This window comes from Novosphingobium sp. Fuku2-ISO-50, assembly GCF_001519055.1.
Taxonomy (GTDB): domain Bacteria; phylum Pseudomonadota; class Alphaproteobacteria; order Sphingomonadales; family Sphingomonadaceae; genus Novosphingobium.
Map to the genome: position 1 here is coordinate 114,313 of NZ_KQ954295.1, position 53,920 is coordinate 168,232.

Consider the following 53,920-nt stretch of genomic DNA (forward strand, 5'->3'; position numbering starts at 1 on the left):
CGCAGCGATCATCCCGGTGGTCTGGCGCGCACCGTCGCGCTTGGCATCGAGCGCGCCGCGCGTAAACTGTTCGGCAAAGGCATTGGCCACTTTGGCCGCCTGATCGGCGCTGCGGCTGTCATACGTGATGCCGATGTCATAAGTCGAGCCGATGCGCTGCACATTGAGATGCTTGCGCAGATAGTCGATCGTCGCGAGGCGCGCCGCGCCGCGCCCGGCCTCGGCGACGATGCGCGGATCCTTGTCCAGCCCCAGACGATCGATCACCGCGTTCATGTTGTCGCTCGACGTCACTTGCGCAACTTGCGTGTCGACAAAGGCGTCGGTGGGGGCCTGCTGCTCGGTCACGCGATCGTTGGTGCTTGCCGGCGCGATCATCGCGGTCTTGTTGCTCAGCGTGACATCGGCATGGGCGACATAGATCCGCGGCTGCAACGCAGTGACAATCGCGCCGATTGCAAGCGATCCCCCCAGCACCGAGACAAACAGGCCCGACCGGCGGCGGAAAATGCCGATCAGGAATTTGAGATCGATGCGGTCGTTTCCGGCGACCGGCACCGCACGCGGCTCTGCCAGCCAGGCCGGCAGGACATCGCCCGGGCCGCGAAGCGCACCGACGGCGCTCGAGTCCAATGTGTTGACAGCGGTGCTCACCCTTATGCTCCTTCGCTGACGATTCGGCACAGATGGCCCGGCAGATGTGCCGCGCGATCGCAAACCGAACGGGTTTTCAAAAAACCAGTCTGATGCCCTACGTAATGCCGTGCCCCGGGATGCCGTATCCGTGGGAAAGGACATCCGTAAGCTGCGAGAGTCAGACTAGGCGACCGCGCCCGTCGCGAAAGGCGAAGCATATCCGCAGCGGAGGGAAAACGGGGCGGTCGGGTCCGGCGGCAGGGGGGCGCGCCGTGCCGCGGCAGAGACCCGACCTGCCCCCCGCCGAAGCAGCGCCGACATCTGACGGTTACGCGCGCTACGCACCGGCACAACTCGGGAAAAGCGCTTAGGAAACTGCCTCAGGAAGGCGCGGAAAGTGCCGCGTCACCCTCACCGGGGCGAGGCCGGACGAGCCATCGGACCGGTCAGAAACGGCGCGGGAATATCTCCATGCCGGATTTTTCGTTACGGCGCGACCGATTGAGCTTTTCCGCGACAGGCATAAAAACAAGGTCAGCGGCCGCCACCGGGAAAAGCATCTTCCGATCGGGCATTCGCCGTCATTTCAAGGTTATTGCGGGAATAGATGGGGAATAACATGCGCACATTCACGATTACGGTTGCAACGGCGGCCTTGATCATGCCGTTTCTTTCCGGATGCAGCGAAGGCAGAGTCGCGCCGCTCGCCTCGGCCAGCGCAGCACAAAACGGCTCGGCACAGGCCGGCGGCTATCACCTGGGCGCAGGCGACAAGCTGCGGATCACGGTTTACAACGAACCGGCGCTGACCGGCGAATACAGCGTGACACCGGCAGGCGCTGTCGCGTTTCCGCTGATCGGCACGGTCAATGTCGCCGACCATACGATCGAGCAAGTCACCGCCGACATTACCCACCGGCTCGACGGCGGCTATGTCCAGGATCCGCGCGTCAGCGTCGAAGTGCTGAACTTCCGCCCGTTCTATATCCTCGGAGAAGTCAACAAGCCGGGCGAGTATCCGTATTCGTCAGGTCTGACCGTCGACAAGGCCGTCGCACTGGCCGGCGGCTTTACCTATCGCGCCAATTCCCGGGTCGGCTTTCTGCGCCGGGACAACGGACCGGCGGAAGGCAGCGTCGCGCTGCGCGGCACCCCTGTCGCGGTTCAGCCCGGCGACACGATCCGCATTGGTGAACGCTATTTCTGACGCGCGACGCCAAGCGGTCGATCCGGAAATCGCAAAACCACCGGCATGGATCGCGTTGGTGCCGATCCAGCTTGGCCTGAGCCGGGTTGGCAGCGCCTGACAGACCTTCGGACAACGCCGCTCTGCAGCGACAACGCCTGACGCTAGCGGATTGTTTTTGACATTTGCATCCCGCCATCCGGATAGCACGGCCGCAAATGTCAAAAACGGACCACGTGCCAGCCTCACGAGCCACGCGTCAGGCGCCGCGTTGCCACCAGCCGGTGTGGCCAACCACCGCCCGCGCCGCGACCATGTCCGGCGCCGGCAGGCGCGGCAGAAAACGGCGGCCCCGCCAAGCCTGCGCATGATCGCGCCGGTGTCGAAATTCGGCGGCAGCGCGCGACGCGAATTTACCCCGCCGCGCACAGAACCGATCCGGGCTGCCGGGCGAGCCATGCACGGCGTAGTGCACGGAATGCACGGCAGTACGCGCGCCGCCTGCAAAACGCCTTCGGCCGGGCAGCCGCTTGCCCCCGCTGAAGACCGCCACCGGCCCAATTGTCAGCGGCGGGTCAATTGGGGCATCCGCCTCCAGCCGGGCCTGCGCAATGCAGGCATCGGCCGCCGCGCAATTTCGCATGAAGTGCGCCCATGATCTGAACCCCGCCTGATCTGAACGCACGCCGCCGATTGGCCGCCAGCGCGACTCGAGCGACCGTCGCCGCACGGCTTTCACGCGTCAGGCGCCCAAAACCGATCTCCAACGAAACCCGCCATGCCAAAGTACTGCATCCGTTTTGGAGAAGGCGTCAGGCAAGGCCCTGCCCACCGAGCCCGCCGCAACCTGCAAAAATCGTGGCCGCTCCGATCTCCAGGCTGCACCGCGGCTCACACTGCAGCGCCACACAAGACCTGACCCAGGCTTCGCAACCCCGCATCCGGCTGCGACTTTCTCCATCCCGCACTGCGACATTGGCGGCCTGCCAATACAGGTACTCCACCAATGCTCCATTTTGGTTTTACGCCACCGACACTGGATAGCCCCGGATGACGACAACAGATGCCGTACCAGGATTGCCAAAGGATTGGGGCTCGATTACCTGTTTATAGGCGCTTTTCCCGTAACAGCGGGATTGACCGTTAAGAGGTTCGCCCGGTCCTTCAGCTTTGCTGCCGGGTGATCGAAAACAAGGCGGCAGCGGATCGGGAGGAAATATCCCCCTTTCGGCAATCAAGCCGCAGTAACTGTCAAGATGTCACGCATGAAAGCCGCGCCATATTACGGGGCCATATTACGGGGCCATATTACGGGGCCATATTACGGGGGATGTCGAGTGGACAAGATTATCTGGAGCGAAAATTCGCGCGACACGCCCTACACCATGGGCGAGCGCGGCGGGCTCGATGCCGCGCGCGGACAGATCATCGGACTTGCCATCAGCCAAGTGTTCTGGCTGGGCCTGGCGCTTGCCTGGGCACGCTTTTGAGCCGACCAGGCTCGTCCTTACACCATCCGAGTGACGCGCAAACATGGGCCTCGCGCCGCTTGCGCGCGAACCGGACCCGCAAAACCCGCATTTAGGCCACGAAATCCGACCGCGCGCCTGATCGCACAATAGCGCCGATCCCGCGCGGCAATCACCAGGCCCCCCGGCCACTCAACACTGCAGGCACCGTCCGCACGAGAATGAGCAAATAGAGCCGTAGCGAGCGCCCACGGGCAAAGGCGACATCGAAGGCCACCCGACGACGATAGGACGTATCGGCATCGCGCTGGACCTGCCACAGCCCGGTCAGCCCCGGCCGTACCCGGCAATAGATCGCAAAGTGGCGCCCATAGCGGGGAATTTCCGATTCCACGATCGGGCGCGGCCCGACCAGGCTCATGTCGCCGCGCAACACATTGAACAACTGCGGCAATTCATCGAGACTGGTCCGCCGCAAAAAGCGACCGATCGAAGTTATCCTCGGATCATGCCGCAGCTTCTGACTGGTCTGCCATTCGGCCCGCGCCGAAGGATCACTGTCCAACAGGGCCTTGAGCTGGGCGTCGGCATCGATCGCCATGGTGCGAAACTTCAGGCAGGCAAAGCGCCGCCCATGACGCCCCACCCGGCGATGCGCAAACAGCATGGGCCCCCGGCTTGTCACCTTCACCGCCAGCGCCACCAGTGCCATGACCGGAAAGGCCAGCATCAGCGCAAGCAAGGCCCCGAGAATGTCCAACGCCCGGATCATGCCGTCGGCCACCAGCATCCCCGGCAGCGTATCGGTCGCCGGATAGTGCCGCGGCGCCGGATGAGCGGCCGCCAGACCATCCGGCCCCATACCCTCCGCCCCCATACTCTCCAACACTGCGGGCTCCGACGATATGGCCCGCATCGCCACGGCCCTTGGCGGAACGGCCCTGGCCGCACCGGGCGCGCCCGGCGACGACGACACGCCCGCCTCAGCCTGATCGGAACTGTCCTTCGGGGGAAGTGCCTGCTCTGATACGGGCAGAGGGGCTGCGGCATTGACGGTCATTCGCGGGCGCAACGGGCGTCTCCCTCTTGCTCGGCCGATCGCGACAGCGCGATCACACAAAGCGCAAGATGAAGGGCGCAAGCCCGCAGGTCAGCGAGGGAAAGACCCGGGACGGTTGGATTGGGACTTCGTTACGTGCCGAAATCGCGCCCGGACCGACGCATCAGCGCAGATATCCCAGCACCCAGAAAATCAGCACCCACAGCGCGCCGGAGCAGACCAGCGGCAGAATAAGCCGCAACCATACCGGATAGAGCATGACGGCCGAATCCCGGATCTCTGTCGGACTTTCCGCAAAAGCCCAGAGATTCTGGTGCATTCTGTGGACCGGCGACGCGACAAAGCCATCGCGTTCGCCGGCCGGGCGCGGCTGGGCGCGTGCTTCGTCTTCGGGTTTGGGAAAATGGCGGTATTTGCGCTGCGGCATGGCGTCACCTCGACATGAGGCGAAATACCGCGACGCAGCTTAAGCCCCCCGCTTCGGCATATAGGGATTACCACGCAGCGACCGTGCCCGCAGAGCCGCTGCATGGTTCACTTCATTATCGAGCAGTTTTGAACTGTTCCAGTGTAGTGGATCTGAAATTCGCACCGCACCTGCCCGCTTGGGGTACGCGAACTTCAGATTCGGCCCACTAGCCGCGCGCTGCGCCATCGAGCGGCTCGCCATCGACAGGGTAACCCGCGTCGGACGGAATCACCAGCCAGCGCACCCCGTCGCGCTCTTCCATCCAGGGCGAAATCGTCTGGATCGGGGTCGCCAGCGCATGGTCGCGCACGGCCGCGAAATCGGGCCACAGCGCCAGTCGTTCGAGATTGCGCCGGGTCGGGAAGATCACCTTGATCCGTCCCGCATCCGCCAGATCGAGCGCCTCTTGCGCCGTGGCCCAGAACAAGTGCTGCGTCTCGGTGGCATCGGCGGCCAGATCGAGCGCGCCGGTCCCGACATCGGCCAGATAGAACCGCGTATCATAGACGCGGATCTCGCGATGGCGGGGCCACCAGCGCGCAAAGGGGATCAAACTGTCAAAATCGATCGCCCAACCTTCATCGGCCAGAATTGCCCCCAGTGTCTCGCCTGCGAGCAGGCGCCGACGCGCGTCGATCGCGCGAGGGGCGGTGACGGTTCCCTTTACACCGACGACAAGCCCGGATTCCTCCAGCGCTTCGCGCACGGCCGCGATCCGTGCCGCGGCATCGTCGGGATCGAGGTCCGCAGCCTCCGGCAGAGAATCGGCCAAGGCACGATCGGCGGGATCGACCGCTCCCCCCGGAAAGACGGTCGCGCCGCCGGCAAAAGCCATCGCCCCCGACCGTTCGAGCAACAGCAGTTGCGGCGGCCCGCCGTCTGCATTGCGTCGAAACACCACCACGGTTGCCGCCGGTCGCGCCGGCGGAGCATCCTCTACCCAATCGCTTGTTCTTGTCATGGCAACAGGATGATACGCCCGGACGATCTTGCCAAGGGGGACATGCGCCGCCCTGACCGAATTCCGAAACTGTCGGCATGCTTTACACCTGCCCATCGGCGCTCGTGCAGATCGCGAAAAATTGCACGGTTTTCGGTGCCGAAGACGATTTGGCACGGGTCATGCATTACCCTGTATGTCCCTAAGATGCCCCAAATTGACAAGGCGGAGCCTGTCCCCAAGTTTCCCGGCTCCGCCTTTCGACCCTAACCGATTTCCGCCGGTCTCCCCCCGGCATTGCCCAGTACCCGAGCTCAGTACCCCGATTATCGTGTCCCCCCCGATTGTCGTGTCCCCCCAAATGCCCCGTCCCCGGAGCATCAACGTCCCCAAAAGAAAACGCGGCCCCCGCCATAGCGGGGGCCGCGTTTCACTTTGTGCGTGGAAGGAGTGTGCGCAAAGCGGACCGGGCGGCAAGGCCCTGCCGCTCTCGCGGCAAATCGCTTCAGGCTCGCGCGACGCCCGCTTCAGTCACCAGCTGCTCAAGCTCGCCGGCTTCGAACATTTCCATCATGATGTCCGAACCGCCGACGAATTCGCCTTTTACATAAAGCTGGGGGATCGTCGGCCAATCGGAAAAGGCCTTGATCGCCTGGCGGATCTCCATGTCCTGCAACACGTCGACAGTCGCGTATTCGACCCCCAACCGTTCGAGAATGGCCACTGCCCGGCTCGAAAACCCGCATTGCGGGAACAACGGCGTGCCTTTCATGAACAGGACCACATCATTGCCCTGGACAATTTCGGTAAGGCGTTCGGCGGTGCTGGCGGTCTGCGACATGGGTCTTGGCGGTCCTTTCGGGACAATACGAATCAGACGCCCGAAATGGGCACGGCAGTGGTCAATTGCAAGGCGTGCAAGGCACCGCCCATGCGCCCGCCCAAGGCCGCATAGACCGCCTTGTGCTGGGCCACCCGGCTCATGCCCTGAAATGCGGCAGAAACGACATGCGCGGCATAATGATCGCCATCGCCGGCCAGATCGGTGATCGTGACCTCGGCATCGGGCAGCGCCGCACGGATCATCGTGGCGATGTCGTCGGCGGCCATCGCCATCAGACGTCGCCCATCATTTGCCGCCGCGCCTCGACCGTTTTGGCTTCGAGCGCCTTGCGCACTTCCGCTTCGCCCACTTCGACCCCTGCCAGCAGGAGATCGCCATGCACTTTGCGAATCACTTCCTCGTCGCCGGCATCTTCGAATTCGGCCTGAACCACCGAGCGCGCATAGGCTTCCGTCTCCGCGGCATCGAGCCCCATGCGTTCCGCCGCCCAATTGCCCAACAGCTTGTTGCGGCGGGCCTGAATGCGAAACAGCATTTCCTCGTCGTGGGCAAACTTGGCCTCTTCGGCGCGTTCGCGATCTTCAAAGGTCGTCATCGCGGCAATCCTTACATGATGGTGTGAACCTGCGATAATCAGCCCGCCGCCATGCCGCAAGCGCAGACATGGTCGAACCGCCTGCAAGGCGTGCCATGTTTCGACCATCCCGGCACTTTTTTACGGCACTCAGGGCGTCAGGCCGGTCCAGTTGGCCAGAAAGGCCATGACATCGGCACCCCCGGCGATCGTCTTGTCCAACGGCTTTCCGGCGCCATGCCCCGCGTCGCTGTCGACGCGCAGCAAGCGGGGCCGTTCGCCGATCGCGGCCGCCTGCAACGCGGCGACATATTTGAAGCTGTGCGCGGGGACCACGCGGTCGTCGGTATCGGCAGTGGTGACCAATATCGCCGGATAGGCGTGGCCGTCGCGGATATTGTGATAAGGCGAATAGGCGCGCAGCGTGCGCCAGTCGCCTTCGCGACGCGGATCGCCATAGTCGTCGATCCACGACCGGCCTTGCGTAAACCGGTCAAAGCGCAACATGTCCATGACCCCGACATCGGGATTGGCGGCGACAAACAGGTCGGGGCGCTGGTTGATCACGGCGGCGACCATCATTCCGCCGTTTGACCCGCCTTGCGCGGCCAGCCCGTCGCGCCGGGCAATGCCCGAACGAACGAGGTATTCGCCCGCCGCGATGAAATCGTCGAAACTGTTCTGTTTGCGGCGGCCCCGCCCGGCCTCGTACCACGCCGGGCCAAGCTCGCCCCCGCCGCGCACCGCCGCCACCGCCAACACGCCGCCCGCCTCAAGCCAGGCCATGCGCCATGGCGAATAGCTGGGGTTGAGCGCAATATCGAACCCGCCATACCCATAAAGCAAAGTTGGCGCAGCCGTGCCGAGCAACGACCGTTTGCGCACCACGGTCAACGGCACCATGGTCCCGTCGCGCGAGGGATACTGCCGCTCCTCGATGACATAGTCGGCCGGATCGAACGGCACGGCAGGCGTGGCAAACGGCGTCACCTTCCCGCTGCGCAAATCCATGCGATAGATGGCGGGCGGCTGATTGTAGCTGGAAAACTGATAGAATGTCTCGGGATCGCCTAGACGCCCGTCGAACCCCGTCGCCGCCCCCGTTGCCGAAATGGTGATCGCGCGGGCCGGGCGCCCTTTCAGATCGGTGACCACGGCCAGCCGTTGCCCCCCGTCGAGGTAGGACAGGATCAGCCGATCGCCGACGATCCGCCCGGCTTCGAGCAGGCCACGCTGCTCTGCGATCACCACGCTGGCGCGGGAATGCGTGCCGAGATCGAGCTGCACCAGCCGATAATTGCGCGCGCCATCGTTAGTGACGAACCACAAATGCGCGCCCTCGCCATCGACCAGTTTCCAGTCATGATCGAGCCCGGGGACCAGCGGCAGCACCGCCCAGCGCCCGCCCACACGCGGCGCGGCAAGGTCCACGAGATGAATCGCCCTGACCGGCGCGGTTCCCGCCTCGGTGCTGATCACCGCCCAGCGCCCATCGGACGTGACTTGCGCCTTGTGCCCCCAGTCGGGATGATCGGGCGTGGCATAGACCAGTTGATCCGCGTCCTGCGCGGTGCCGATGCGATGAAACCACACGGCCTTGTCATGCGCGGGCGCGCGGTATTCCTCGTCGGCACGCGGCGCGGGATAGCGCGAATAGAGAATGCCTTCGTCGCCCACCCACCCGATCAGCGTATCGTTCGCCCATTCGAGCCGATCGCCGAGCATGCGTCCGGTCGCTGCGTCAATCACGCGGATCGTGCGCCAGTCGCTTCCGGCGTGCTGTTCGCCATAGGCAAGGAAACGCCCGGTTTGCGAAGGCGCCCAGGCATCGAGCGCAAAGGCCGCCTCGGCGTGATTGGGGTCCACCAGCAGCCGATCGGCCCCGCCCAGCCCGTCGCGCGCATAGAGCGCAGACTGGTTCATCAATCCGCTGTTGCGCAGGAAGAAATAGCGATGCCCCGCCTTTTTGGGCAAGCTGGTGCGCTCGAAATCATAAAGCGCGCGCAATCGCGCCGCAAAGTGATCGTGCCCCGGCAAGGCAGACAGATACGACCGCGCCAGCGTGTTTTCGCGTTCGACCCAATCAGCCACGGCACGGTCGCTGCGGACATCGCCTTCAAGCCAGCGCCACGGATCGGCGACCGTTTCGCCGAACGGGTGATCGCTGATCCCGCCGCGCGGCGCCGCAGGATAGCGCGCAGACGGCAGGGCAAGATCGGCCCGCGACGGCATGACAGGGATCGCGGTCGCCGACATCGGGGCAAGCGTCGTCGTCCGGGGCGACTGTGCGTCAACCCCGTCGATTCCGGCCCCTCCCGCACCGCCCTTTCCGGCCAGCGCGGGCGCCGCATGAAGTACAAGACCCAGGGCGCCGCACAGCAGCACCTGTTTCAGGCCCATCCGTTCCCACTGCATCATCTTGTTATCGCAAGCACAGATAGCACGACCCGCCCAGGCCTGCGAGCAGGAAAAGCCTAGGCCTCGCGTTGAGCCAGCAGCGCGCGTGGCAAGAGCAAGGCAATCGGCAGCGACAGCGCCGAAGTCGCCACGTTGATCCAGACCAGCGCGGAAAAGCTCCAGCCGAAATCGTCCATCAGATGCGCGCCGATGATGTCGGTGCCAAACAGCGCGAGATTGCGCACGCTGAGCATCAGCGAATAGCCCAGGCTTTCGCTGCCGCGCGGCGTGGCGCGCGCGGAAAGATCGAGAAACGCCAACTCCGCCAGCGCAAAACCGACCCCGTTGCCCCCTTCGATGACAAAGGCGGCGGGAACGCTGTTGTAGAACAGGAACGAAGCCTGGGTCAGCACCGAACAGCCGAGCCCCGTCAGCAACAAGCGCCGCAGCGTCAACCGGCGGCAGAGCCAGGTATAGGCCAGCGCCGTAATGATGCCCGCGCCATAACTGGTGAATGTCAGCCAGCCTTGCGTCACCGTGGTCATGTGCAGGTCGTTCTGCTGACGATAGAACAACGCCGTCTCGGTGCTCGGCGCGATAAAGAACACCAGGATCAGCGCTGCCACCGCCCACATCGTGCGTGCGCGGGCGATCGCGCGCAACTGGCCCCTCAGCGCCGAAAACGGCTGCGGCGGATGATAAGGCTCATGGAGAAAGAACAGCGTCACCGGGATCAACGAGGCGGCAATCAGCGCGCAAGTCAGCGCGGTCCAGCCAAAAGCCACACCGGCCAGATAGCCCGATGCCGGTCCTCCGACGAGAATGCACAGCGCATAGATCGCCTGCCGAACGCCTGCCAGGCGCCCCGCGGCGCCGCTCGCCTGCGCCGTCTCGACCAGCAGCCCCCCCGTCGCGCAACTGACCAGCACCATCGCGCAACATGTCAACGCCATCGCCACGAACAGCGGCATATAGGCCTGCGCAACGAACCCCGAAGCCGACCAGCCGAGCGCGGCCAGCGCCGATCCGATGACCATGTACGATCGCCGCCGCGAACCGAGCAGGGGAAAGGCATCGATCACCGCCCCGAACAGCGGCTTTACATACCACGCAAAGCCGATCGCGAACAGAAACGTCGCCGTGGCCGAACGGTCGAGATGCAGCCCGTTCTTGAGCAGATTGCGCAACGGAATGCGCCCGAGGATCTTGTCCTGCGCCAGCGACGTGGCCATGACCCCCATCGCCACGACCACACTGACCCGCCACAACGGGATCGTCGGCGAATCCGGCGCATCGTCGCATGGCGCAGAGGCAAACACTTCGCTCACGCGGCGAACTCTCCGAAAAACAACCCGAATTCTCGTCTGAACCCACCGTGATCGACGAAGCCGCGCTTGGCAAGGATGCGCCCTGCCCTGCCTGCCTCCTTTTAAGCGCGCGGCTGCAGCCCGCTCCAATGCGCCAGAAAGGCCTGCACATCGGCGGCTTCGGCAATGACTTTGTCGATCGGCTTGCCGCTGCCGTGCCCGGCGCGGGTTTCGATGCGGATCAGGTGCGGCTTTGGCCCGATCGCGGCGGCCTGCAGTGCGGCGGCGTATTTGAAGCTGTGCCCCGGCACCACGCGGTCGTCGGTGTCCGCCGTGGTGACGACGATCGCCGGATAGACGGCGCCTTCGCGCACATTGTGATACGGCGAATAGGCGCGCAGCACGCGCCAGTCGGCCTCTACTTCGGGATGGCCATAGTCATCGACCCAGTACCGCCCGGCGGTAAAGCGATCGAAGCGCAGCATGTCCATCACCCCGACCCCGGCATTGGCCGCCGCAAACAGATCGGGCCGCTGATTGACCACCGCGCCGACCAGCAGGCCGCCGTTCGAATGCCCCTGGATCGACAGGCCGCCGCCGGGGCAAATCCCATGGGCAATCAGCCATTCGCCCGCCGCGATGAAATCGTCGAACACGGCCTGCTTGTGTGCGCGGCGCCCGGCATCATGCCAGGCGTCGCCATATTCGCCGCCGCCGCGCAAATTGGCCAGGGCATAGGCCCCGCCGCATTCAAGCCAGGCCATCGTCGTCGGCGAAAACCACGGATTGAGCGAGACGTTGAAGCCGCCATAGCCGTAGAGCAGTGTCGGCACCGGGCCCGATGCATCCGCCCGACGCACCACGAACATCGGCACACGCGTCCCGTCGCGCGAGGCGTAGAACACTTGCTCCACCCGATAATCCTCGGACCGAAAGGTCAGGCGCGGCGCGCGCCACGGCGTCATTGCCCCATCGGCCGGATCGAGCCGCAACACCGTGTCCGGCGTCGTAAAGCTGGTGAACGACAGATAGCCCGCCGCATCGCCCGCGCGCGCGCTGACCCCGCCGACCGAGCCCAGACCGGGCAAGCCGACTTCGCGCGGATCCCCGCCGTCGAGCCCGGCGACGACGACCCGAGACCGGGCGTCATGCAAATAGCCCAGCACCAGCCGACGCCCGACCATCCCGGCCCATTGCAGCGGGTCAGCCACTTCGGAGACCACCGTGTCGAAGCGGGCCGTTGCCCCCGCCATGTCGACGCGCACCACTTTGCGCCGGGGCGCCCCCTCGCCCGACACAAACCACAGGCTGTCGCCCTGCGCGTCGATAAACGTCCATTCCGCCCTGATTTCGGAAACCAGCGGCTGGACCGGCCCAACCCGGTCGCCATCGATGCGCGCGACATGGACCGCATTGACCGGATCGGTGCCCTCGCTCGACGCGATCACCAGCCAGCGCCCCTCGCTGCCCACCGTTGCCGCATGCCCCCATTTGGGCGTGCCGGGCGTTGCAAAGATCGGCACATCGGCATCCTGCGACGTGCCGATGCGGTGCAACCAGACCGACTGGTTGTAATTGAGCGCCTGAAACGCGGCATCATGGCCCGGCTCGGGAAAGCGCGAATAGATCAGCGCCTCGCTGCCCAGCCATGCGAGCGCCGAAAACTTCACCCATTTCAGCGTGTCAGGCAAGACCGTGCCATCGACCACGCGCACCACATGCACCGTGCGCCAGTCCGATCCGCCGTCCTGCACGCTATAGGCGACAAGACTGCCGTCGTCCGAAGGCTCCCAACTGTCGAGTGCCGTCGCGCCATCGCCCGCCCAGGTGTTGGGATCGAGCAGGACACGCCCTTTGGCAGTCGGAGCCGCGTCGGCATCGGTCACCAGCAATTGCGACTGGTTCGTCAGACCGGCATTCCAGCGGTGAAACAGGCGCCCGCCGCGCGCCACCGGCACGCCATACCGTTCGTAATCGATCAGCCGCTTCATTCGCGCTTCGAACACAGGCCGCTCGGGCAAGGCGGCAAGGTAATCGTGCGCAAACCGGCTTTGCGCCGCAACCCATTGCGCGACCGCGTCGTCATGACGCACATCGGCCTCAAGCCAGCGCCACGGATCGGACACCGTCTCGCCAAAGACCGGCTCGTCAAGCGGCACGCGCGGGCTTGGCGGATAAGGGGCAAGCGGCGGGAAAACGGCGGGATCGGTCACGGACAATCCTGTGGCGGCGCGGATGGCAGAAGAAACACCAGGCCCCGCGATGGCAAGGCCCGCACGCAAACACGCCCTGCGCCGCATGGACGATCTCCCGCCGGGACAATGGATCCGCCGTGCATAAGCCGCGCACGCGGCCATCGGCAAGCGGACAACGAAAAAGGGGCGGCGCCCGTCGGCACCGCCCCCCTAACAAAACCGTCGGATCTGAAAGATCAGGCGGCTTCGTATTCGTCTTCGTCCGCAGTCATGACCGGGCCCGAATCCTGGCCCTTGGCCGTGGTGTCGCGGTCGACCAGTTCGATCACTGCGATCGGCGCCGCGTCAGAGGCGCGGATACCGGCCTTGATGATGCGGGTATAGCCGCCCTGGCGATCGGCATAACGCTCGGCCAGAACTTCGAACAGCTTCTTTTCCTGCGTCGCGTCGAGCAGGCGCGCATGCGCCAGACGACGGTTCGACAGGCCGCCGTGCTTGCCCAGCGTGATCAGCTTTTCGATGTAAGGACGAAGTTCCTTCGCCTTGGGCACCGTGGTGGTGATCTGTTCGTGCTTGATCAGCGCGGCCGCCATGTTGCGCAGCAGCGCAATACGGTGAGCCGAAGTACGACCCAGCTTACGCTGGCCCAGTTTATGACGCATGTTTCAACTCCGTTCGTTGTGGGTCCGTATCAGGTAACCCAGACCTGGCCGTTTTTTGGGCGGGGTGGCCGTCGGGGCCCCGTTGTGCCCACCCGCGAGGGTGGGCGGAAATCTGCTCGGGCTTAACCGAGCAGTTCCTGTTCGAGCTTCTTGGCCATTTCCTCGATGTTTTCAGGCGGCCAGCCGGGGATGTCCATGCCCAGCCGCAGCCCCATCGAGGACAGCACTTCCTTGATCTCGTTCAGCGACTTGCGGCCGAAATTCGGCGTGCGCAGCATTTCCGCTTCGGTCTTCTGGACGAGGTCGCCGATGTAGATGATGTTGTCGTTCTTGAGGCAGTTGGCCGAACGCACCGACAGTTCCAACTCGTCCACCTTCTTGAGAAGGTAGCGGTTGAGCTGGTTCGCATCGCTTTCTTCGGGCGCATGCGTGGCAAGGCCGGAAACCGTGGCGACATGGCCGGTCGGCAGCTGATCGTCGAAGTGAACGAACAGCGAAAGCTGGTCCTGCAGGATGCGCGCGGCATAAGCGACCGCGTCTTCCGGCGTGATCGTGCCGTCGGTTTCGACCGTCAGGTTGAGCTTGTCGTAGTCGAGCTCCTGCCCGATGCGGGCATTGTCGATCTTGTACGAAACCTGACGCACCGGCGAATAGAGCGAGTCGATCGGGATCAGCCCGATCGGCGCGTCAATCGGACGGTTCGACACGGCGGGCACATAGCCCTTGCCGGTGTCGGCAGTCAGCTCCATGTTGAACGTCGCACCTTCGTCGAGATGACAGATCACGAGATCCTTGTTCATCACTTCGATGTCGCCGGTCACGGCAATGTCGCCTGCACGCACTTCGCCCGGGCCGGTGGCCGAAAGCTGAAGCCGCTTGGGGCCTTCACCCTGCATCCTGAGCGCGATCTGCTTCACGTTGAGAACGATGTCGGTGACATCTTCGCGCACGCCGGCAAGCGACGAGAATTCGTGAAGCACGTTTTCGATGCGGATCGAGGTCACTGCCGCGCCCTGAAGCGACGACAGCAGAACCCGGCGCAACGCGTTGCCAAGGGTCAGACCGAAGCCGCGCTCGAGCGGTTCGGCAATAAAGGTCGCGCGGCGCAGCGGATCGTTGCCGGGCTTGACCTCGAGGGTGTTGGGCTTCTTCAGTTCCTGCCAGTTCTTGATATTGACAGTCATGGAATTCCCCTGGGGTTTGATCGGGTGCGCCGGCGTCAACTGAGGGGTTGCGACCGGTCGGATATTGGGCGGGGCCGGCGCGGTGGTACCGCCGCGCCGGTCGCCACTTGGCAGGTCAGACGCGGCGACGCTTTGACGGGCGCACGCCGTTGTGCGGGATCGGAGTCACGTCGCGAATGGCCGTGATCGTGAAACCGACCGCCTGCAGCGCGCGCAGCGCGCTTTCGCGACCCGAACCCGGGCCCTTGACTTCGACTTCCAGCGTACGAACGCCGTGTTCGGCGGCCTTCTTGCCGGCATCGTCAGCGGCGACCTGCGCAGCGTAAGGTGTCGACTTGCGGCTGCCCTTGAAGCCCATCATGCCCGCGGACGACCACGAAATGGCATTGCCCTGGGCATCGGTGATGGTGATCATGGTATTGTTAAAGCTGGCGTTGACGTGCGCGACACCACTCGTGATGTTCTTGCGCTCCCGCCGTTTGATACGCTGAGGTTCGCGTGCCATTTTTATAAATCCTGTCGGAAAACCGTGGGAACCGGTGGCCGAAATGATCCGGCCAAATTCTGCGTCGAGCCAGGCTCGACGACAGCCGGATTACTTCTTCTTGCCGGCGATCGGCTTGGCCTTGCCCTTGCGGGTGCGCGCATTGGTGTGCGTGCGCTGGCCACGAACCGGCAGGCCCTTGCGATGACGCAGGCCGCGATAGCAGGCAAGGTCCATCAGACGCTTGATGTTCATCGCGGTTTCGCGGCGAAGATCGCCTTCCACGGTGTGCTCGGCGTCGATCGTTTCACGGATCTGCAGGATTTCCGCGTCGGACAGGTCCTGGACGCGGCGGCTTTGATCGATACCCAGCTTTTCAGCAATCTGGCGGGCCTTGAACGGGCCAATGCCATGAATATAGGTCAGCGCAACGATCACGCGCTTATTGGTGGGGAGATTTACCCCGGCAATACGAGCCACTTGTTTCTCCGTATCAGCTCCACAGAACACCGGGTCGCCACAGAGAGCCAAATGCTCGCCCGCCGCCCACCCAGGGCCCTATCTCATCGCGAATCACCCGAAAAACGAATTGAAGCCAGCCGTGACCCCGCCAGTGCCCTTATGCGCGCTGACGAAAGCGGACTACCTCCAGACGGTTTCGAGTGAAAGGCGCGCTTAAGCGGATTCGCAAGGCCCGTCAACCGCAATTTGGCGCAAACAACCGCAGCCGTCGCGAAACGGGTGCGGAGAGGCGGGTTCACGAAAGGAAATACCGGATTCGGTGACAAAGGTCAAAGCCCTCGAGGCCGATCGTGACCCATAATGCTTTTTCGCGCTGTCGTTCATGCAAGAGTCTGGTTCCTTGGGCCATGAAGGTGCAATGTCAGCGCCAGAAGGCATAAATGGCAAGAGGATCGTTTCCATGCGCAAGAGCCGCATCACTTTGTCCGCCCCCAAAGTTTCGTGGCGAGCGCTGATCGCGCTGGCCATCGCCGCGCCCGCAGTGACTGTGGCGCTGTCCCCGGCGACAGCCCATGCGCAGGGTTTCTTCGGCCTTGATATCCGCATCGACGACATCCGCATCGGCTATGCGCCGCCGCCTTTGCCGATCTATGATCAACCGCCGCTGCCCGGCCCCGACTATATCTGGGTTCCCGGATATTGGGCGTGGAGCGACTGGATCGACGATTATTACTGGGTTGCCGGATACTGGGATCTGCCGCCCGAGTCCGGCCTCGTGTGGACCCCGGCATGGTGGGGCTGGGATGATGGCGCCTATCGGTTCCACGAAGGGTATTGGGGCCGCGAAGTGGGCTGGTACGGCGGGATCGACTATGGCCATGGCTATCACGGCCACGGCTGGGAAGGCGGTCACTGGGACCATGGTCACGTCAGCTATAATCGCGCCGTGGTCAACGTCACCAATGTCAACGTCACCAATGTCTACTATGCCCCGGTCACAGTGAACCGTGGCCCGCGTGTCAGCTATGCCGGTGGCGAAGGCGGCGTCCGGGCCCAGCCGCGCCCCGAAGAACTGCGCGCGATGAACGCGCCGCATTTCGCTCCGACTCCCATGCAGCAGCAGCGCGTGCAACAGGCCGCCAGCAATCCGCACGCCGTGGCTTCGCAGATAACGCCGACCTGGCATCCGCCCGCAGTCCACCGCGTCGGCACCAACGGCGTACCGATCCCCCGCAACGAAGCGCTGACGCATGGCGGCGCGACCGCTGGCGCACCGCCCGCTTACCAGCATCCCGGTTCGCAGGGGCAACCCGGCCAGACGCCGCACCCGGCCCCGCAAGGCCAGGCAACGCCCGGCTACGGCCAGACGCCCCGTCCAACCCCGCAGGGCCAGGCAACGCCCGGCTATGGCCAGACGCCCCGCCCGACCCCGCAGGGCCAGACAACGCCCGGCTTTGCCCGTCCTCCGGTGCAGCAACCGCAGATTCACGCGACACCGCCGGCGGCACCGCATCCCCCGACGCCAAAGCCCCAGCCAAAACCCAACGCTCAGCCGGATCGCGATCATCACGATCATCCCTGAGCGGAGACAGGAGACGACGGATCACCAGGGCATCGTGCGAAAAGGCCGGATTTCCGCCTTTTCGTGCGATGCTCCGGCCCTCTGACCGGTCGAGCCCGACCGGCCCGACAATCAGATCAGCCCTGCCAGAAGCGACAGGATCACGGCGGTCATCACCGCATTGAGCGCCATGCCAAGGCTGGCAAAGGCCCCGGCGGTCTCGCTGACCTGAAAGGCACGCGCCGCGCCGATGCCATGCGCCGAAACGCCCACGGCAAAGCCACGTGCCCGGAAATCGCGGACGCCGATCCCATCGAGCAACGGGCTCGCAATCATCGCCCCAAACACCCCTGCCCCGAGCACGAGCGCCGCCGCAAGCGAAGGATTGCCCCCCGATTGGCGCGCGAGTTCCATGGCCACCGGCGTCGTCGTCGCGCGCGGAGCGATCGAGGCAATCAGGTCATGCGGCGCACCAAACAGCCAGACGATCCCTACCGCGCTGGCAATCGCCGTCACAGCCCCTGCCAACAGCGCCAGCAGCAGCGGCAGCGCCAACCGACGCAACAACGCGAGCCGGGCGTGGATCGGAACGGCCAATCCGACCACCGCCGGGCCGAGCAGAAAGCCGAGCACCGCCGTAGCCCCCGAATAGGTCGCATAGCCGACGCCGGTTGCATGAATGATCGCGATCAGCACGGGGGTACACGTCAGCACGGGATGGCACAGTGGGTGCCGCCCGCTGCGCCGGGACACGATGTCCGCCGCCTCAAACACCGCCAGCGTCACCGCCAGCCAGAACAATTGGCTCGCCCCCAGATCGCCCAGCCTTGCCACGACAAGCCGCGCGCTCATGCCACCGCCTCATCGGGGGCAAAACACGCCAGGGCCCAGCGCAGCACAAACGCAGTGACTACGATCGTCAGGACCACCGAAACCGCCGTCGCCAGCATCAGCGCGAGGCCGAACCGGGCAAACACCGCCCCCTGCTCCATCACCCCCACAGCCGCCGGCACGAACATCACCGAAAGATGCGCGGTCAACCAGGCCGTCACCGTTTCAAGCCGCCCGCTCTCGCCCTCCCTGCCCGGCCCGGCCCCCATGCCCGGCCTGCCCCATCGGACCGGCCTCAGGGCGAGCCAGACCACCAGCAGGACCATGCCGATCACGGCGCCGGGCACCGGCACGCCGACAAGGCGATGAATCGCCTCACCCACGAGTTGAAACACGAACAGCAGGGCAATCGCTCCGACCACCGGCAAAATCTCCCATCAAGGCGGCCGTTTCCCTAGATCGATCGGCCACCGATTGCACGCGGCTCTTGACCGGATAGGCGCGCCGCTCGAAAAGGCGCGCGCAACAAGCCCCTTTCCGGAGAGTTCGCCGTGCCCCAATCCGCCGCTTCACCCGTGATCCTTCTCGATGGCGGCACGGGCCGCGAACTCATGCGGATCGGCGCGCCGTTCCAGCAGCCCGAATGGTCGGCGCTGGCGCTGATCGAGGCCCCCGAATACGTTTCGCGCGTGCATCAAAGCTATGTCGATGCCGGCGCCGATGTGATCACCACCAATACTTATGCCGTGGTGCCGTTCCATATCGGCGAAGAACGCTTTGCCGCGCGGGGGGCGGAATGGGCTGCGCTCGCGGGATCGCTGGCGCGCGAGGTTGCCGATGCCGCCCCGCGCAAAGTCGCGGTCGCCGGATCGCTGCCGCCGGTCTGCGGATCGTATCGCCCCGACCTCGTCGATATTGCACGCGCCCGCCCGATTCTGGCCGTGCTGGTCGCGGCGCTGACGCCTTATGTCGATCACTGGCAGGCCGAAACGCTCTCCTCGCTGAGCGAAGCGGAACTCGTCGGCGAACTCGTCGCACCGACGGGCAAGCCGCTGTGGCTGTCGTTCACGCTCGATGATGGCCATCCCGGCGCGGAGCCCCGTCTGCGTTCGGGCGAAAGCGTAACCGACGCGGCGCGTCTGGCGCAGCGTCTGGGGGCCAGGGCGATTCTGTTCAATTGCAGCCAGCCCGAAGTCATGGCCGACGCCGTGCGCGCCGCGCGCGCGGCTTCGGATCTGCGGATCGGGGTCTATGCCAATGCCTTTCCCCCGCAAGATCCCGACGCCGAAGCCAATGCCCAATTGTGCGACATTCGCGCCGATCTCGATCCGGCAGGCTATGCCGCCTTTGCCCGCGCGTGGCGCGACGCGGGCGCGACGATCCTGGGCGGGTGTTGCGGGATCGGCCCGGAGCATATCGCCGCCTTGCGGGCGCTTGCCGCATAAGGCAGCGCCCTTTCAAGCGCCCATGCCCAGACATATACCGGGCCTGCCGCTGGTGACTTCAGCGGACCAACCTGCAACCACCCGCGCTGCGCCTTGCCGGGATGGCTGTGCCGGCCGTCGCGCCTATGGCACAGCCGAAACCGGGCGTTGCTCGTCACCAAGTGCAGCATCAAACGCCGAATTGACCGCATCCTTGCTCGGCTCGTCGGCGGATTCCTGCGCTTTGGCCGAAGGTTTCGCCGCAGGTTTGGGCACTGACTTGCCGGTCCTCTTTGCGGCCTTGGGCGTGGGCAGCGGCGGCTGAGCAGCATCCGGCGCCGAAGCTGTGACCTCTTGCGGTCCGGGCGGCGCATCGGGCGCCGCCTCAACGGCGGACGGGGCGACGGGCGCCTGTGCCGCCGAGGTGGCCGCAACGGGCTTGTGCCTGGCGCGCTTTGCGGCCTTGCGCCCGCCCGCAACCGCGTCATCGGGCGGCACTGCGCTGCCCGGGAGGGGCGCAATCGTCGGCTCGGACGGCGCAGGCGCGGCAGCAGGCGTTTCGCTCGGCGGCAGGCTCCATATCCGGCCACGGGGCAAAAGCACCCCATGCTCGCCGAGCCCGGCTCCTGCGGAAGAGGCCGCGCCCGCAGCGCCGCTACCGTCCGGCGCGCCCGCGGGCCGCTGCGCACCGACCGATTCGTAAGGATGCACAAGGCTGATCAAAGCCTTGCCCAGCATCGCGTCGACCGCCGGGACGATCTTCTCGGCCGGATAGCGCATATAGCCGCCCACGACATATTCAAAGATCACGCGCGTGCCGCCTTCGACCGGCGTGATCGTGACGGTCAGCGTCGCGTTCACCGCTTCGCTCTGCAGCGGCCCGAGTGCGCCGACCAGGCGCAGCGCCTTGGTGCGATCGACGAAGACCACACGCATATGCTCGACCCCGCCGCGCGCGGCTGGCTTGGCTCCTTTGGCCGTTGCAACCTCTTCGGCGGGCAGCCTTTCGCAAAAGCATCCTCCAGCCACGGGATCGAGCGACAAGTTGGCCGCATCGCCCGAAAAGGTATGATCCGACGACCACCACGCCGCGGGCGCCACGAGCCGCTTCCACACCACTGCGGGGCTTGCCCCCACGACCACCACGTTGCGCGAAACAAACCCTTGCGGGCTTTGTGCGATCACGTCGGCATGGGCCGGCGCAGCCCCGGCAAGCACCCCGATCAATGTTCCGGTCAAGACCCGCCGCAACGCCGCCATGCTGATTCTCCGAAATACCGGACCCACGCAAAGTCTCCGGTCACCAGTCCGTCATAACCAAAAAACCCGACGAGTCCGACTCGTCGGGTTGGATTTGCCTATAACCGTTGCAGGTCAACGACAAAGCATCTGATGGCCAGACCAAGCGATACCTTGATTATGTGATGATCGCCTCGATCGCCGCAGTCACTGTATCCATCGGTGCCATGCCGTCGATATGGGCAACAATCCCCTGCGCTTCATAGATCGGCAGGATCGGCGCGGTCTTGGCGCGATATTCGGCCATGCGCGTGCGAACGGTTTGCTCGTTATCGTCAGGCCGGCGCTTGAATTCGTGCCCGCCGCACTTGTCGCACGTGCCTTCGACCAGCGGCCGCTCAAACGTGTCATGATACCCCTTGCCGCAATGGGCGCAGGTAAAGCGGCCGGTAATGCGTTCGACCAGCGCGTCTTCGTCGACATCGAGCTCGATCACATGGTCCAGCTTGCGCCCGCGCGCGGCCAGAATGGCATCGAGCGATTCGGCCTGCGCCGCCGTGCGCGGATAACCGTCGAAAATGGCGCCTTGCCCCGGCCCCATCGCATCAAGCTCGTCACCGATCAGCGCGGAAACGATGTCATCCGACACCAATTGACCGGCATCCATCACGGCCTTGGCCTGAAGCCCGACCGGGGTTCCGGCCAGGACGGCGGCACGCAGCATATCGCCTGTCGACAACTGCTTGAGACCGTGGCTGTCGACCAGGCGTTGCGCCTGCGTCCCCTTGCCCGCGCCGGGCGGGCCCAACAGGATGATATTCACCGCTAGCAATCCCCTCTTAACCGTCTTGCCCCGAGCTTCGCTCAGCGCAGACGGCCTTTCAGTTTGGCCTTCTTGATCAGGTCGCCATACTGGTGCGCCAGCAGATGCGACTGGATCTGGGTTATCGTATCGACTGTCACGTTGACGACAATCAGCAAGCTGGTGCCGCCAAAGAACAGTGTCCCCATGCCTGTCTCGGCCATGATCCATTCGGGCACAACACAGACGATGGTAATGTATGCCGCGCCCAGCACGGTGATCCGGGTCAGCACATAATCGAGATAGACCGCAGTATTGCGGCCCGGCCGAATGCCCGGGATAAAGCCACCGTTACGCTTCAGATTGTCGGCGGTCTCTTCGGGATTGAACACCACCGCCGTATAAAAGAAGCTGAAAAACACGATGCCCAGCGCGTAGAGCAGCATGTAGAGCGGCTTGCCGTGGCCAAGCACCTGATTGAGCGAGACGATGACCCGCCCGGCCAGCGTATCGGGCGAGACCGACTTGCCGGCAAATTGCGTGATCGTCAGCGGCAGCAGCAGCAGCGAGCTGGCAAAGATCGGCGGAATCACGCCCGACGTGTTGAGCTTCAGCGGCAAATGGCTGCGGTCGGCAGCCATCATGCCGTTTTGCGTCGCGCGCCGCGGATACTGAATCAGCAGGCGGCGCGTCGCGCGCTCCATGAAACAGATGAACACCACGATCGCCAGCAACAGCACGATCACGCCGATGATGGCAAACGGGTTGAGCGAACCGGTGCGCCCCTGTTCGAACAAGTTGCCGAAGAACTTCGGCATTTGCGCCACGATCCCCGCCATGATGATCAGCGACACACCGTTGCCGATACCCCGGCTGGTGATCTGTTCGCCCAGCCACAGCAGGAACATCGTGCCGCCGACGAGGCTGATGACCGCGCCGACCTTGAACATCAGCCCGGGGTCGACCACCGCCTGAATGCCCGACGACGCACCATAGCTTTCAAGCCCCGTCGCCAGGAACCAGCCCTGCAAGACGGTCAGGAACACCGCACCATAACGGGTATACTGGTTGAGCTTCTTGCGCCCGCTTTCGCCTTCCTTCTTGTAGGCGGCAAGCGCGGGGTGCAGCGAAGCGCCCAACTGAACCACGATCGACGACGTGATATAGGGCATCACACCAAGCGCAATCAGGCTCATGCGCTGCAGCGACCCACCCGAGAAGGTGTTGAAGATGTCAAGCACGCCGCCCTGGGTCTGCTTGTACAGCGTCTCCAGAATCAACGGGTTGACCCCCGGCAGCGGCACAAAGCTCATGAACCGGAACACGATCAGCGCGCCGATCGTGAACCATATCCGCTTTTGCAGATCGGTCGCCTTGGAAAAGTTGGCCAGGCTGAGATTGCTGGCGATGTTGTCGGCGCGTGAAGCCATGGTCGGGCGCAAGCCTTTCGAACTCTTGTAACCTGAAGGGGACGCGCAACTAAGCCGTTGCCGGCTGCGCAGCCCCCGAATGCCGTATCAAGCCCATATAGTACGGGCGCAGGGATGCAACACCCCTGCGCCCGCCACAAGACCTGAAAAAGATGGCGCCTCAGGCGGCCTTTTCGGCCTTCACCTTTTCGGCGCGCACCTTGATGATCAGCTCGATGCTGCCGCCAAGCGCTTCAACCGCAGCGGTCGCGCCCTTCGACGCGCCGGCAATCTTGAAGCTGACCTTGGTGGTCAGTTCGCCCTTGGCGAGGAGACGGACGCCGTCCTTGCCGCCACGGCCCAGACCGGCTGCGCGCAGCGCCGTCTGATCGATCACCGCCGAGGCGTCGAGCTTGCCGGCGTCGATCGCCTTCTGCACCAGACCGAGATTCACTTCGGCATAGTCCTTGGCGAAGATGTTGTTGAAACCGCGCTTCGGCAAACGCATGTGCAGCGGCATCTGGCCGCCTTCGAAGCCGTTGATCGACACGCCCGAACGCGCCTTGGCGCCCTTTTGGCCGCGACCGGCGGTCTTGCCCTTGCCCGAGCCGATGCCGCGTCCGACGCGCATCCGGCCCTTGCGGGCGCCATCATTGTCACGAATTTCGTTAAGCTTGGTCATCTTGGAGCACTCGCTTTCGCTTTGAGTCGCGCTTGAAAGGAGCGCGGCCCATAGCGGCCCCGCCCCCATTTGTCATCCCTTTCCTCCGGCGCGCCGAAGGAGGAAACGAAAAACCCCGGCGTTGCCACCGGGGTATTCGCATTCGCCGGAACCCGAAGGGTTCAGTCGATCACCGCCACGAGGTGCGGCAGTCGGGCGATCGTGCCGCGAACTTCAGGAGTGTCCTTAAGTTCGACGACGCGATGCATCTTGTTCAGCCCGAGACCGATCAGCATCTTGCGCTGGGCAGCGGGACGGCGGATCGGCGAACCGATCTGCTTGATCTTGATAGTGGCCATGGCTTCTTACTCCACGATGGCTTCGGCGGCGGCTTCTGCCTCCACCGGCGCCGCGCCGCCACGACCAAGCAGGTCAGCGACCTTCTTGCCGCGACGCTGCGCAACCGACTTCGGCGAAGTCTGTTCCGACAGCGCGTCGAATGTGGCGCGGATCATGTTGTAGGGGTTCGATGTGCCGACCGACTTGGTCACCACGTCATGAACGCCCAGGCTTTCGAAGACGGCGCGCATCGGGCCACCGGCGATGATCCCGGTCCCGGCCGGAGCCGAGCGCACGTTGACCTTGCCGGCGCCGAAACGGCCGCGGCCGTCGTGATGCAGGGTGCGGCCTTCCTTGAGCGGAACGCGGATCATCTTCTTCTTGGCCGAAGCGGTCGCCTTGGTGATCGCCTCGGGCACTTCGCGGGCCTTGCCGTGGCCGAAACCGACCCGGCCCTTGCCGTCGCCGACCACGACGAGCGCCGCAAAGCCAAAGCGCTTGCCGCCCTTCACGGTCTTCGACACGCGGTTGATGTGGACGAGCTTTTCAATCAGCTCTTCACCACCATCCTCGTCGTTGTTGCCGCGACCGCGACGATCACGGTCGCCGCCACGGCCACGGCCGCGATCGCCGCCGCCGCTGTTGTTGTTGCGTTCGCCACCACGGCCACGGCCACGGCCACGCCCTTCGCGGGCTTCGGGAGCGGAAGTCGCCTCAACGGCGACTGCGCCTTCCACAATGGTTTCGTCAGCCATGCCTTAGAACTCCAGCCCGCCTTCGCGGGCAGCGTCGGCCAGCGCTTTGACGCGGCCATGGAACAGGAAGCCGCCGCGATCGAACACGACAGCGGTGATGCCGGCAGCTTTGGCTTTTTCGGCAATGTCCTTGCCGACTTTGACCGCGGCATCGACGTTCGATCCGATCGACTTCTCGCCCTTCACCAGCGACGACGAGGCGGCCAGGGTATGACCTCCAAGATCGTCGATGATCTGGGCATAGATGTGCCGGCCCGAACGATGCACGGACAGGCGGGGACGACCGCCCGAGCGCGCCTTGAGCGCGGTGCGAACACGGCGACGGCGGCGCGCGAAGAGAGACAGCTTGGCCATTACTTCTTCTTCCCTTCCTTGCGGAAGATGAACTCGCCGCGGTACTTGATACCCTTGCCCTTGTAGGGTTCGGGCTTGCGCCAGCGACGGATCTCGGCCGCAACCTGGCCGACCTTCTGCTTGTCGATACCCGAGATTTCGACCGTGGTGTTATCCGGGGTCTTGATCTCGATGCCTTCCGGCACGGCGTAGTCAACGTCATGGCTGTAGCCGAGCTGCAGCTTCAGGTTCTTGCCCTGAGCCATCGCACGATAGCCGACGCCGGTGATCAGAAGGGTCTTGGAATACCCTTCGGTCACGCCGGTAACGAGGTTGGACACCAGCGTGCGTTGCATGCCCCAGAACGCGCGAGCGGTCCGGGAGTCATTGGCCGGCTTGACCAGAATGGTCTCGCCTTCAACGGCATAGCTGATGTCATCGACGAGTGTCAGCGTCAGAGTGCCCTTGGGCCCCTTCACTGTCAGAACGCCATTGGCGATATCGGCAGAAACCCCCGCAGGGATTGCCACCGGCTTCTTGCCGATGCGGCTCATCAGAACACCTCCGCAAGCACTTCGCCACCGACGTTCGCAGCGCGCGCTTCGGCATCCGAAAGCACGCCGCGGGGCGTCGAGACAATGGTGATGCCCAGGCCATTGCGGATCACCGGCAATTCCTTCGAACCGGAATAGACGCGGCGGCCCGGCTTGGACACGCGTGCAACGTGCTTGATCGCCGGCTGGCCTTCGAAATACTTCAGCTCGATGCGCAGCTGCGGATGCAGACCCGTGGTGTCTTCAGAGAAACCACGGATATAGCCTTCGCGCTGGAGCACTTCGAGCACATGCGCACGCAGCTTGGACGCGGGCGAAAGGACGGAATCCTTCTTTGCGCGCTGGCCGTTGCGGATACGGGTGAGCATGTCACCCAGGGGGTCGGTCAATGCCATCGCTCTATCCTTACCAGCTCGACTTGGTCAGCCCGGGGATCAACCCCTTGTTGCCGAGATCGCGCAGTTCGATGCGGCACAGCCCGAACTTGCGATAATAGCCGCGCGGACGGCCGGTGGTATTGCAGCGGTTACGCACCCGGGTCGGGTTTGCATTGCGCGGCACTTCGGCCAGCTTGAGGCGGGCGATCAAGCGCTCGGTTTCGTCGAGCGACTTGTCGTTGGCCTTGGCCTTGAGCGCGGCGATCTTGACCGCATATTTTTCAACGAGCTTCTTGCGCCGCTCGTTCTTGTTGATCGAACTCAGTTTCGCCATGGACTTAAGCTCTTTCTTCCAGAATGGCCAATCAGGCAGCCTTCGCCTGTTCGGCGGCATCCTGCGGGAAGGGAAAACCGAACAGGCGCAGCAGTTCACGCGCCTCGTCGTCGGTCTTGGCAGTGGTGGTCACGATGATGTCGAGCCCACGCACCTTGTCGATCTGATCATAGCTGACCTCAGGGAAAATGATCTGTTCCTTGAGACCCATCGCATAGTTGCCGCGACCATCGAACGACTTGGGGTTCAGACCCCGAAAGTCGCGGATGCGGGGCATTGCGATCGTGATCAGGCGGTCGAGGAATTCGTACATGCGTTCGCGGCGCAGCGTAACCTTGCAACCGATCGGCATGCCTTCACGCAGCTTGAACTGCGCGATCGACTTCTTCGCCTTGGTGATCACCGGCTTCTGACCGGCAATCTTTTCCATCTCGGCAGCCGCAGTCTGGACCTTTTTCTTGTCCTGGCTGGCTTCGCCGACGCCCATGTTGAGCGTGATCTTTTCGATCCGCGGAATTTCCATCACGTTCTTGTAGCCAAACTTGGCCTGCATCGCCTTGGCGATGTCGGCTTCGAACTTGGTCTTCAGACGCGGTGTGTACTTCTCAGCCATCGATAGCCTCCCCGGACTTGACAGCCACGCGGACCTTCTTGCCGTCCTTCTCTTCGAAGCGCACACGGGTCGGTTTGCCGTCTTTGTCGGCAACCGAAACCTTGGAGATGTGCATCGGCGCTTCAAAGCGATCGAGACCGCCCTGCGGGTTCTGCTGGCTCGGCTTGCGGTGACGGGTGGCAATGTTAATGCCGGCCACGACCACCTTTTCGTCCTTGGGCAGGACCTGAAGAACAGTGCCGGTACGGCCCTTGTCCTTGCCCGAACGAACGACGACGCTGTCGCCCTTCTTGATCTTGGAAGCCGACATCACAGCACCTCCGGCGCAAGGCTGATGATCTTCATGAAGCCACGAGCGCGCAGTTCGCGCACCACGGGGCCGAAGATACGCGTGCCGATGGGCTCTTCGTTCTTGCCGACAAGCACGGCCGCATTGGTGTCAAAGCGGATGACGCTGCCATCGGCGCGACGCACGTCCTTGCGGGTACGCACGATCACGGCGCGATGCACGTCGCCCTTTTTGACGCGAGCACGCGGCTGCGCTTCCTTGATCGACACCACGATGATGTCGCCGACGCCGGCAAAGCGACGCTTCGACCCGCCCAGCACCTTGATGCATTGGACGCGCTTCGCGCCGCTGTTGTCAGCGACTTCGAGGTTGGATTGCATCTGGATCATTGATCCGGTTCCTTCTCACTGGCTTGCCGGAACCAGTCCGGCAGTTCCAAATTGTGTCGCGGCTATCAGATATCCGCTTCGATCGCGGCGGTCTTACCGGCCAACACGCGCTCGATTACCTTCCAGGTCTTCTGCTTGGAATAGGGCGCGGTTTCCTCGATGCGCACCGTTTCGCCCAGCTTGAACGCATTGTCCTCGTCATGGGCGTGGTACTTCTTCGAGCGGCGGATGATCTTGCCGTAAAGCGGGTGCTTCACTTTGCGCTCGACCTTGACCACCACGGTCTTTTCATTCTTGTCGGAAACCACCGTCCCGATCAGGATACGCTTGGGCACGTTGGTTCTCCTCAGGCCTTGACCGTTGCCGACCGTTCGGTCTGCAAGGTCTTGATGCGGGCAATCTGGCGACGCACCTCACGGATGCGGGCCGGACGTTCCAGCTGATTGGTAGCAGCCTGAAAACGCAGATTGAACTGTTCGCGCTTCAATTCGACGAGATCAGCGGAAAGCTGGTCGTCGCTCTTGAGGCGCATGTCCTCGAACTTCGCCATGGTCTTTCCTCCTTACTCGCCGCCAAGGTGCGAAGTGTCACCCAGGCGGGCAACGACCTTCGTCTTGATCGGCAGCTTCATTGCCGCGCGGCTGAACGCCTCTGCGGCCAGCGGACCCGGAACCCCGTCGAGCTCGAACAGGATCTTGCCCGGCTTGACGCGTGCGGCCCAGTATTCAACCGAACCCTTGCCCTTGCCCTGACGGACTTCGGCAGGCTTCTTCGAAACCGGAAGGTCGGGGAAAATCCGGATCCACAGACGGCCCTGACGGCGAATGTGGCGGGTGATCGCACGACGTGCCGCTTCGATCTGGCGCGCGGTTACGCGTTCCGGTTCGAGCGCCTTCAGCCCGTAAGAGCCGAAGTTGAGGTCGGTGCCGCCCTTGGCGTTGCCGTGGAGACGGCCTTTGAACGCCTTGCGGAACTTGGTCTTCTTAGGTTGCAACATGGCCTGTTACCTTCCCTCAGCGTGACGGACGCACGCCCGAGGTCTGTGCCTCAAGCATGAGGCGATCCTGCGCCATCGGGTCGTGTCCCAGGATCTCGCCCTTGAAGATCCAGGTCTTGATACCGATCACGCCATAGGCGGTGTGGGCTTCGGCTTCGGCGTAGTCGATGTTGGCACGCAGCGTGTGAAGCGGCACGCGACCTTCGCGATACCATTCAACGCGCGCGATCTCCGCGCCGCCAAGACGGCCACCGCAGGTGATCTTGATGCCTTCCGCGCCAAGACGCAGCGCCGACTGCACCGCGCGCTTCATCGCACGGCGGAAAGCCACGCGGCGAACGAGCTGATCGGCAATGCCCTGGGCGACAAGCTTCGAATCGATTTCCGGCTTGCGGATTTCGACGATGTTCAGCTTCACGTCGCTCTTGGTCAGCTTCGACAGCTTGGCGCGCAGCTTTTCAATGTCTGCGCCCTTCTTGCCGATGATGACGCCCGGACGCGCCGCATAGATCGACACACGGCACACTTTGGCCGGGCGCTCGATCACCACCTTCGAGATCGCTGCCTGGGGCAGGCTCTCGACGATGAACTTGCGGATCGTCAGGTCTTCCTTGAGCAGGCGCTGATAGCTCTGCCCTTCGGCGAACCAGCGGCTGTCCCAGGTGCGGTTGATCTGCAGACGCAGACCGATGGGGTTCGATTTATGACCCATGATCAGGCCTCCTCGACTTCGCGGACGACGATCCGCAGCCGCGAAATCGGCTTGAGGATCCGGGTCGACTTGCCGCGACCACGGGTGTGGAAGCGCTTCATCATGATCGACTTGCCGACACTGGCTTCCGCCACGATCAGCGCATCGACGTCCAGGTTGTGGTTGTTTTCCGCGTTGGCGATCGCCGAAGCGAGAACCTTGCGCGCATCAACCGCCATCCCCTTCTTCGAGAAGGAGAGGATGTTGAGTGCGTCTTCGGCCTTTTTGCCGCGGATGAGCGCTGCAACAAGGTTGAGCTTCTGGGCCGAACCACGGATCGTGGTACCGACAGCCAGCGCTTCCTTGTCACCAACGCGGCGGGGAGCTGCAGACTTGCTCATCAGCGCTTGCCCTTCTTGTCAGCGGCGTGGCCCGGGAACGTGCGCGTCGGCGCGAATTCACCAAGCTTGTGGCCGACCATGTCTTCGTTGATCGAGACAGGGATGAACTTGTGCCCGTTGTAGACGCTGAACGTCAAACCAACGAACTGCGGCAAGATGGTCGAACGACGCGACCAGGTCTTGATCGGGGCCACGCGGGAACCGGCATCCTGAGCGGCTTCCGCCTTCTTGATCAGGTGCAGTTCGACGAAGGGGCCCTTCCAGACGGAACGTGCCATGGGGTGTTACCTCTTCTTCTTCGCGTGGCGCGAACGGATGATCTGATTATCCGTGCGCTTGTTGTGACGGGTGCGGGCGCCCTTGGTCGGCTTGCCCCACGGGGTAACCGGATGACGACCGCCCGAAGTCCGACCTTCACCACCACCGTGCGGGTGATCGACCGGGTTCTTGGCGACACCGCGAGTCAGCGGGCGCTTGCCCAACCAGCGGTTGCGACCGGCCTTGGCCAGGTTCTGGTTGCCGTTGTCGGGGTTCGACACCGCGCCAACCGTACCCATGCAATCGCCGCGCAGGTAACGCTGTTCGCCCGAGTTGAGACGAACGATCACCTGCCCGCGGTCACGACCGACGACCTGCACGTACGTCCCGGCCGAACGGGCGATCTGACCGCCCTTGCCCGGCTTCATTTCCACGTTGTGGACAATGGTGCCGACCGGCATCTGCGACAGCAGCATGGCGTTGCCCGGCTTCACGTCGGTCTTTTCGCCGGCGACAATGCTGTCGCCAACGGCCAGACGCTGCGGCGCCAGGATGTAGGTCTGTTCGCCGTCCGTGTACTTCACGAGAGCGATGAACGCGGTACGGTTGGGGTCGTATTCCAGCCGCTCGACCGTTGCAGGCATGTCCCACTTGCGACGCTTGAAGTCGATGAAGCGGTACTTCTGCTTGTGACCGCCCGCGATACCGCGGCTGGTCACATGGCCTTTGTTGTTGCGGCCGCCGGTCTTGGACTTGCCTTCGGTCAATGCCTTGACCGGCTTGCCCTTCCACAGCGACGACTTGTCGACGAGAACCAGGCCGCGGCGTGCGGGGCTGGTCGGGTTATAGCTCTTGAGTGCCATGGTTCCTAAGCCCTCAGATACCGCTGGTGACGTCGATGGTCTGGCCCTGGGCCAGCGTCACGACCGCCTTCTTGACGTCGGAGCGACGGTAGGGCTTGCCCTTCCAGCGCTTGGTCTTGCCCTTCTGGGTCAAGGTGTTCACCGCAGCGACCTTCACATTGTAGATCGCTTCGATGGCCGCCTTGATCTGGGGCTTGGTCGCGCTTTCCGCGACCTTGAACACAACCGCGTTGTGCTCCGAAAGCAGCGTCGCCTTCTCGGTGATGTGGGGAGCCACGATCACGTCGTAGTGACGCGTGTCAATTGCGCCCTTAGCCATGGAAACGCGCCTCCAGCTTTTCGACTGCCGAGCGCGTCAGCACCAGCGTGTCATGCTTCAGGATGTCGTAGACGTTGGCACCGATCGCGGGGAGCACGTTGATCCCGACGATGTTGCCGGCGGCGCGGGCAAAGCCCTCGTTCACCGCTTCACCATCAACGACGAGCACTTTCTTGCCGAAACCGGCATTGGCGAGAATGCCCGCGAGCACTTTGGTCTTGGCATCGGCCAGATCAAGGCTGTCGACGACCACCAGACCGGCTTTGGCCTTGGAGGACAGCGCCATCTTGAGACCGAGTGCACGGATCTTCTTGTTCAACGAAACGTTGAACTCGCGCAGACGGGGGCCGTGGGCCTTGCCGCCGCCGATGAAGATCGGGGCCTTGCGATCGCCGTGACGAGCCGTACCACCGCCCTTTTGACGGCCGAACTTCTTGCCGGTGCGGGCAACTTCGCTGCGCTCACGCGCTTTGCGGGCGATACCGCGACGGTTTTCCAACTGCCAGGTAACGACGCGATGCAGGATGTCTGCGCGCGGCTCGAGGCCGAACACGTCATCCGACAGCTCGACGTCGCCGGCGGCAGTCCCGTCCAGATTGAGGACCTGAACCTTCACAACTTAGCCCTCCTGGCCATCGGTCGCTTCGACAGCGACTTCGTTGTTGTTGGAAGCCAGCTTGAGGCCGGCCGGATAGGGCGCCTCGGCATGACGGTCGACCTTGACGGCGTCGCGAACGAGCAGCCAGCCGTTCTTCGAGCCGGGCACCGAGCCCTTGACGAAGATCAGACCGCGCGCATCGTCGGTGCGAACGATTTCAAGGTTCTGCTGGGTGCGCTGACGGTCGCCCATGTGGCCGGCCATCTTCTTGTTCTTGAAGACGCGGCCCGGATCCTGGCGGTTGCCGGTCGAACCGTGAGCACGGTGCGAGATCGACACACCGTGCGTGGCGCGCATACCGCCGAAACCCCAGCGCTTCATCGCACCGGCAAAACCCTTGCCCTGCGTGTGCCCGGTGATGTCGACATATTGGCCGATGGCAAAGTGCGAAGCTGCAATGGTCGAGCCAACTTCGAGCACCGCATCATCTGCGACGCGGAATTCGGCGACTTCAGCCTTGAGCGGCACTTCAGCCTTGGCGAAATGCTCGCGCTGCGGCTTGGCAACGTTCTTTTGTTTGGCAACGCCCGCACCGAGCTGAACCGCGACATAACCGTCACGTTCTGCAGTGCGAACCGAAACCACCTGGCAATCTTCAAGCGACAGGACGGTAACCGGCACGTGCCGACCATCTTCCTGGAAAAGGCGGGTCATCCCCACCTTCTTCGCGATCACGCCGGTGCGCATGATCCATACTCCTAAACAGAGGCCTGCAGGGGCCCATCCCCTACAGGCGTGTTCAGCCCGTATTGTGAAGCATGCCCCCGTCCGGGCTGAATGCCCCCGCGCGACCTGAATCGCGAGAGGACCAACGGGGGACGCTTTCCCGGCCAAGTGCCATTCCATCTATGGAACGGCGAGTGCCGGAGGTATCCCTAGGTCAGAGCGGACGGAGCCGTTGGAGGCTTTTGCCGCTTAGTCGGGGCCGGCTATCCCGAAAGGTGTTGCCGGCCATCCGAAAGGAATGTGGAACCCGAGAGTTCCGAAACTTGTTACGCCTGGATCAGTGACGAACCCGAAGGGCTCAAGCCAGCTTGATTTCGACGTTGACGCCGGCCGCGAGGTCCAGCTTCATCAGCGCATCGACCGTAGCCGCGTTGGGCTGCACGATGTCGAGAAGGCGCTTGTAAGTGCGAACTTCGAACTGTTCACGCGACTTCTTGTCGACGTGCGGGCCGCGGTTGACGCAGAACTTTTCGATGCGCGTGGGAAGCGGAATGGGCCCACGGATCAGCGCGCCGGTGCGGCGGGCGGTGTCCGCGATTTCTCCAGTGGCCTGGTCAAGCACACGATGATCGAAGGCCTTGAGGCGAATGCGGATATTCTGGGCTTCCATGTCCGTTTACCGATGCGAAAGAGCAAAACAAAAAACCAGCCGCCCCACCCCGTCATCCCGATACCTGTCGCAGGCATCACAGGGAGAGGCGGGTCAACTGATCGAGAAACCGTCCGGCGGGAGAAGCGAATCTCCCGCCGGAGCGGCGCCTATATTACTTCGTGATCTTGCTGACAACCCCCGAACCGACAGTCCGGCCACCTTCGCGAATTGCGAAGCGCAGACCTTCGTCCATCGCGATCGGTGCGATCAGCTTCACGCCGAGCGTGACGTTGTCGCCAGGCATGACCATTTCGGTGCCTTCGGGCAGAACCACTTCACCGGTGACGTCAGTCGTGCGGAAGTAGAACTGCGGACGGTAGTTGGCGAAGAACGGCGTGTGACGGCCACCTTCATCCTTCGACAGCACGTAGACTTCGGCCGAGAACTCGGTGTGCGGGGTGCAGGTGCCGGGCTTGGCGAGAACCTGGCCGCGCTCGACGTCTTCACGCTTGATGCCGCGGATCAGCGCACCGACGTTGTCGCCGGCTTCGCCCTGGTCGAGCAGCTTGCGGAACATTTCGACGCCGGTCACGGTGGTCTTCTGGGTGTTCTTGAGGCCGATGATTTCGACTTCTTCGCCCACCTTGATGATGCCCGTTTCGATACGGCCGGTCACAACCGTACCACGACCCGAGATCGAGAACACGTCTTCGACCGGCATCAGGAACGGCTTGTCGGTCGGACGCGGCGGCTGCGGGATGTAGGCGTCAACCGCTTCCATCAGCGCATAGATCGAGTTCTTGCCGATTTCGTCGTTACGACCTTCGAGAGCGGCCAGAGCCGAACCCTTGATGATCGGAATATCGTCACCCGGGAAGTCGTACGACGACAGCAGTTCGCGAACTTCGAGTTCGACGAGTTCGAGGATTTCCTCGTCGTCGACCTGATCGACCTTGTTCATGTACACGACCAGAGCCGGCACGCCGACCTGGCGAGCGAGCAGGATGTGTTCGCGGGTCTGCGGCATCGGGCCGTCAGCGGCGTTCACAACGAGGATCGCGCCGTCCATCTGCGCGGCGCCGGTGATCATGTTCTTCACATAGTCGGCGTGACCCGGGCAGTCGACGTGCGCGTAGTGACGGTTGGCGGTTTCATACTCGACGTGTGCGGTCGAGATGGTGATGCCGCGTTCGCGTTCTTCCGGCGCCTTGTCGATGTTGGCGTAATCGGTGAACGTGGCGCCGCCGGTTTCCGACAGAACCTTCGTGATCGCGGCGGTCAGCGTGGTCTTGCCATGGTCGACGTGACCGATGGTGCCGATGTTGCAGTGCGGCTTGGTCCGCTCAAACTTAGCCTTAGCCATTGTTCAAACCTTCTTTTCAAACTTTGGTTGATTGCTGTTGGAGGCGGCACCAGCCGGACTCGCGCCAGAAAATCAGGCGCCGCCCCTAGCCTGATCGGGATGATCAAGCAAGCATATCGTGAAACCCGATTGCAGGTTCCGGACAACGCCCGCAGGCGATCTCCGGAACCGGCTGATCAGGCGAGCTTTTCTTTCAATTCGGTCGCGACGTTCGCCGGGACTTCATCGTAGTGCGAGAACTGCATCGTGTACTGCGCGCGCCCCTGGGTGAACGAACGCAGCGTGTTGACGTAGCCGAACATGTTGGCGAGCGGCACAATCGCCTCGACCACCTGGGCATTGCCCCGGCTGTCGGTGCCCTGAATCTGCCCACGCCGCGAGTTGAGATCGCCGATCACGTCGCCCATGAATTCCTCAGGGGTGACGACTTCGACTTTCATGATCGGTTCAAGCAGCTTGATGCCCGACTTCTGCGCGGCTTCGCGCATGGCCGCACGACCCGCGATTTCGAACGCCAACGCCGACGAGTCGACGTCGTGATAGGCGCCGTCGATCAGGTAGATGTTGAAGTCGATGATCGGGAAGCCGATCAGGCTGCCGGTCGCTGCGGTTTCGCGCATGCCCTTTTCAACCGACGGAATGTATTCGCGCGGAATGTTCCCGCCCTTGACTTCGTCGAAGAACTGGATGCCCGAACCGCGTTCGCCCGGAACCAGACGGACCTTGACCCGGCCGAACTGACCCGAACCGCCCGACTGCTTCTTGTGCGTGTAGTCGAGTTCGACTTCACGGCCCAGCGATTCGCGATAGGCCACCTGCGGCGCACCGACGTTTGCTTCGACCTTGAATTCGCGACGCATGCGATCGACGATGATTTCGAGGTGGAGTTCGCCCATCCCCTTGATGATCGTCTGGCCCGATTCGTGATCGGTCGACACACGGAACGAAGGATCTTCGGCCGAAAGGCGATGGAGCGCGATGCCCATCTTTTCCTGGTCCGCCTTGGTCTTCGGTTCGACCGACAGTTCGATGACCGGATCGGGGAATTCCATCCGTTCGAGAATGATCGGCTGCTTTTCGGCGCAGAGCGTATCCCCGGTGGTGGTTTCCTTCAGACCCGCCAGCGCGACGATGTCACCCGCATAAGCCGTGTCGATGTCTTCACGGTTGTTGGAGTGCATCAGCAGCATGCGGCCGACCTTCTCCTTCTTGTTCTTCACCGAATTCAGGTAGGTGCCCTTGGTGAGCGTACCCGAATAGACGCGAAGGAAGGTCAGGCTGCCCACGAACGGGTCATTCATGATCTTGAACGCCAGCCCCGAGAACGGCGCATCATCGGCAGTCGGACGCGTTTCAGGCACGTCCGTATCGGGGTTGATGCCCTGAACGTCGGGAATGTCGAGCGGCGACGGCATGTAGTCGACCACGGCGTCGAGCAGGGGCTGCACGCCCTTGTTCTTGAACGCCGAGCCGCAGACCACGGGCACGAACTTCTGCGCCAGCGTGCCCTTGCGGATCAGCGCCTTGAGCGTGGCGACATCGGGCAGGTTGCCTTCAAGATAGGCTTCCATCGCGTCGTCGTCCTGTTCGACGGCGAGTTCGATCAGTTGCTGACGATAGTCTTCGGCTTCGTCGGCGAGATCGGCCGGGATGTCGGTGTAGTCGAACTTCGCGCCCAGGCTTTCGTCCTGCCAGATGATGGCACGGTTGTGAACGAGGTCGACCAGACCCTTGAAGTCGGCTTCGGCGCCGATCGGCAGATAGAGCACTGCCGGCTTTGCACCGAGGCGGTCGATGATCGACTGCACGCAGAACTTGAAGCTGGCGCCGGTGCGGTCGAGCTTGTTGACGAAGCACATGCGCGGAACGCCGTACTTGTCGGCCTGACGCCACACGGTTTCCGACTGCGGCTCGACGCCGGCAACGCCGTCAAAGCAGGCCACCGCGCCATCGAGCACGCGCAACGAGCGTTCGACTTCGATAGTGAAGTCGACGTGCCCGGGGGTGTCGATGATGTTGATGCGGTAATCACCCCAGAAGCAGGTCGTCGCGGCCGACGTGATCGTGATGCCGCGTTCCTGTTCCTGCTCCATCCAGTCCATCGTCGCGGCGCCGTCATGGACTTCGCCGATCTTGTAGGACTTGCCGGTGTAATAAAGAATGCGCTCGGTCGTCGTCGTCTTGCCGGCGTCGATGTGCGCCATGATGCCGATATTGCGATAGCGCTCGAGCGGCGTGCTGCGGGCCATGGTGGTTTCCCTTGTGGTCGAGGGGACTTGGTCGATGGGCGGGGCCGGATCGGGGCCGTCCCGCCCATTGGTTCAATTGCGTGACCGTAGTGTGACGTGGTTACGCCGGCGAGAGAAACAAGCCCCCTCAGCCCGCGCACCCCGTCGCGATTACCAGCGGTAGTGGCTGAACGCGCGGTTGGCGTCGGCCATGCGGTGCGTGTCTTCGCGCTTCTTGACCGCGTTGCCGCGGTTGTTGGCAGCGTCGAGCAGCTCGGCCGAAAGGCGCGCCGACATGGTGGTTTCCGAGCGATTGCGCGCGGCGGTGATCAGCCAGCGGATCGCCAGCGCCTGGGCGCGTTCGGGGCGAACTTCGACCGGAACCTGATAGGTCGCACCACCGACGCGGCGCGAACGCACTTCGATCTGTGGCTTCACGTTGTTGAGCGCATCGTGAAACAGCTGCAGCGGATCGGCCTTGGCGCGGGTCTGCATGGTATCGAGCGCACCGTAAACGATGCCTTCGGCGTTGGACTTCTTGCCGTCGTACATGAGATTGTTCATGAACTTCGACAGCACCTGATCACCGAACTTCGGATCGGGCAGGATGACCCGCTTTTCCGGACGACGACGACGTGACATGGGGTATTCCTTCTGACTGGGCCGGACCGTTTACGGTCGGCGCATTTTCCGCTGATCACTGGCGGCGCTGCGGGGAGCAAAGCCCTGCGCGCCGGCCCGGATCACTTCGCCGGATCACTTCGGACGCTTGGCGCCGTACTTCGAACGGCTCTGCTTGCGATCCTTGACCCCCTGGGTGTCGAGCACGCCGCGCAGGACGTGATAGCGCACGCCGGGAAGGTCGCGAACGCGGCCGCCACGGATCAGCACGACCGAGTGTTCCTGCAGGTTGTGGCCTTCGCCGGGGATGTACGAAATGACTTCGCGGCTGTTGGTCAGACGGATCTTGGCAACCTTGCGAAGCGCCGAGTTCGGCTTCTTCGGGGTCGTCGTATAGACGCGGGTGCAGACGCCGCGCTTTTGCGGGTTCTGCTCCATCGCAGGGACCTTGCTCTTGGCCTTCTGCGGAACGCGGCCCTTGCGGACCAGCTGGTTGATCGTGGGCATTTTGAAGACTTCACCTTGGCTTTTGGCATCGCGCCACAATGGTGAAGTGCATACCGGGATCGCGTCGGCAAAACAGGCGATCCCTGCCCCGGACAGGGCGGACGCGTGGTGCAGACGCGAGCCGAAAACGCTCCACCCGTGCCGCAGCGCCGGGTTACTTTGACGGATTACCCGCGCCCCGTTTTGGAAGGGCCACGCACGCACCGGCAATGTTCAGCTCGAATTTGTCGGGTCGGGCAGAATCGCGCAGGCGATCCGACCCTCTGCCGAAGCGCCGGCCCTTACGCGTCAGGGGGGGCAAGGTCAAGCGCCGCTTCCGATCGCGCCGATGCCGACGCTGGAGTCTGCGGCGGAGTCTGCGGCGCCCTGATTTCAGGGGGAGGCTACAGCAAGAGACTTGTAGTGCCCCCCGCCCCCCGATATGCGCGACCCTGATGAAAACCGATGGGGGTCGGATTGGGGCGCAGCGAAGACAACGCACAAATACCGGCGCCGACAAGATCGTCTCGCGGCGGGTTGCTTCATGACCGGGCGCTGCTGGCGATCGTGGGCGTGGCGCTGGTTGTCCGCGTTGCCCTCGCCAGCCAGATGACCGTGCTCCACGCCGACGAAGTGTGGCAATATCTCGAACCCGCGTATGGACTGATCACCGGTTCGTGGGTGCGTGCGTGGGAATTTCATGCCGGGATACGCGGCTGGTTCGTGCCGGTGCTGCTGATCCCGCCGCTCGCGCTCGGTCACGCGATCGCGCCCGAGAGCCAGCTTCACATCTATCTCATGCGCGCGATGTTGAGCGTGATTTCGCTGGGCATTCCGATTGCCTGGTACGATCTGGCGCGGCCCTTCGGGCGCCGCCATGCGCTGATTGCGGCGTGGGTGGCGGCGATCTGGTGCGAAGTGTTCTATTTCGGCGTGCGCCCGTCGTCCGAAGCGCTCGGCATGGCGCTGCTGTTTCCGGCCATGGCGCTGGCGCAGCGGCTGCGGCACGATCCCGGTCCGCGCAAGGCTCTGGCACTCGGCCTGCTGCTCGCGCTCGGCTTTGTCGTGCGGTTTCACTACCTGCCGGCGATCGGGCTGATCGCCATCTGGGGCCTTGGCCGCAGTTGGCAGCGCGTCATGCCCGCGCTGGCGCTCGGTTTTTCAGCGGGGATCGCGATCGGCGGGCTGTGCGATCTGATCACCGGCCATGCGCCGCTGGTATGGATCTGGCGCAGTATCGCGTTCAACGTGGTGACCGGCGGCAGCTCGATGTTCGGCACCCAGCCGCCCTGGTGGTTCGCCACGTATCAGATCGAAACCTGGGGATGGGCATCGCTGGCGATCATTCCGCTGATCCTGCTCGGCGCATGGCGTCTGCCGATGCTGCTGCTCATTGCAGCGGCGGTCTATGCCCCGCATTCGCTGATCGCGCACAAGGAATACCGCTTTGTCATCCTTGGCACGACAACGCTGATCCTGCTCGCGGTGATCGGCTCGGTCGAGCTTTGCGCCTTGCTGCGGCGGCGCTGGCCGGACGAACGCATCACGCTCGCGGCGCTTGGCCTTGGCTGGTCCGCGCTGAGCCTCACAGTCGCGTTGTCGCCGGTGTTCATCGAATATTGGACTCAGGGGGATGAGGCGTTCAGCACGTTGGTGATTGCCGGCGAGCAGCCCGGGCTCTGCGGTATCGCACTGTATGAACAGCCCAATCACCCGGCCTTGGCGATGAGTCTGTTCAACCGCAACGTCCCCGCCCTGCTGTTCGACGGCCCCGAAGCGCCGGACGAAGCGCGCGCCATGGTCGATCGCTACAATGTCGCGATCGCCTCGCAGCTTCACGGCGCCGCGCTGCCGCGAGGATTCCATCTCGTCACCTGCTGGCACCAACAGAAGTTCCCGATCGAGGACCGCCAGCAATGCCTCTTTGTCCGCAGCGGCGGCTGCCATGGCAGCGCGGGCGATTTTTCGTATCAACCGGCCATGGAAAGGCGCGGCAAGTGATCCGGCACGCCCCCGCCCTGATCGGCCTGCTGGCGCTCGCCGGGTGTACCCAGGCGCCGCCGCCGCCGTCGCCGCCATGCGCTGTCGGCACGAGCCTCCCGACAGCCGGGCTCGCGCGCGGCATTCCGGTCGAGGACACCCCCGGCGGCCATTGCCTCGCCGATCGGGCCGAGGCGGGCGATAACGACGCGGCGCTGCGCCTTGGCGATTTCTATCGGGAATTGCCGGGAATCTTGCCGCTGATCGACCGCAAGGGCCACGAACTGCACTGGTATCGCCTCGCCGGAGACCGCGGCTCTGCGCTCGGTGGCTGGCGCGCCGCGCTGTTGATCGACAACGATCGCGACCGGCAAGTGCCCAACGACGCGCTGGCCTATGTCATCGCCGCGCTCAAGGCCGGGATTCCCGAAGCGGGCGATTATCTGGTCGATCAATGGCAGGACGGACGGATCGACCCCGGCAAGCTGTGGAGCTTGCGCCGCTGGCTCAACCAGCCCGGCGCGCTGCCCGCCGATCAGCGCGCAGAAATCATCGCCGGGCTCAACGCCCCGACCGATGAACTCGAATACGAATAGGCCTCAGGCCGCCTGCCCAATCGCAAACCCGAGATCGCGGCGGCGCAGGACCATCGCCCCGCCGACCAGCAGGCCCATCAGCCCGGCAAAGATCGTCGCGATTTCCCGATTGTTCCACACCATCATGATCAGCGCGACGACCGCCATGATCAGTGCAAAGCCCGGCGCAAACGGGAACAGCGGCGCGCGGAACGGCCGCGCCAGACCGGGCTCGATCGTGCGCAACCGGAACAGCGAAGCCATCGCCATGATATACATGGTCAGCGCGCCGAGCGCCGACAGCGTCACCACACTGGCCGTCAGCGACTGGCCCGCGATATGCACGACATTGTCCGACCAGATCGTCGCCACGCCGACCACACCACCGGCAATCGTCGCCATGTCGGGGGTGCGGAAACGCGGATGCAGCCGGGCCAGCCCGCGCGGAAGGAAACCGGCACGGGCCAGGGCAAAGATCTGTCGCGCATAGCCCATGATGATGCCGTGAAACGACGCCACCAGCCCGAACAGGCCGAGCCAGACCAGCATGTGCAGCCAGCCGCTCGACGCCCCGACGCTGCGCTTCATCGCCTGTGGCAGGGGATCGTTGATATTGGCGATCTGCGTCCAGTCGCCCGATCCACCGGCCAGCAGCATGACTCCGAAAGCCAGCGCGACGAGCGTGAGAATCCCGGCGATATAGGCGCGCGGGATCGTGCGGCGCGGATCGCGCGCTTCTTCGGCGGCCATCGCCACGCCTTCGATGGCCAGGAAAAACCAGATCGCGAACGGCAGCGCGGCAAAGATCCCGCCAATCGCCGCCGGGCTGAACCGGTCATGCCCCGCCCAGCCGCCGACCACGAAATTCGACCAGTGAAACGACGGCGCGACCACTCCCATGAACACGAGCAGTTCGCCCACCGCCAACAGCGTGACAAACAGCTCGAACGTCGCCGCGACATGCACGCCGACGATATTGAGCGCGACGAACACGATATAGGCGAGCGTGGCCGCATGGACCGGATCGAACCCGGGAAACTGCACTTTCAGATAGGCGCCGATCGCCAGCGCGATGGCGGGCGGCGCAAACACGAATTCGACCAGCGTGGCGAAACCGGCGATTGCCCCGCCCAGCGGCCCGAACGCACGGCTGGCATAGGCAAACGGCCCCCCGGCATGGGGAATCGCAGTGGTCAGCTCGGTAAACGAGAAAATGAACGCGACATACATCGCCGCGACCATGACCGTCGCGACCAGAAAACCGAGCGTGCCCGCGCTGGCCCAGCCATAGCTCCAGCCGAAATATTCGCCCGAAATGACCAGCCCCACGGCAATGCCCCAGAGGTGAAACACGCTGAGGCGCTGTGACAGGCCATGCGACTGGGGATCGGTCATGCGGGGGTTTCCGGGATCAGGGTGGGTTGGATAGGCAGCGCTTCGGCATCGTCTTTCAGTTCGACGCCCGACAGGCCCCGCCGCAACGCCTCGCGCAAGAGACGGGCCAGCGTCGCGGCGGCCCGCACCGGGGTCAGCCCGCCGCGTCCATGGATATTGGAAATGCAATTGCGCTCGCTGTCGGCGCGCCCGACGCGCGGGGCATACGTCATGTAAATGCCCAGGCTGTCGGCCACACTCAGCCCCGGCCGCTCGCCGATCACCATGATCACCACGCGCGCGCCGAGCGCTTCGCCGATGGCATCGCCCAGCGCCACGCGCGCGCCGGTGGCAATCACCACCGGGGCCAGCGACAGGCCGTTCAACTCGGCCACGAGCGCGCGCACCAGTGCCGCCGCGCCCGCCTGCACCCCGGTCGCCGACAGCCCCTCGCCGATGACAATCGCCACATCATGGACGGCTTTTGCCCCGGCCAACCGTTCCGCGCTTTCGGTGGCGAGCCGTCGGCCAAGATCGGGGCGCCGCAGATAGGTCGCGCGATCGCCCGCCGCGCTTGCCACCGTGATCGTCGGCAAAGGCGCCAGCTCTGCGGCAAGCGCGGCGGCGTCAAACGGGGCATGGACGGCATCGCGCGCGCGCGCATGATCGAGCTGAAACGCCAGAACCGCGCCGAGCGGCGGCGCATGCCCCACCCGCCCCAGCGCGATCCGCGCGGGCGTTGCCGCGCGCAACCGGTCCCACAGGGCAGCGGGCGTCGGCAGATCGTCGCTCATGCCGCAATCCCCGTACCGTTCAGCCGGTGGACCAGCCCCGCCGCGCCATCGGCCAATGCGCGGATCGAGCCATCGGGCGCGATCAGGCCCATCGCATCGAGCCAGCCCTCGAATTCAGGCGCGGCGCGCACCCCGAGCATCGCCCGCAAGGCCAGCGCATCGTGATACGACAGGCTCTGATAGCTGAGCATGACGTCATCGTTGCCCGGCACGCAGATCAGGAAACTGCACCCCGCGACCGTCAGCAAGGTCATCAGCGTATCCATGTCGTCCTGATCGGCCTCGGCGTGATTGGTATAGCAGGCATCGCACCCCATCGGCAGGCCGAGCAGCTTGCCGCAGAAGTGGTCTTCCAGCGCGGCGCGGATGATCTCCTTGCCGTCATAGAGATATTCCGGGCCGATAAAGCCGACCACGGTATTGACCAGCAAGGGATCGAACGCGCGCGCCACGCCATAGGCGCGCGCTTCCATCGTCTGCTGATCGATCCCGTGATGCGCATCGGCCGACAGCGCCGCGCCCTGCCCGGTTTCGAAATACATCACGTTCTGCCCGACCGTGCCGCGCCCGAGCGACAACGCCGCGTCGTGCGCCGCGCGCAGGACGGCAAGGTCTATGCCGAAACCGCGATTGGCCGCCTCGCTGCCCGCGATCGACTGAAACACCAGATCGACCGGAGCGCCGCGCGCGATGATTTCCAGGCTGTTGGTGACATGGGTCAGCACGCACGTCTGCGTCGGGATGGCATAGCGTTCGCGCAGATCGTCGAGCATGGCGATCAGCCGCAGTGCACCCGGCACGCTGTCGGTCGCGGGATTGATCCCGATCACCGCATCGCCGACGCCATGGATCAATCCGTCGAGCACGGCAGCGGCAATCCCGCGCGGATCGTCGGCGGGATGATTGGGCTGAAGCCGGGTCGACAGCCGCCCGGCCAGGCCGATGGTGTTGCGAAACGCGGTCACCACCCGGACTTTCTGCGCGACGATGATCAGATCCTGATTGCGCATCAGCTTCGACACCGCCGCGACCATTTCCGGAATCAGCCCGGGCGCGACTTGTGCCAGCGCCACGCTGTCGGTTTCGGGTCGCAGCAACCAGTCGCGCAAATCGCCCACGGTCATCGCCGACAGCGGGGCAAAGGCGATGGCATCGTGGCTGTCGATAATCAGCCGGGTAACTTCGTCGCTTTCATAAGGGACAAGCGCGACATCGAGGAAATGGCGCAGCGGCAAGTCGGCCAGGACCGCGCGCGCGGCAACCCGCTGCGCGGCGCTGTCGGCAGCAAGCCCGGCAAGGGCATCGCCCGACCGCGTGGGCGTGGCACAGGCCATGACGTGCGCAAGACTGCCGAAGCGGTGGCGCTCGCCGCCAAAGTCGCAATGGTACGCCCCACCCATCATGATCGATCCCCGGTTCCTTTCGCTGCCCTTGAAGCACAGCCTGAGCCCGGAGGCGATTCCCTTGCAAGTCGCTTGCGCCATGGCGCATGCCGGGCCAGACCCGCCCATCATGTCAGCCAGCCCCGATCCCGCCGCGCTCGATGCGCTCCATGCTCTGGCCCGTCGCGCGCTGTGCGGGAGGCATGACCGGCTGACCGTGCTCGGCCTGTCGGGGGCGCAAGGCTCGGGCAAGTCGACCCTTGCCGCAGCGCTGCGGCAGCGGCTGGACGCCGAAGGCGTGCCTACGGCGATCCTGTCGCTCGACGATCTCTATCTGACGCGGGCCGATCGGCTGCGGCTCGGCGCGGAGGTTCACCCGCTGCTGGCCACGCGCGGCGTACCGGGCACACACGACGTCGCGCTCGGGCTGGCCACGATTGCCGCGCTCGAACGCGGCGAACCCTCGCTGCTGCCCCGCTTCGACAAAGCGCGCGACGACCGCCGCGCGCCGACCGAGGCCGACCGGGCCCCGGCGCGGACCCGCCTGCTGGTATTTGAAGGATGGTGTATCGGCGCACGACCGCAGACCGAGGCTGCCCTTGCCGAACCGGTGAACGCGCTCGAAGCCGAAGAAGACCGCGCGGGCGTCTGGCGCCACACGGTCAATGCGGCACTGGCTGGTCCTTATGCGGCGCTCTGGGCGCGGATCGATGCGCTTGCCATGCTGCGCGCGCCCGATTTCGCGACGATCGTCGGCTGGCGACAGCAACAGGAACGGGCACTGCGCAAGGACGTCGGCGATTGTCCGGGCCTGGCGGGCCCGGGGGTGATGACCGATGCCGCCGTCATCCGCTTTGTCGCGCATTACGAACGGATCACCCGGCACTTGCTTGCGGATCTGCCCGGTCGGGCCGATTGTATCATCGACCTCGCCCCAGACCGGCACGTCACGCGTATCGCGATGGCTCCCGATTCCGGGCCGCCCATGGAGTAGACCCAGCATGTCCAGTGCCCGCCACCCCTTCGCCACCCTCGCGCTTGCCGCAGGCCTCGTCGCTGTCACGATGCCTGCTGCCGAGGCGCATTCCTGCCGACGGCTCAACAAGACGCAAGGCGCGATCGTCGGCGGCACCGGCGGCGCCGTGCTGGGCGCGGTGCTGACCGGCGGCGTCACCGGGGCCGTGATCGGCGCGGCGGCCGGCGGGATTGCCGGCCATGAAATCGCGCGCAAAAAACACCACAAGTGCTATCGCGCCATATCCCGCTGAGCCCCCAAGATCGCTCCAAACCGCCTTATTGCGCCGCCTCGTCAAGCTGGCCGTGATCAGGGACATCCCCGACCGCATCGGCCAGCGAAACAAGCAGCGTATCGGCCATCGTGCCCAGAAACGCTTCCATCACGCCGTGGCCGCGCGGGCTCAATTTGACAAACGTCCGGCGTCCGTCGCGACCGTCTTCCTCTCGCTCGACCATCCCGCGCATTTCCAGGATACGCAGCCAGCGCAAGGCGGTGGTCGGCGGGACATGCGCGCCGATGCAGGCGCTGGTGGTCGGAACGCGCCGGTTTTCGCGCGCCGCAACATAGAGGTCGAGCAGGATGTCCCAGGTCGGCTCGCCAAACAGATCGGCGCTCAGATAGCGGGCGCGCCGCCGCCTGCCGGAATAGAATTCGCGGGCCAGCGTCAGCGCCAGCCGCTGACGCCGGGCAAGCGAGGCTTCATCACCGGCAACTTGCGGGTACGACGCCATCGGCGCAGCGCGCAGCGCGCGTTCGACTTTGCCGGGCCGCCCCGAGCCGGTGCCGCGCGGCGGATTGGAGCGAACCGTCATGCCGTCCTCCCCCGCCCGTTCGCAGCCCGACATTTCCCAGACCGACATGGCGCGGCGATCAGGCCGGACGCCAGGCCGCATAGCGACCGATGCGCCGTTGCCGCGCGGCATGGGCATACGTGCCGATGATCAGCACGACCAGTTGCATGAACGCGGGCACCTGAGTCATGACCCAATAGCTGCGCCGCGCCTCGTCGATTTCGAACAGCTTGGCGAAATGCGCGATAACGACGATCAGTTGCGTTGCGCTGCTCCACAAGGGCCAGCCGCGATTGGCCTTCAATGCGACCCATGTCAGCGTCAGAAACGCCCACATGTCGATCACGAAGTGACCGGGATTGACCTCGAACCATGTCGGGTCTCCGAAAATCAGATGATTGGCGATATCGAACACGGTTATCGCCACAAGGATAATCGCGACCACCCGCTCCGGCTCATCACCCTTGCGGGCGGCGAACAGAAACGAGAGGCATAACAGGAGCCAGGAAAGCGAGAAGAACAGCATGGCAGTCTATCGCAGCCCCAGACCGAATGTCTGAAATCCCGGCTCCTGCATCGCGATCACGCGGCGCGCGACAGCAGAACTGCGTCGTCAGACACAAATGCCTGGTCGCCTCCTTCGGCGGCCGGATCGGCCAGCCCGAATGCAGGGGACGGGCAGGAATCGGTACCCACCGCAAATTCCACCGCGATGTCGCTGAGCTTCCCATGCACGCGGGCCAGTTCCCCGCCGGCATTGAGCATCGCCTGCTGGCTGCGGACGAGCCGCATCAACGCGTCCTGCCCGACGAACGGCGCAACCCCGGTTTCACGGCGTGCGTGAACCATGGTCGAAAGCAACCGGGCCTGGCGCAGCAACGCTTCGTCGAGCGCGGCTTCGGCATGCATGAGATCGCGGCTGATGCGTTGCTGGGCAACGTTGGTCGTCATCGGATCGGATTTCCGGGCATTGGTCATTTGAACATTGGTCATCATGTCGAGCCTCCCGCCGGAGCCCCCCCGGGCACCGGCCACTTCTGAACAGGGAGACGCATGAACGGCGCGTGGTGGCACCCCAATATGGTTCAGCTGTCGAGCATGTGAGCAAGTTCCGAATATATCGCCAGCCCACCCAGAATCATCAGGGTGAGAAAGACTGTGATCATCGCAACCGCCCCCAGCCGCAACAAAGTGCCGCCCCGACCGTCAAACGCCTCGGGAAGGACGTGATAGTATGCCTGAACTGCGTCGCTCGGCAGGAGATCCACCATCTTGCGTGGCGATGATCCCGTCCTTTCCGGATCTGCCGGTCGACCCTCTGGAGCATGTCCATCAGCCGCTTCCTGCGGACCCTGCTGCACGGTTTTCGGGCGTTCGGCGATGTCTGACGACCCGTATACGGATCGATGATATATCTCCGGAACGGATATGTTGCCCTGTTCGACCAGCAATTGGCGATAGGCCAGGGCCACTTCGCTGCGCGTCGCCACCTGCAGCTTGCCCCGCGCCAGCATGATCCGCTGATCAACCGTATGCGGAGAGATTCCGAGCATCCGGGAAATCTCTTTAGACGTCTTATGTTGTATAAGAAGATCAAGCACTTGGCATTGCTTGCTGGTCAATCCCCGCAAAGGGTCGCCAACACTGTGATCGGATGATCTGATCAACTCCCAGCCCCCTGTCACGCTCCTCGCAAGCCGCATCCCGTCCCCTGAACGCAGCCCCGCCTCATCACTGAACTATCAGTATCTAACCCTAGTATGTTCACCTAGCATTAAACTGAAACCAATGGCAAAAGTTCGTGACGTAACAAAACTTTGCCCTGAGCCGCAGCGCCGCGAATCACGAGCCCCAACGCAATCGCTTGCCTGAAACGTCCCGCCCCCTGCCCGCCCACACGACCAATGTCGCAACCAAGGATGGGAAGCTTCCCCAAATCGCAGGCGTCGGCAACCTGAATCACGCTCATGCAGGAACAAGGATCGGCGCCGCTCTGGACGAGCGCCACATGCCGAGACGATGATCGAGGTGTTGGAACAAATCGTCGGCGGCGATCGCGGTGATCTCGCAATCGATTGCTCGCAGTTCCTCGCCCGCACGGGCGCCTTTTCGCGCAATCGCGCTGCGGACGGCTCGCTGAAGCGCATCACCCCCGCGCGAACGAAAAATCACCCCACTGATCCGCGCGCCGCCTGCGCAGTGCTCCGCTAAGGATGGTTACGTAACCGGGCGTTACCGGATTGCCGCGCCGCTGCAATCGCGGCAACCCTCTGCCCCATGGCCATGTCAAACGCCGAGCGGCAACGCCGATACCGCCAGAAACTGAAAGCCCGCGCATCGGGCGATGCACTGGGTGACCGCGTGCGTGATGCGGTCGAACGCGCGATCGATGCGCTTTGGGCCTTTCACGAACGACCCGCGCCCGGCGGCATACGCTGGTCCGATATCGATGGTTGCACGTCGCTGGAGATCTATCGCGCCGAGTTGCAACGCAGCCCCGACAACCTGCTTCAGGCCTGTCGCGCCTTCATGCCCGAATGCGAAGGGCTGACCGATGCCGAAATCCGCGCCATTCGCGCGATTATCGAGATTGCCGATGCGCTTCGGCTGACTCACGCCGCGACCCTGGGCGAACTTGTAAAGATGCCGCCGCCAAGACCGACCCCCGACATCGCCGCGTAAATGCCCGGCGAGAGCCGTTCGTGTCGCATTCCTATTGGGTCACTTCGGTTCCAACTTCGCCTGATTGCCCGGTTCATTCTGCCACATTGCCGACGTCCGGACGCTCAGACCGATCGTTCGGGCAAACGCCGTTGCAACAAGGTTGGGCCAGAGTGTGGATCGTCAAATCCTGACACTATTCCTTCATCGCTATCGCGGTCCGCTCGCGCTGGTGGCGATGGCCAGTGTCTTCATCAACGTGCTGGTCTTTGCCGGATCGGCCTACATGATGCTGGTCTATGATTCCGTCCTGCCCAGCCGCAGCGTGCCGACGCTCGTCGGGCTGTTCGGCATGCTCGCGCTGGTCTACCTGTTTCAGGCGCTGTTCGAGGCGATCCGCAGCGAAGCGCTGCTGGGGCTGGCCAACGGCGTACACGACGATCTGTTCGATGCGGTACACCATGCCACGGTCACGCGGCCCCTGCGAACGGGGCCCGATCGCGGCGATGGACTGCAATTCATCCGCGATCTCGATGCGATTCACGCCTTCCTCGCCGGATCGGGGCCGGTCGCGCTGATCGATTTGCCGTGGGTCATGCTGTTCATGGCGGTGCTGTTTGCGCTGCACTGGTGGCTGGGGCTGACCGCGCTGGCCGGTACATTGGTCATGGCCGGGCTGACGCTGTGGTCCAATCGCCGCACGCAGGCGGGATCGCGCGAACTCGCCACGATCACCGGGCAACGCGCGGCGGCGGCGGCGACAGAAATCCGCTTTGGCGAATCGGCGCTGGCGATGGGCATGCAACACCGGCTGGTGCGCCGCACGCTGGCCTGGGAAGACCGCTTCATCGCCGCGCAATCCTATCTCGCACGCACCGTCGCGCGGCTCGGCGGCGCCAGCCGGACCTTCCGCATGATGCTGCAATCGCTGATCCTGACGGTCGGCGCGCTGCTGGTGATCGATGGGCAGGCGACCGGCGGGGTGATCCTTGCCTCGTCGATCCTGTCGGGGCGCGCGCTGGCTCCGGTCGACATGGCCATTGCCAACTGGCGCTCGCTGGTCGCGGCGCGCGCGGGCTGGGTCCGCGTGATCGCCGGGATTGCCACCTGGCGCAAGCCACCGCCGCGCAGCGTGCTGCTCGATCCGCCGAGCGGCGAAGTGTCCTTGCGCGATCTGTGGGTCGCCCCGCCCGGCGCGTCGCGCTTTGCCGTCCAGGGGGTCAGCCTGACTCTGGCCGCCGGTCAGGTTCTGGCGCTGGTCGGGCCGAGCGCGGCGGGCAAATCGAGCCTGGTGCGTGCGATGCTCGGCATCTGGGCGCCCGCTCGCGGCGAAGTCCGGCTCGACGGCGCGACGCTCGATCAATGGGATGCCGATACGATCGGTCGCCATTTCGGCTATGTCCCGCAAACGGTTGACCTGATCGACGGAACGATCGGCGAAAACATCGCCCGTTTCGACCCGGAGGCCGGGTCCGACGCGGTCATCGCCGCCGCGCGCGCCGCCGGGATGCACGAAACGATCCTCGCCCTGCCCGACGGCTATGACACGCACGTTTCGGCGGGGGCCGGGGAACTTTCCGCCGGTCAGCGACAACGGATCGGCCTTGCCCGCGCGCTCTATGGCGATCCGTTCCTGCTCGTGCTCGACGAGGCCAATTCCAATCTCGATGCGACCGGCGATGCCGCGCTGGCCGATGCGATCCGCGCCGTGCAGCGCCGGGGCGGGATCGTCGTGATGATCACGCACCGCCCGGCGACGCTGGGGCCGGCAACGCATCTGGCGGTCATGCAAAGCGGCCGCCTCGTCGATTTTGGCGAACGCGACAGCGTGCTGCAACGGATACAGGGGAACGAGACAATGCCCCCGCGCGAGGTGGCGGCATGAACGCCCCGCTTTCCCCGGACGACGCGCATGCGCTGATGCCCGCCCTGTGGCGCGGCGATCAGCCGCCCGCGGCCTCGTCGCCCCATGCGCTGCACCGGCTGTTTCTGGCCATTGCCGCGCTCGTGCTCATGCTCATCGTCATGGCAGCGACCGTGCCGATCGGCGGCGCGGTGATCGGCGCCGGGCAAGTCGTGGTGCCATCGCAGGTCAAGCGGATTGCCCACCCGACCGGCGGGGTAATCGGCGAAATCCTGGTCGCCAATGGGCAGCATGTCGATGCCGGGCAAGTGCTGCTGCGGCTCGACGACCGGGTGACCGGCGCCGACGCGCGGTTTGCCGATCTGACCGTCGAACAGCTCCTTGCGCAAAAGGCGCGGCTTGAGGCCGAGCGGCTGGGCCAGCCGACCATCGCCTTTCCGCCCGAACTGACCGGCGCGCAAAGCGCCAGCGCGACCAGGGCGATGACCGACGAGAGCCACTTGTTCGCGCTGCGCCGTACCGAAGAAGCCGAAATGAAAGCACAGCTATCGGCCCGCATCGCGCAAGACAATCAGGAAATTCGCGGGTTTGAGGCACAGATCGCCGCCTTGCGCGAACAACGCGCGCTGATCGAGCGCGAACGGCAAGGCGTGCGCGAACTGTGGGATCGGCAATTGGTCACGATCAGCCGGATGAACCAGCTCGATCGCACGATGGCCGACATGGGCGGCTCGATCGGCTCGCTCGAAGCGCAGATCGCCCAGACCCGCGCCAAGATCACCGAGGCGCACGAACAGGCGATCCAGCTTGGCCAGACGCGCCGGGTCGAGGCGGGCAACGACCTCAATCAGATCAACACCACGCTCAATCAGCAACAGATGCGCCGCGTTTCGGCAAACGACAGCCGCGACCGCAGCGCGATCCGCGCGCCTTATGCCGGGACTGTCGAAAAGATCGCCTTTGCCGCCGTGGGCGACGTGATCCGTCCGGCCGAACCGATCATGGAAATCGTCCCCGACCATGACGCCATGGAAGTCGAAGCGATGATCAGCCCGGCCGACATCGACCATGTGCGCCCCGGTGAAGAAGCCCGCGTGCGCTTTTCCAGCTTCAACCGCGCCGCCACTCCGGAATTGATCGGCAAAGTCACCTATGTCGCAACCGACCGCACCGAAAACGCCGAAGCCAGACAGGCCTATTATCTGGTGCGCATCGCGCTCGATGAGGCCGTCGTGGCGCGCGAGCACCTCACGCTGAAAAGCGGCATGCCCGCCGAAGTGCATATCGCCAGCGGCAGCCGCACGCTCATGTCCTATCTGATGAAGCCGCTGCGCGATCAATTCGCCCGCGCCTTTCGCGACAATTGAGGCGATGATGCGCTTTCCAACATGGCCCTCGACGCTTGCGCTGCTGCTGGTCGGCGTCGCTGTGCCGCAGACACCGGTACTCGCGGCGGCGCCCGCGCTGGTCGGACCGGTCGATAGCGCCCCCCTGCGCGAAGACGATGCGCGCGATGACGAAGACGCGCGCAACGATCAGGCCAGCCCCCGCGTGCATCTGGCCGCCGATCTGCCGCCCGAAACCCCCGCCGCGATCCGTACCGCTGCCACGTCCGACGCGGCGGTGGGCGACTGGAAGCTGGCGCTGGCGCTGGCCTATTGGACCTCGCCCGCGATCCTGGCGCAACGCGCGCTGGTCAAAAGCTATGACTATCGCATTCCCGAGGCGCGCGCCGCTTATGGCCTGCAACTCGATTATCAGCTGATGCAGGGGTGGCAACGCGACCGCAACGATCCGACCGCGCTGCAACGCCAGCTCGGCCAGATCACCCCGATGACCAGTTGGGGTTTCAGCAATTCGGCGATGGCCGTGCTGACCATGCCGCTGTTCACCTTTGGCCGCAACGCCTCTGCCGAACGCAGCGCGGCGGCGCAGCGCGCCTATCAGAAACAGGTTTTGCGTTCGACCGAGCAAGGCGCCTTCTATGACGCGGTCGCGGCTTATGCCGGGCTGATCCGCGACCGCGCGGGCGTGGCGATCGCGCGTGATAACCTGACCGCGCTCGATCAGGAATTGCAGGGCAACCAGATCCGGCTCAAGGCGCACGAGATTACCGTAACCGACCTCGAACTGGTCAAGACCCGCGTCGAGGAAGCCCACGCGCAGCTCTATGCCGCCGAGGCCGCCGCCGCGAGCAGCGAAGCGGCGTTCGTGCAAAAGATCGGCGCCCGCGCCGATGCGACGCTTGCCCCGCCCCCGCCGCTGCCCATGCCGGTGCGCACGCTCGAAGACGCTTATGCCTACGCCGAAGCGCACAGCCCGGTGATCCTCGCCGCGCACGAACGCGAACGCGTGTCGCGCGCAGGCGTCGATGCGGCCAGGGCCAATCTCTTGCCGCGCGTCGATTTCCGCGCGCAGGCGCTCTATGCCAGCCAGAGCCCTTATGACAATTATGCCCGCTATAACGAGGAAATCGCCAGCGTCGTGGTCAGCGGTCCGATCTTTGAAAGCGGATTGCGCCGCACGCAGATCGCCGACGCGGTCGCCGCCAACGATTCCGACTGGCGCCTGATCGACGGCGCCAGCCGCGACACCCGCGCCGCAATCGCCGCCGCCTGGAACGACTGGCTCGCCCAGAATGCCGCCGCCACGCGCTATGCCAATGCCGCAACCGCCGCACAAAAAGCCTATGACGGCGCGCTGATCCAGGAACGCGAAGGCCAGATCACCACGTTCGACGTGCTGCAAATGGCGCTCGAAGTGCTGACCGTGCGCAGCAGCGCCAACACCGCCCAGTCCGCCGCCATCAGCGACGTCGCCCGCATCATGGCGCTGATCGGCGCGCTCGAACCCGGCGCCGTGCTCCCCGGCGAACCCCGCTACGACGACAATCGCCATTTCGACAAAGTCCGCCACCGCGACGACCTCCCCCTGATCACTCCGATGCTCCGCGCCCTCGACAGCGTCCCCCTGCCGCCTGCCCACACCCGCCCAAACCGCGACCCCGCCGAAGCCACCGCCATCCCCGCAGCGACCTTCACCGACACCCTGCCACGCACCCCCTAGCGGTCCGATTCTGACATTTGCGGCCGAGCTATCCGGATGGCGGGATGCAAATGTCAAAAACAATCCACTAGGCAATGCCCCCGCACGATCTGCCGGTCGCCATACAAGAGGCCACGGCCACCCGCGCCAACCCCACGAACGGGGGCAAGACTCGAGAAGGACGATCGTTGCAAAGCAGTTCGGCTGGACCGGGGAAATTGCCACTGCTCACCATTGTGAAACGACTGGCATTGGGCCGATTGCGGATCGGCAGGCTCCCGACAATCAACTCGGATAGCAGCCGGTCCTGACTACAGCACGGCGGTGTCGGGTATCGACCATTATATGAACGTCCTGCCGACATCAGCCGAACGGGCGCTTCGCGGTAATGCCCATCGCGTCCGGCTCCTCGATGATCGAACATTCCCATGCGCCCGAAGCCTTGCGTCTTATA

General features: G+C 64.3%; 65 protein-coding genes (1 of these 65 cut by a window edge). 12 read left to right on the forward strand and 53 right to left on the reverse strand.

Annotated elements, in window-relative coordinates:
• Positions 1-654, reverse strand: partial view of a GumC family protein gene (locus AQZ50_RS14250; protein ID WP_067747143.1) — the 5' portion only. The gene continues 1,542 nt to the left of window position 1, outside the view; 654 of the gene's 2,196 nt are visible here — the first part of the coding sequence; the start codon lies at positions 652-654; the stop codon falls past the left edge of the window.
• Between the two features lie 516 nt (positions 655-1,170).
• Positions 1,171-1,299, reverse strand: a complete 129-nt coding sequence (locus AQZ50_RS21160) for a hypothetical protein (protein WP_255354627.1) — start codon at positions 1,297-1,299, stop codon at positions 1,171-1,173.
• On the opposite strand from AQZ50_RS21160, the gene AQZ50_RS14255 reads away from it, so the two are divergent.
• The gene (locus AQZ50_RS14255; protein ID WP_231730308.1) at positions 1,298-1,843 is read left to right on the forward strand and encodes a polysaccharide biosynthesis/export family protein; all 546 of its coding nucleotides are present in this window, start codon (positions 1,298-1,300) and stop codon (positions 1,841-1,843) included. The two genes, AQZ50_RS21160 and AQZ50_RS14255, sit on opposite strands and share 2 nt — an antisense overlap.
• 238 nt (positions 1,844-2,081) lie before the next feature.
• Here AQZ50_RS14255 and AQZ50_RS14260 read toward each other — a convergent pair whose 3' ends face one another.
• Positions 2,082-2,561, reverse strand: coding sequence for a hypothetical protein (locus AQZ50_RS14260; RefSeq protein WP_156427371.1), 480 nt, complete (start codon positions 2,559-2,561; stop codon positions 2,082-2,084).
• A gap of 598 nt (positions 2,562-3,159) precedes the next feature.
• Here AQZ50_RS14260 and AQZ50_RS20760 point away from each other — a divergent pair.
• Positions 3,160-3,312 carry a hypothetical protein gene (locus AQZ50_RS20760; RefSeq protein ID WP_197412499.1) on the forward strand — a complete coding sequence of 51 codons (153 nt, stop codon included), beginning with the start codon at positions 3,160-3,162 and terminating at the stop codon, positions 3,310-3,312.
• A gap of 151 nt (positions 3,313-3,463) precedes the next feature.
• Here AQZ50_RS20760 and AQZ50_RS14265 read toward each other — a convergent pair whose 3' ends face one another.
• The 13 genes from AQZ50_RS14265 to rpsM form a co-directional block, all read right to left on the reverse strand.
• Positions 3,464-4,063 (reverse strand): sugar transferase, encoded by a 600-nt coding sequence (locus AQZ50_RS14265; RefSeq protein ID WP_067747267.1) that lies wholly within the window; start codon positions 4,061-4,063, stop codon positions 3,464-3,466.
• A gap of 451 nt (positions 4,064-4,514) precedes the next feature.
• On the reverse strand, positions 4,515-4,778 hold the full coding sequence (locus tag AQZ50_RS14270; RefSeq protein WP_067747148.1) for a hypothetical protein: 264 nt from the start codon (positions 4,776-4,778) through the stop codon (positions 4,515-4,517).
• A 208-nt stretch (positions 4,779-4,986) separates the two neighbouring features.
• A complete protein-coding gene (locus AQZ50_RS14275; RefSeq protein WP_197412500.1) occupies positions 4,987-5,781 on the reverse strand; it encodes an NUDIX hydrolase in 795 nt (264 codons plus the stop codon).
• 484 nt (positions 5,782-6,265) lie between these two features.
• Positions 6,266-6,601: a Grx4 family monothiol glutaredoxin gene (gene grxD / locus AQZ50_RS14280; protein WP_067747152.1), complete on the reverse strand. Its 336-nt coding sequence runs from the start codon at positions 6,599-6,601 to the stop codon at positions 6,266-6,268.
• Positions 6,602-6,633: 32 nt separating this feature from the next.
• Positions 6,634-6,876, reverse strand: a complete 243-nt coding sequence (locus AQZ50_RS14285) for a BolA family protein (RefSeq protein ID WP_067747153.1) — start codon at positions 6,874-6,876, stop codon at positions 6,634-6,636.
• Positions 6,876-7,199 carry a DUF1476 domain-containing protein gene (locus AQZ50_RS14290; protein WP_067747155.1) on the reverse strand — a complete coding sequence of 108 codons (324 nt, stop codon included), beginning with the start codon at positions 7,197-7,199 and terminating at the stop codon, positions 6,876-6,878. The genes AQZ50_RS14285 and AQZ50_RS14290 overlap by 1 nt, the downstream gene beginning before the upstream one ends.
• A 129-nt stretch (positions 7,200-7,328) precedes the next feature.
• Positions 7,329-9,434 carry a prolyl oligopeptidase family serine peptidase gene (locus AQZ50_RS14295; protein WP_067747268.1) on the reverse strand — a complete coding sequence of 702 codons (2,106 nt, stop codon included), beginning with the start codon at positions 9,432-9,434 and terminating at the stop codon, positions 7,329-7,331.
• Positions 9,435-9,652: 218 nt separating this feature from the next.
• Positions 9,653-10,903: an MFS transporter gene (locus AQZ50_RS14300; RefSeq protein WP_067747160.1), complete on the reverse strand. Its 1,251-nt coding sequence runs from the start codon at positions 10,901-10,903 to the stop codon at positions 9,653-9,655.
• A gap of 101 nt (positions 10,904-11,004) precedes the next feature.
• On the reverse strand, positions 11,005-13,182 hold the full coding sequence (locus AQZ50_RS14305) for a prolyl oligopeptidase family serine peptidase (protein WP_082703666.1): 2,178 nt from the start codon (positions 13,180-13,182) through the stop codon (positions 11,005-11,007).
• A 131-nt stretch (positions 13,183-13,313) separates the two neighbouring features.
• Positions 13,314-13,739, reverse strand: a complete 426-nt coding sequence (gene rplQ / locus AQZ50_RS14310) for a 50S ribosomal protein L17 (RefSeq protein WP_067747162.1) — start codon at positions 13,737-13,739, stop codon at positions 13,314-13,316.
• Positions 13,740-13,861: 122 nt separating this feature from the next.
• A complete protein-coding gene (locus tag AQZ50_RS14315; protein WP_067747164.1) occupies positions 13,862-14,923 on the reverse strand; it encodes a DNA-directed RNA polymerase subunit alpha in 1,062 nt (353 codons plus the stop codon).
• Between the two features lie 115 nt (positions 14,924-15,038).
• Positions 15,039-15,428, reverse strand: a complete 390-nt coding sequence (rpsK, locus tag AQZ50_RS14320) for a 30S ribosomal protein S11 (protein WP_008065643.1) — start codon at positions 15,426-15,428, stop codon at positions 15,039-15,041.
• Between the two features lie 90 nt (positions 15,429-15,518).
• Positions 15,519-15,887: a 30S ribosomal protein S13 gene (rpsM, locus tag AQZ50_RS14325; RefSeq protein ID WP_067747165.1), complete on the reverse strand. Its 369-nt coding sequence runs from the start codon at positions 15,885-15,887 to the stop codon at positions 15,519-15,521.
• A gap of 442 nt (positions 15,888-16,329) precedes the next feature.
• Here rpsM and AQZ50_RS21195 point away from each other — a divergent pair, with 442 nt between their 5' ends.
• Positions 16,330-17,451 (forward strand): YXWGXW repeat-containing protein, encoded by a 1,122-nt coding sequence (locus tag AQZ50_RS21195; RefSeq protein ID WP_067747166.1) that lies wholly within the window; start codon positions 16,330-16,332, stop codon positions 17,449-17,451.
• Positions 17,452-17,562: 111 nt separating this feature from the next.
• On the opposite strand, the gene AQZ50_RS14335 is transcribed toward AQZ50_RS21195, so the two are convergent.
• Positions 17,563-18,282 (reverse strand): LrgB family protein, encoded by a 720-nt coding sequence (locus AQZ50_RS14335; RefSeq protein WP_067747167.1) that lies wholly within the window; start codon positions 18,280-18,282, stop codon positions 17,563-17,565.
• On the reverse strand, positions 18,279-18,683 hold the full coding sequence (locus AQZ50_RS14340) for a CidA/LrgA family protein (protein WP_067747170.1): 405 nt from the start codon (positions 18,681-18,683) through the stop codon (positions 18,279-18,281). The genes AQZ50_RS14335 and AQZ50_RS14340 overlap by 4 nt, the downstream gene beginning before the upstream one ends.
• A 129-nt stretch (positions 18,684-18,812) precedes the next feature.
• Here AQZ50_RS14340 and AQZ50_RS14345 point away from each other — a divergent pair, with 129 nt between their 5' ends.
• A complete protein-coding gene (locus tag AQZ50_RS14345) occupies positions 18,813-19,706 on the forward strand; it encodes a homocysteine S-methyltransferase family protein (RefSeq protein WP_082703668.1) in 894 nt (297 codons plus the stop codon).
• 123 nt (positions 19,707-19,829) lie between these two features.
• Here AQZ50_RS14345 and AQZ50_RS20765 read toward each other — a convergent pair whose 3' ends face one another.
• From AQZ50_RS20765 to rpsL, 28 genes are all read right to left on the reverse strand, one after another.
• Positions 19,830-20,945 carry an SRPBCC family protein gene (locus tag AQZ50_RS20765; RefSeq protein ID WP_082703669.1) on the reverse strand — a complete coding sequence of 372 codons (1,116 nt, stop codon included), beginning with the start codon at positions 20,943-20,945 and terminating at the stop codon, positions 19,830-19,832.
• A 157-nt stretch (positions 20,946-21,102) separates the two neighbouring features.
• Positions 21,103-21,747 (reverse strand): adenylate kinase, encoded by a 645-nt coding sequence (locus AQZ50_RS14355; protein WP_067747172.1) that lies wholly within the window; start codon positions 21,745-21,747, stop codon positions 21,103-21,105.
• Positions 21,748-21,788: 41 nt separating this feature from the next.
• Entirely contained in the window at positions 21,789-23,156 is a 1,368-nt protein-coding gene (gene secY, locus AQZ50_RS14360) for a preprotein translocase subunit SecY (protein WP_067747173.1), read from the reverse strand.
• Between the two features lie 160 nt (positions 23,157-23,316).
• Entirely contained in the window at positions 23,317-23,817 is a 501-nt protein-coding gene (gene rplO, locus AQZ50_RS14365; RefSeq protein ID WP_067747175.1) for a 50S ribosomal protein L15, read from the reverse strand.
• A 161-nt stretch (positions 23,818-23,978) separates the two neighbouring features.
• Entirely contained in the window at positions 23,979-24,155 is a 177-nt protein-coding gene (gene rpmD, locus AQZ50_RS14370; RefSeq protein WP_067747176.1) for a 50S ribosomal protein L30, read from the reverse strand.
• A 6-nt stretch (positions 24,156-24,161) separates the two neighbouring features.
• Positions 24,162-24,890 carry a 30S ribosomal protein S5 gene (gene rpsE, locus AQZ50_RS14375; protein ID WP_067747178.1) on the reverse strand — a complete coding sequence of 243 codons (729 nt, stop codon included), beginning with the start codon at positions 24,888-24,890 and terminating at the stop codon, positions 24,162-24,164.
• Positions 24,891-24,893: 3 nt separating this feature from the next.
• On the reverse strand, positions 24,894-25,244 hold the full coding sequence (rplR, locus tag AQZ50_RS14380; protein ID WP_067747179.1) for a 50S ribosomal protein L18: 351 nt from the start codon (positions 25,242-25,244) through the stop codon (positions 24,894-24,896).
• Entirely contained in the window at positions 25,244-25,777 is a 534-nt protein-coding gene (gene rplF / locus AQZ50_RS14385; RefSeq protein ID WP_067747181.1) for a 50S ribosomal protein L6, read from the reverse strand. The genes rplR and rplF overlap by 1 nt, the downstream gene beginning before the upstream one ends.
• Positions 25,777-26,172 carry a 30S ribosomal protein S8 gene (gene rpsH / locus AQZ50_RS14390; RefSeq protein WP_067747183.1) on the reverse strand — a complete coding sequence of 132 codons (396 nt, stop codon included), beginning with the start codon at positions 26,170-26,172 and terminating at the stop codon, positions 25,777-25,779. Before rpsH ends, rplF begins: the two co-directional genes overlap by 1 nt.
• 10 nt (positions 26,173-26,182) lie before the next feature.
• Positions 26,183-26,488: a 30S ribosomal protein S14 gene (gene rpsN, locus AQZ50_RS14395; RefSeq protein ID WP_067747185.1), complete on the reverse strand. Its 306-nt coding sequence runs from the start codon at positions 26,486-26,488 to the stop codon at positions 26,183-26,185.
• Between the two features lie 31 nt (positions 26,489-26,519).
• Positions 26,520-27,101, reverse strand: coding sequence for a 50S ribosomal protein L5 (rplE, locus tag AQZ50_RS14400; RefSeq protein ID WP_067747187.1), 582 nt, complete (start codon positions 27,099-27,101; stop codon positions 26,520-26,522).
• Complete coding sequence (gene rplX, locus AQZ50_RS14405; RefSeq protein ID WP_067747189.1) at positions 27,094-27,411, reverse strand: 50S ribosomal protein L24; 318 nt, start codon at positions 27,409-27,411, stop codon at positions 27,094-27,096. The genes rplE and rplX overlap by 8 nt, the downstream gene beginning before the upstream one ends.
• On the reverse strand, positions 27,411-27,779 hold the full coding sequence (gene rplN / locus AQZ50_RS14410; protein ID WP_067747190.1) for a 50S ribosomal protein L14: 369 nt from the start codon (positions 27,777-27,779) through the stop codon (positions 27,411-27,413). The genes rplX and rplN overlap by 1 nt, the downstream gene beginning before the upstream one ends.
• A 65-nt stretch (positions 27,780-27,844) precedes the next feature.
• Entirely contained in the window at positions 27,845-28,114 is a 270-nt protein-coding gene (gene rpsQ, locus AQZ50_RS14415) for a 30S ribosomal protein S17 (RefSeq protein ID WP_067747194.1), read from the reverse strand.
• Positions 28,115-28,125: 11 nt separating this feature from the next.
• Complete coding sequence (rpmC, locus tag AQZ50_RS14420; protein ID WP_067747195.1) at positions 28,126-28,329, reverse strand: 50S ribosomal protein L29; 204 nt, start codon at positions 28,327-28,329, stop codon at positions 28,126-28,128.
• Positions 28,330-28,341: 12 nt separating this feature from the next.
• Entirely contained in the window at positions 28,342-28,776 is a 435-nt protein-coding gene (gene rplP, locus AQZ50_RS14425) for a 50S ribosomal protein L16 (RefSeq protein ID WP_067747196.1), read from the reverse strand.
• Between the two features lie 16 nt (positions 28,777-28,792).
• Positions 28,793-29,488, reverse strand: coding sequence for a 30S ribosomal protein S3 (gene rpsC, locus AQZ50_RS14430; protein WP_067747198.1), 696 nt, complete (start codon positions 29,486-29,488; stop codon positions 28,793-28,795).
• 2 nt (positions 29,489-29,490) lie between these two features.
• A complete protein-coding gene (gene rplV / locus AQZ50_RS14435; RefSeq protein WP_067747199.1) occupies positions 29,491-29,868 on the reverse strand; it encodes a 50S ribosomal protein L22 in 378 nt (125 codons plus the stop codon).
• The gene (rpsS, locus tag AQZ50_RS14440; RefSeq protein ID WP_067747200.1) at positions 29,868-30,146 is read right to left on the reverse strand and encodes a 30S ribosomal protein S19; all 279 of its coding nucleotides are present in this window, start codon (positions 30,144-30,146) and stop codon (positions 29,868-29,870) included. Before rpsS ends, rplV begins: the two co-directional genes overlap by 1 nt.
• A gap of 6 nt (positions 30,147-30,152) precedes the next feature.
• The gene (rplB, locus tag AQZ50_RS14445) at positions 30,153-30,989 is read right to left on the reverse strand and encodes a 50S ribosomal protein L2 (RefSeq protein WP_067747202.1); all 837 of its coding nucleotides are present in this window, start codon (positions 30,987-30,989) and stop codon (positions 30,153-30,155) included.
• Between the two features lie 13 nt (positions 30,990-31,002).
• Positions 31,003-31,308 carry a 50S ribosomal protein L23 gene (locus tag AQZ50_RS14450; protein ID WP_067747203.1) on the reverse strand — a complete coding sequence of 102 codons (306 nt, stop codon included), beginning with the start codon at positions 31,306-31,308 and terminating at the stop codon, positions 31,003-31,005.
• Positions 31,301-31,924 (reverse strand): 50S ribosomal protein L4, encoded by a 624-nt coding sequence (gene rplD, locus AQZ50_RS14455; protein WP_067747205.1) that lies wholly within the window; start codon positions 31,922-31,924, stop codon positions 31,301-31,303. The genes AQZ50_RS14450 and rplD overlap by 8 nt, the downstream gene beginning before the upstream one ends.
• Positions 31,925-31,927: 3 nt before the next feature.
• Positions 31,928-32,653 carry a 50S ribosomal protein L3 gene (gene rplC / locus AQZ50_RS14460; RefSeq protein ID WP_067747207.1) on the reverse strand — a complete coding sequence of 242 codons (726 nt, stop codon included), beginning with the start codon at positions 32,651-32,653 and terminating at the stop codon, positions 31,928-31,930.
• A gap of 337 nt (positions 32,654-32,990) precedes the next feature.
• Positions 32,991-33,302 carry a 30S ribosomal protein S10 gene (gene rpsJ, locus AQZ50_RS14465; protein WP_067747209.1) on the reverse strand — a complete coding sequence of 104 codons (312 nt, stop codon included), beginning with the start codon at positions 33,300-33,302 and terminating at the stop codon, positions 32,991-32,993.
• A 154-nt stretch (positions 33,303-33,456) separates the two neighbouring features.
• Positions 33,457-34,647: an elongation factor Tu gene (gene tuf / locus AQZ50_RS14470; RefSeq protein WP_067747211.1), complete on the reverse strand. Its 1,191-nt coding sequence runs from the start codon at positions 34,645-34,647 to the stop codon at positions 33,457-33,459.
• A gap of 176 nt (positions 34,648-34,823) precedes the next feature.
• Positions 34,824-36,896 carry an elongation factor G gene (gene fusA / locus AQZ50_RS14475; protein ID WP_067747213.1) on the reverse strand — a complete coding sequence of 691 codons (2,073 nt, stop codon included), beginning with the start codon at positions 36,894-36,896 and terminating at the stop codon, positions 34,824-34,826.
• 150 nt (positions 36,897-37,046) lie between these two features.
• Positions 37,047-37,517 carry a 30S ribosomal protein S7 gene (gene rpsG / locus AQZ50_RS14480; RefSeq protein WP_067747215.1) on the reverse strand — a complete coding sequence of 157 codons (471 nt, stop codon included), beginning with the start codon at positions 37,515-37,517 and terminating at the stop codon, positions 37,047-37,049.
• Between the two features lie 114 nt (positions 37,518-37,631).
• Positions 37,632-38,003 carry a 30S ribosomal protein S12 gene (rpsL, locus tag AQZ50_RS14485; RefSeq protein WP_028639302.1) on the reverse strand — a complete coding sequence of 124 codons (372 nt, stop codon included), beginning with the start codon at positions 38,001-38,003 and terminating at the stop codon, positions 37,632-37,634.
• A gap of 444 nt (positions 38,004-38,447) precedes the next feature.
• Here rpsL and AQZ50_RS14490 point away from each other — a divergent pair, with 444 nt between their 5' ends.
• The gene (locus AQZ50_RS14490; protein WP_067747217.1) at positions 38,448-39,983 is read left to right on the forward strand and encodes a glycosyltransferase family protein; all 1,536 of its coding nucleotides are present in this window, start codon (positions 38,448-38,450) and stop codon (positions 39,981-39,983) included.
• Positions 39,980-40,558 (forward strand): hypothetical protein, encoded by a 579-nt coding sequence (locus AQZ50_RS14495; RefSeq protein ID WP_067747220.1) that lies wholly within the window; start codon positions 39,980-39,982, stop codon positions 40,556-40,558. Before AQZ50_RS14490 ends, AQZ50_RS14495 begins: the two co-directional genes overlap by 4 nt.
• Before the next feature lie 3 nt (positions 40,559-40,561).
• Here AQZ50_RS14495 and eat read toward each other — a convergent pair whose 3' ends face one another.
• The 3 genes from eat to AQZ50_RS14510 are packed head-to-tail and all read right to left on the reverse strand — an operon-like array spanning position 40,562 to position 44,108.
• A complete protein-coding gene (gene eat / locus AQZ50_RS14500; protein WP_067747221.1) occupies positions 40,562-41,932 on the reverse strand; it encodes an ethanolamine permease in 1,371 nt (456 codons plus the stop codon).
• Complete coding sequence (gene eutC / locus AQZ50_RS14505; protein ID WP_067747223.1) at positions 41,929-42,705, reverse strand: ethanolamine ammonia-lyase subunit EutC; 777 nt, start codon at positions 42,703-42,705, stop codon at positions 41,929-41,931. The genes eat and eutC overlap by 4 nt, the downstream gene beginning before the upstream one ends.
• Entirely contained in the window at positions 42,702-44,108 is a 1,407-nt protein-coding gene (locus tag AQZ50_RS14510; RefSeq protein WP_067747270.1) for an ethanolamine ammonia-lyase subunit EutB, read from the reverse strand. Before AQZ50_RS14510 ends, eutC begins: the two co-directional genes overlap by 4 nt.
• A gap of 109 nt (positions 44,109-44,217) precedes the next feature.
• On the opposite strand from AQZ50_RS14510, the gene AQZ50_RS14515 reads away from it, so the two are divergent.
• Together AQZ50_RS14515 and AQZ50_RS14520 are read left to right on the forward strand one after the other, a co-directional pair.
• Entirely contained in the window at positions 44,218-45,081 is an 864-nt protein-coding gene (locus AQZ50_RS14515) for a kinase (RefSeq protein WP_231730314.1), read from the forward strand.
• A gap of 7 nt (positions 45,082-45,088) precedes the next feature.
• Positions 45,089-45,355, forward strand: coding sequence for a glycine zipper domain-containing protein (locus AQZ50_RS14520; RefSeq protein WP_067747225.1), 267 nt, complete (start codon positions 45,089-45,091; stop codon positions 45,353-45,355).
• Positions 45,356-45,380: 25 nt separating this feature from the next.
• On the opposite strand, the gene AQZ50_RS14525 is transcribed toward AQZ50_RS14520, so the two are convergent.
• The 4 genes from AQZ50_RS14525 to AQZ50_RS14540 form a co-directional block, all read right to left on the reverse strand.
• The gene (locus AQZ50_RS14525; protein ID WP_067747271.1) at positions 45,381-45,917 is read right to left on the reverse strand and encodes a helix-turn-helix domain-containing protein; all 537 of its coding nucleotides are present in this window, start codon (positions 45,915-45,917) and stop codon (positions 45,381-45,383) included.
• Between the two features lie 58 nt (positions 45,918-45,975).
• A complete protein-coding gene (locus tag AQZ50_RS14530) occupies positions 45,976-46,422 on the reverse strand; it encodes a hypothetical protein (protein WP_067747226.1) in 447 nt (148 codons plus the stop codon).
• Positions 46,423-46,478: 56 nt separating this feature from the next.
• Positions 46,479-46,889 carry a hypothetical protein gene (locus AQZ50_RS21010; RefSeq protein WP_231730310.1) on the reverse strand — a complete coding sequence of 137 codons (411 nt, stop codon included), beginning with the start codon at positions 46,887-46,889 and terminating at the stop codon, positions 46,479-46,481.
• A gap of 92 nt (positions 46,890-46,981) precedes the next feature.
• Positions 46,982-47,599 carry a helix-turn-helix domain-containing protein gene (locus AQZ50_RS14540; RefSeq protein WP_082703670.1) on the reverse strand — a complete coding sequence of 206 codons (618 nt, stop codon included), beginning with the start codon at positions 47,597-47,599 and terminating at the stop codon, positions 46,982-46,984.
• A gap of 574 nt (positions 47,600-48,173) precedes the next feature.
• Between AQZ50_RS14540 and AQZ50_RS14550 the strand changes: the two genes are divergently transcribed.
• From AQZ50_RS14550 to AQZ50_RS14565, 4 genes are all read left to right on the forward strand, one after another.
• Positions 48,174-48,578: a hypothetical protein gene (locus tag AQZ50_RS14550; protein WP_231730312.1), complete on the forward strand. Its 405-nt coding sequence runs from the start codon at positions 48,174-48,176 to the stop codon at positions 48,576-48,578.
• 154 nt (positions 48,579-48,732) lie between these two features.
• Positions 48,733-50,442, forward strand: a complete 1,710-nt coding sequence (locus AQZ50_RS14555) for a type I secretion system permease/ATPase (protein ID WP_067747237.1) — start codon at positions 48,733-48,735, stop codon at positions 50,440-50,442.
• On the forward strand, positions 50,439-51,788 hold the full coding sequence (locus AQZ50_RS14560; RefSeq protein ID WP_067747238.1) for an HlyD family type I secretion periplasmic adaptor subunit: 1,350 nt from the start codon (positions 50,439-50,441) through the stop codon (positions 51,786-51,788). Before AQZ50_RS14555 ends, AQZ50_RS14560 begins: the two co-directional genes overlap by 4 nt.
• Before the next feature lie 7 nt (positions 51,789-51,795).
• The gene (locus AQZ50_RS14565) at positions 51,796-53,487 is read left to right on the forward strand and encodes a TolC family protein (protein ID WP_231730313.1); all 1,692 of its coding nucleotides are present in this window, start codon (positions 51,796-51,798) and stop codon (positions 53,485-53,487) included.
• Positions 53,488-53,920 lie beyond the last annotated feature (433 nt).

Coding starts and splice junctions, on each gene's coding strand:
- rpsN (WP_067747185.1), bottom strand. CDS start 26,488: ATGGCGAAACTGAGTTCGATCAACAAGAACGAGCGGCGCAAGAAGCTC.
- AQZ50_RS14270 (WP_067747148.1), bottom strand. CDS start 4,778: ATGCCGCAGCGCAAATACCGCCATTTTCCCAAACCCGAAGACGAAGCA.
- AQZ50_RS14510 (WP_067747270.1), bottom strand. CDS start 44,108: ATGATGGGTGGGGCGTACCATTGCGACTTTGGCGGCGAGCGCCACCGC.
- rplE (WP_067747187.1), bottom strand. CDS start 27,101: ATGGCTGAGAAGTACACACCGCGTCTGAAGACCAAGTTCGAAGCCGAC.
- rpsS (WP_067747200.1), bottom strand. CDS start 30,146: ATGGCACGTTCCGTCTGGAAGGGCCCCTTCGTCGAACTGCACCTGATC.
- rplC (WP_067747207.1), bottom strand. CDS start 32,653: ATGCGCACCGGCGTGATCGCGAAGAAGGTGGGGATGACCCGCCTTTTC.
- AQZ50_RS21160 (WP_255354627.1), bottom strand. CDS start 1,299: ATGATCAAGGCCGCCGTTGCAACCGTAATCGTGAATGTGCGCATGTTA.
- rplV (WP_067747199.1), bottom strand. CDS start 29,868: ATGAGCAAGTCTGCAGCTCCCCGCCGCGTTGGTGACAAGGAAGCGCTG.
- rplB (WP_067747202.1), bottom strand. CDS start 30,989: ATGGCACTCAAGAGCTATAACCCGACCAGCCCCGCACGCCGCGGCCTG.
- AQZ50_RS14275 (WP_197412500.1), bottom strand. CDS start 5,781: ATGACAAGAACAAGCGATTGGGTAGAGGATGCTCCGCCGGCGCGACCG.
- AQZ50_RS14450 (WP_067747203.1), bottom strand. CDS start 31,308: ATGGCTAAGGGCGCAATTGACACGCGTCACTACGACGTGATCGTGGCT.
- AQZ50_RS14515 (WP_231730314.1), top strand. CDS start 44,218: ATGTCAGCCAGCCCCGATCCCGCCGCGCTCGATGCGCTCCATGCTCTG.
- AQZ50_RS14335 (WP_067747167.1), bottom strand. CDS start 18,282: ATGAGCGCGCGGCTTGTCGTGGCAAGGCTGGGCGATCTGGGGGCGAGC.
- rpsC (WP_067747198.1), bottom strand. CDS start 29,488: ATGGGTCATAAATCGAACCCCATCGGTCTGCGTCTGCAGATCAACCGC.
- AQZ50_RS14530 (WP_067747226.1), bottom strand. CDS start 46,422: ATGCTGTTCTTCTCGCTTTCCTGGCTCCTGTTATGCCTCTCGTTTCTG.
- rpsE (WP_067747178.1), bottom strand. CDS start 24,890: ATGGCTGACGAAACCATTGTGGAAGGCGCAGTCGCCGTTGAGGCGACT.
- eutC (WP_067747223.1), bottom strand. CDS start 42,705: ATGAGCGACGATCTGCCGACGCCCGCTGCCCTGTGGGACCGGTTGCGC.
- AQZ50_RS14525 (WP_067747271.1), bottom strand. CDS start 45,917: ATGACGGTTCGCTCCAATCCGCCGCGCGGCACCGGCTCGGGGCGGCCC.
- secY (WP_067747173.1), bottom strand. CDS start 23,156: ATGGCTTCACGCGCCGACAACATCGCCAGCAATCTCAGCCTGGCCAAC.
- rpmD (WP_067747176.1), bottom strand. CDS start 24,155: ATGGCCACTATCAAGATCAAGCAGATCGGTTCGCCGATCCGCCGTCCC.
- rpsG (WP_067747215.1), bottom strand. CDS start 37,517: ATGTCACGTCGTCGTCGTCCGGAAAAGCGGGTCATCCTGCCCGATCCG.
- grxD (WP_067747152.1), bottom strand. CDS start 6,601: ATGTCGCAGACCGCCAGCACCGCCGAACGCCTTACCGAAATTGTCCAG.
- rplX (WP_067747189.1), bottom strand. CDS start 27,411: ATGTCGGCTTCCAAGATCAAGAAGGGCGACAGCGTCGTCGTTCGTTCG.
- rplN (WP_067747190.1), bottom strand. CDS start 27,779: ATGATCCAGATGCAATCCAACCTCGAAGTCGCTGACAACAGCGGCGCG.
- AQZ50_RS14295 (WP_067747268.1), bottom strand. CDS start 9,434: ATGTCGGCGACCGCGATCCCTGTCATGCCGTCGCGGGCCGATCTTGCC.
- rpmC (WP_067747195.1), bottom strand. CDS start 28,329: ATGGCGAAGTTCGAGGACATGCGCCTCAAGAGCGACGACCAGCTTTCC.
- AQZ50_RS20765 (WP_082703669.1), bottom strand. CDS start 20,945: ATGGCGGCGTTGCGGCGGGTCTTGACCGGAACATTGATCGGGGTGCTT.
- rpsK (WP_008065643.1), bottom strand. CDS start 15,428: ATGGCACGCGAACCTCAGCGTATCAAACGGCGGGAGCGCAAGAACATC.
- AQZ50_RS14290 (WP_067747155.1), bottom strand. CDS start 7,199: ATGACGACCTTTGAAGATCGCGAACGCGCCGAAGAGGCCAAGTTTGCC.
- rplQ (WP_067747162.1), bottom strand. CDS start 13,739: ATGCGTCATAAACTGGGCCAGCGTAAGCTGGGTCGTACTTCGGCTCAC.
- AQZ50_RS14285 (WP_067747153.1), bottom strand. CDS start 6,876: ATGGCGATGGCCGCCGACGACATCGCCACGATGATCCGTGCGGCGCTG.
- AQZ50_RS14315 (WP_067747164.1), bottom strand. CDS start 14,923: ATGACTGTCAATATCAAGAACTGGCAGGAACTGAAGAAGCCCAACACC.
- AQZ50_RS14490 (WP_067747217.1), top strand. CDS start 38,448: ATGGGGGTCGGATTGGGGCGCAGCGAAGACAACGCACAAATACCGGCG.
- AQZ50_RS14265 (WP_067747267.1), bottom strand. CDS start 4,063: ATGATCCGGGCGTTGGACATTCTCGGGGCCTTGCTTGCGCTGATGCTG.
- AQZ50_RS21010 (WP_231730310.1), bottom strand. CDS start 46,889: ATGACCAATGTTCAAATGACCAATGCCCGGAAATCCGATCCGATGACG.
- rplF (WP_067747181.1), bottom strand. CDS start 25,777: ATGAGCCGCATCGGCAAGAAGCCGGTGGCAATCCCTGCGGGGGTTTCT.
- eat (WP_067747221.1), bottom strand. CDS start 41,932: ATGACCGATCCCCAGTCGCATGGCCTGTCACAGCGCCTCAGCGTGTTT.
- tuf (WP_067747211.1), bottom strand. CDS start 34,647: ATGGCTAAGGCTAAGTTTGAGCGGACCAAGCCGCACTGCAACATCGGC.
- AQZ50_RS14540 (WP_082703670.1), bottom strand. CDS start 47,599: ATGCGGCTTGCGAGGAGCGTGACAGGGGGCTGGGAGTTGATCAGATCA.
- rplO (WP_067747175.1), bottom strand. CDS start 23,817: ATGACCAAGCTTAACGAAATTCGTGACAATGATGGCGCCCGCAAGGGC.
- AQZ50_RS14560 (WP_067747238.1), top strand. CDS start 50,439: ATGAACGCCCCGCTTTCCCCGGACGACGCGCATGCGCTGATGCCCGCC.
- rplR (WP_067747179.1), bottom strand. CDS start 25,244: ATGGCCAAGCTGTCTCTCTTCGCGCGCCGCCGTCGCCGTGTTCGCACC.
- AQZ50_RS21195 (WP_067747166.1), top strand. CDS start 16,330: ATGCGCAAGAGCCGCATCACTTTGTCCGCCCCCAAAGTTTCGTGGCGA.
- rpsH (WP_067747183.1), bottom strand. CDS start 26,172: ATGGCATTGACCGACCCCCTGGGTGACATGCTCACCCGTATCCGCAAC.
- rpsL (WP_028639302.1), bottom strand. CDS start 38,003: ATGCCCACGATCAACCAGCTGGTCCGCAAGGGCCGCGTTCCGCAGAAG.
- AQZ50_RS14255 (WP_231730308.1), top strand. CDS start 1,298: ATGCCGTTTCTTTCCGGATGCAGCGAAGGCAGAGTCGCGCCGCTCGCC.
- AQZ50_RS14565 (WP_231730313.1), top strand. CDS start 51,796: ATGCGCTTTCCAACATGGCCCTCGACGCTTGCGCTGCTGCTGGTCGGC.
- AQZ50_RS14550 (WP_231730312.1), top strand. CDS start 48,174: ATGGCCATGTCAAACGCCGAGCGGCAACGCCGATACCGCCAGAAACTG.
- rplP (WP_067747196.1), bottom strand. CDS start 28,776: ATGTTGCAACCTAAGAAGACCAAGTTCCGCAAGGCGTTCAAAGGCCGT.
- rpsJ (WP_067747209.1), bottom strand. CDS start 33,302: ATGGAAGCCCAGAATATCCGCATTCGCCTCAAGGCCTTCGATCATCGT.
- AQZ50_RS14520 (WP_067747225.1), top strand. CDS start 45,089: ATGTCCAGTGCCCGCCACCCCTTCGCCACCCTCGCGCTTGCCGCAGGC.
- fusA (WP_067747213.1), bottom strand. CDS start 36,896: ATGGCCCGCAGCACGCCGCTCGAGCGCTATCGCAATATCGGCATCATG.
- AQZ50_RS14305 (WP_082703666.1), bottom strand. CDS start 13,182: ATGCGGCGCAGGGCGTGTTTGCGTGCGGGCCTTGCCATCGCGGGGCCT.